The sequence below is a fragment of the Rhizobium sp. RU33A genome, from assembly GCF_900156055.1.
GTDB lineage: Bacteria > Pseudomonadota > Alphaproteobacteria > Rhizobiales > Rhizobiaceae > Allorhizobium.
In genome coordinates this window covers 1-57671 of record NZ_FTMQ01000002.1, presented here as the reverse complement: position 1 = coordinate 57671, position 57671 = coordinate 1, and the positions used below count along the sequence as shown (strand labels likewise).

Annotated in this window: 54 protein-coding genes (1 of these 54 running past the window's edge); 33 read left to right on the top strand and 21 right to left on the bottom strand. The window is 62.2% G+C overall.

The genetic code is table 11. The features are described from left to right. A protein-coding gene (locus BW978_RS06265) for an RNA polymerase sigma factor (RefSeq protein ID WP_175616853.1) crosses the window boundary here: on the top strand, positions 1-399 show its 3' portion. 210 nt of this gene lie to the left of the window's left edge; 399 of the gene's 609 nt are visible here — the last part of the coding sequence; its start codon lies beyond the left edge, outside the window; the stop codon is at positions 397-399. 17 nt (positions 400-416) lie between these two features. Here the strand turns inward: BW978_RS06265 and BW978_RS06260 are convergent, their stop codons facing one another. The 3 genes from BW978_RS06260 to BW978_RS06250 form a co-directional block, all read right to left on the bottom strand. Continuing rightward, positions 417-1034, bottom strand: coding sequence for a CDP-alcohol phosphatidyltransferase family protein (locus BW978_RS06260; RefSeq protein WP_076393355.1), 618 nt, complete (start codon positions 1032-1034; stop codon positions 417-419). After that, positions 1031-2542: a dihydrolipoyl dehydrogenase family protein gene (locus tag BW978_RS06255; protein ID WP_244551908.1), complete on the bottom strand. Its 1512-nt coding sequence runs from the start codon at positions 2540-2542 to the stop codon at positions 1031-1033. The genes BW978_RS06260 and BW978_RS06255 overlap by 4 nt, the downstream gene beginning before the upstream one ends. Before the next feature lie 116 nt (positions 2543-2658). Next, a complete protein-coding gene (locus tag BW978_RS06250; protein ID WP_076393354.1) occupies positions 2659-3636 on the bottom strand; it encodes a LysR family transcriptional regulator in 978 nt (325 codons plus the stop codon). 186 nt (positions 3637-3822) lie between these two features. Between BW978_RS06250 and BW978_RS06245 the strand changes: the two genes are divergently transcribed. From BW978_RS06245 to BW978_RS06235, 3 genes are read left to right on the top strand one after another with little or no spacing between them, the layout of a single operon-like run. Then, positions 3823-4779, top strand: coding sequence for a VOC family protein (locus tag BW978_RS06245; protein ID WP_076393353.1), 957 nt, complete (start codon positions 3823-3825; stop codon positions 4777-4779). A gap of 13 nt (positions 4780-4792) precedes the next feature. After that, positions 4793-5455: an alpha/beta hydrolase gene (locus BW978_RS06240; protein WP_076393352.1), complete on the top strand. Its 663-nt coding sequence runs from the start codon at positions 4793-4795 to the stop codon at positions 5453-5455. Between the two features lie 30 nt (positions 5456-5485). Beyond that, positions 5486-6760 (top strand): ABC transporter substrate-binding protein, encoded by a 1275-nt coding sequence (locus tag BW978_RS06235; protein ID WP_076393351.1) that lies wholly within the window; start codon positions 5486-5488, stop codon positions 6758-6760. Between the two features lie 37 nt (positions 6761-6797). Here BW978_RS06235 and BW978_RS06230 read toward each other — a convergent pair whose 3' ends face one another. Then, on the bottom strand, positions 6798-7748 hold the full coding sequence (locus BW978_RS06230; RefSeq protein ID WP_076393350.1) for a LysR family transcriptional regulator: 951 nt from the start codon (positions 7746-7748) through the stop codon (positions 6798-6800). A gap of 98 nt (positions 7749-7846) precedes the next feature. Here BW978_RS06230 and BW978_RS06225 point away from each other — a divergent pair, with 98 nt between their 5' ends. The 9 genes from BW978_RS06225 (at position 7847) to BW978_RS06185 (ending at position 17234) form a co-directional block, all read left to right on the top strand. Next, positions 7847-8710 carry a dioxygenase family protein gene (locus BW978_RS06225; protein WP_076393349.1) on the top strand — a complete coding sequence of 288 codons (864 nt, stop codon included), beginning with the start codon at positions 7847-7849 and terminating at the stop codon, positions 8708-8710. Further along, positions 8707-9762 (top strand): maleylacetate reductase, encoded by a 1056-nt coding sequence (locus tag BW978_RS06220; protein WP_076393348.1) that lies wholly within the window; start codon positions 8707-8709, stop codon positions 9760-9762. The genes BW978_RS06225 and BW978_RS06220 overlap by 4 nt, the downstream gene beginning before the upstream one ends. A gap of 61 nt (positions 9763-9823) precedes the next feature. Then, complete coding sequence (locus tag BW978_RS06215) at positions 9824-11104, top strand: ABC transporter substrate-binding protein (protein ID WP_076393347.1); 1281 nt, start codon at positions 9824-9826, stop codon at positions 11102-11104. Positions 11105-11174: 70 nt separating this feature from the next. After that, positions 11175-11894, top strand: coding sequence for an ABC transporter ATP-binding protein (locus BW978_RS06210; protein ID WP_076393345.1), 720 nt, complete (start codon positions 11175-11177; stop codon positions 11892-11894). Between the two features lie 3 nt (positions 11895-11897). Continuing rightward, the gene (locus tag BW978_RS06205; protein ID WP_076393343.1) at positions 11898-12617 is read left to right on the top strand and encodes an ABC transporter ATP-binding protein; all 720 of its coding nucleotides are present in this window, start codon (positions 11898-11900) and stop codon (positions 12615-12617) included. Then, the gene (locus BW978_RS06200) at positions 12604-13467 is read left to right on the top strand and encodes a branched-chain amino acid ABC transporter permease (protein ID WP_076393341.1); all 864 of its coding nucleotides are present in this window, start codon (positions 12604-12606) and stop codon (positions 13465-13467) included. The genes BW978_RS06205 and BW978_RS06200 overlap by 14 nt, the downstream gene beginning before the upstream one ends. A gap of 7 nt (positions 13468-13474) precedes the next feature. Beyond that, positions 13475-14590 (top strand): branched-chain amino acid ABC transporter permease, encoded by a 1116-nt coding sequence (locus BW978_RS06195; RefSeq protein ID WP_244551907.1) that lies wholly within the window; start codon positions 13475-13477, stop codon positions 14588-14590. Continuing rightward, positions 14583-16337 (top strand): FAD-dependent oxidoreductase, encoded by a 1755-nt coding sequence (locus BW978_RS06190; RefSeq protein ID WP_076393339.1) that lies wholly within the window; start codon positions 14583-14585, stop codon positions 16335-16337. The genes BW978_RS06195 and BW978_RS06190 overlap by 8 nt, the downstream gene beginning before the upstream one ends. Positions 16338-16346: 9 nt before the next feature. Then, on the top strand, positions 16347-17234 hold the full coding sequence (locus tag BW978_RS06185; RefSeq protein WP_076393337.1) for an intradiol ring-cleavage dioxygenase: 888 nt from the start codon (positions 16347-16349) through the stop codon (positions 17232-17234). Positions 17235-17358: 124 nt separating this feature from the next. Here the strand turns inward: BW978_RS06185 and BW978_RS06180 are convergent, their stop codons facing one another. From BW978_RS06180 to BW978_RS06170, 3 genes are all read right to left on the bottom strand, one after another. After that, the gene (locus tag BW978_RS06180) at positions 17359-18816 is read right to left on the bottom strand and encodes an amidohydrolase family protein (protein ID WP_076393335.1); all 1458 of its coding nucleotides are present in this window, start codon (positions 18814-18816) and stop codon (positions 17359-17361) included. 84 nt (positions 18817-18900) lie between these two features. Then, on the bottom strand, positions 18901-19704 hold the full coding sequence (locus BW978_RS06175) for an IclR family transcriptional regulator domain-containing protein (protein WP_076393333.1): 804 nt from the start codon (positions 19702-19704) through the stop codon (positions 18901-18903). A 21-nt stretch (positions 19705-19725) separates the two neighbouring features. Beyond that, positions 19726-20583, bottom strand: coding sequence for a dioxygenase family protein (locus tag BW978_RS06170; RefSeq protein WP_076393331.1), 858 nt, complete (start codon positions 20581-20583; stop codon positions 19726-19728). Positions 20584-20693: 110 nt separating this feature from the next. On the opposite strand from BW978_RS06170, the gene BW978_RS06165 reads away from it, so the two are divergent. Continuing rightward, on the top strand, positions 20694-21470 hold the full coding sequence (locus BW978_RS06165) for a citryl-CoA lyase (protein ID WP_076393329.1): 777 nt from the start codon (positions 20694-20696) through the stop codon (positions 21468-21470). Continuing rightward, the gene (locus BW978_RS06160; protein ID WP_076393327.1) at positions 21467-22615 is read left to right on the top strand and encodes a CaiB/BaiF CoA transferase family protein; all 1149 of its coding nucleotides are present in this window, start codon (positions 21467-21469) and stop codon (positions 22613-22615) included. Before BW978_RS06165 ends, BW978_RS06160 begins: the two co-directional genes overlap by 4 nt. Positions 22616-22667: 52 nt before the next feature. Here BW978_RS06160 and nikR read toward each other — a convergent pair whose 3' ends face one another. Beyond that, complete coding sequence (nikR, locus tag BW978_RS06155; protein ID WP_006724913.1) at positions 22668-23081, bottom strand: nickel-responsive transcriptional regulator NikR; 414 nt, start codon at positions 23079-23081, stop codon at positions 22668-22670. Between the two features lie 114 nt (positions 23082-23195). Between nikR and BW978_RS06150 the strand changes: the two genes are divergently transcribed. Genes BW978_RS06150 through BW978_RS06130 form a run of 5 tightly spaced genes read left to right on the top strand, consistent with a single transcriptional unit; the run spans position 23196 to position 28040 of the window. Next, the gene (locus BW978_RS06150) at positions 23196-24773 is read left to right on the top strand and encodes an ABC transporter substrate-binding protein (RefSeq protein ID WP_076393325.1); all 1578 of its coding nucleotides are present in this window, start codon (positions 23196-23198) and stop codon (positions 24771-24773) included. Continuing rightward, a complete protein-coding gene (locus tag BW978_RS06145; RefSeq protein ID WP_244551906.1) occupies positions 24766-25770 on the top strand; it encodes an ABC transporter permease in 1005 nt (334 codons plus the stop codon). Before BW978_RS06150 ends, BW978_RS06145 begins: the two co-directional genes overlap by 8 nt. Beyond that, a complete protein-coding gene (locus tag BW978_RS06140) occupies positions 25767-26630 on the top strand; it encodes an ABC transporter permease (RefSeq protein ID WP_076393323.1) in 864 nt (287 codons plus the stop codon). Before BW978_RS06145 ends, BW978_RS06140 begins: the two co-directional genes overlap by 4 nt. Next, positions 26630-27433, top strand: a complete 804-nt coding sequence (locus BW978_RS06135) for an ATP-binding cassette domain-containing protein (protein WP_076393321.1) — start codon at positions 26630-26632, stop codon at positions 27431-27433. The genes BW978_RS06140 and BW978_RS06135 overlap by 1 nt, the downstream gene beginning before the upstream one ends. Continuing rightward, entirely contained in the window at positions 27426-28040 is a 615-nt protein-coding gene (locus BW978_RS06130; protein WP_076393319.1) for an ABC transporter ATP-binding protein, read from the top strand. Before BW978_RS06135 ends, BW978_RS06130 begins: the two co-directional genes overlap by 8 nt. Before the next feature lie 20 nt (positions 28041-28060). Here the strand turns inward: BW978_RS06130 and mmsB are convergent, their stop codons facing one another. The 4 genes from mmsB to BW978_RS06110 all read right to left on the bottom strand — a co-directional run bounded on the left by mmsB (position 28061) and on the right by BW978_RS06110 (position 32128). Then, positions 28061-28948, bottom strand: a complete 888-nt coding sequence (gene mmsB, locus BW978_RS06125; protein WP_076393317.1) for a 3-hydroxyisobutyrate dehydrogenase — start codon at positions 28946-28948, stop codon at positions 28061-28063. 63 nt (positions 28949-29011) lie between these two features. Next, positions 29012-30139 carry an acyl-CoA dehydrogenase family protein gene (locus BW978_RS06120; protein WP_076393316.1) on the bottom strand — a complete coding sequence of 376 codons (1128 nt, stop codon included), beginning with the start codon at positions 30137-30139 and terminating at the stop codon, positions 29012-29014. 13 nt (positions 30140-30152) lie between these two features. Next, positions 30153-31340 (bottom strand): acetyl-CoA C-acyltransferase, encoded by a 1188-nt coding sequence (locus tag BW978_RS06115; RefSeq protein WP_076393315.1) that lies wholly within the window; start codon positions 31338-31340, stop codon positions 30153-30155. A 20-nt stretch (positions 31341-31360) separates the two neighbouring features. Beyond that, on the bottom strand, positions 31361-32128 hold the full coding sequence (locus tag BW978_RS06110) for a 3-hydroxyacyl-CoA dehydrogenase (protein WP_076393314.1): 768 nt from the start codon (positions 32126-32128) through the stop codon (positions 31361-31363). A 138-nt stretch (positions 32129-32266) separates the two neighbouring features. On the opposite strand from BW978_RS06110, the gene BW978_RS06105 reads away from it, so the two are divergent. The 13 genes from BW978_RS06105 (at position 32267) to BW978_RS06045 (ending at position 48288) form a co-directional block, all read left to right on the top strand. Further along, entirely contained in the window at positions 32267-33277 is a 1011-nt protein-coding gene (locus tag BW978_RS06105) for an AraC family transcriptional regulator (RefSeq protein ID WP_076393313.1), read from the top strand. Between the two features lie 150 nt (positions 33278-33427). Further along, complete coding sequence (locus tag BW978_RS06100) at positions 33428-34660, top strand: 3-methyl-2-oxobutanoate dehydrogenase (2-methylpropanoyl-transferring) subunit alpha (protein WP_076393312.1); 1233 nt, start codon at positions 33428-33430, stop codon at positions 34658-34660. 1 nt (position 34661) lies between these two features. Beyond that, positions 34662-35675: an alpha-ketoacid dehydrogenase subunit beta gene (locus BW978_RS06095; RefSeq protein WP_076393311.1), complete on the top strand. Its 1014-nt coding sequence runs from the start codon at positions 34662-34664 to the stop codon at positions 35673-35675. Between the two features lie 3 nt (positions 35676-35678). Then, a complete protein-coding gene (locus BW978_RS06090) occupies positions 35679-36956 on the top strand; it encodes a dihydrolipoamide acetyltransferase family protein (protein WP_076393310.1) in 1278 nt (425 codons plus the stop codon). Positions 36957-36959: 3 nt separating this feature from the next. Continuing rightward, the gene (gene lpdA / locus BW978_RS06085; RefSeq protein WP_076393309.1) at positions 36960-38354 is read left to right on the top strand and encodes a dihydrolipoyl dehydrogenase; all 1395 of its coding nucleotides are present in this window, start codon (positions 36960-36962) and stop codon (positions 38352-38354) included. Positions 38355-38400: 46 nt separating this feature from the next. Beyond that, entirely contained in the window at positions 38401-39564 is a 1164-nt protein-coding gene (locus BW978_RS06080; protein ID WP_076393307.1) for an isovaleryl-CoA dehydrogenase, read from the top strand. Beyond that, entirely contained in the window at positions 39564-41159 is a 1596-nt protein-coding gene (locus BW978_RS06075; protein WP_076393305.1) for a carboxyl transferase domain-containing protein, read from the top strand. Before BW978_RS06080 ends, BW978_RS06075 begins: the two co-directional genes overlap by 1 nt. 7 nt (positions 41160-41166) lie before the next feature. After that, positions 41167-43023 carry an acetyl/propionyl/methylcrotonyl-CoA carboxylase subunit alpha gene (locus BW978_RS06070; RefSeq protein WP_076393303.1) on the top strand — a complete coding sequence of 619 codons (1857 nt, stop codon included), beginning with the start codon at positions 41167-41169 and terminating at the stop codon, positions 43021-43023. Then, positions 43023-43475, top strand: coding sequence for a MaoC family dehydratase (locus BW978_RS06065; protein WP_076393301.1), 453 nt, complete (start codon positions 43023-43025; stop codon positions 43473-43475). The genes BW978_RS06070 and BW978_RS06065 overlap by 1 nt, the downstream gene beginning before the upstream one ends. Then, a complete protein-coding gene (locus BW978_RS06060; protein ID WP_076393299.1) occupies positions 43472-44311 on the top strand; it encodes an HpcH/HpaI aldolase/citrate lyase family protein in 840 nt (279 codons plus the stop codon). The genes BW978_RS06065 and BW978_RS06060 overlap by 4 nt, the downstream gene beginning before the upstream one ends. 110 nt (positions 44312-44421) lie before the next feature. Then, entirely contained in the window at positions 44422-45543 is a 1122-nt protein-coding gene (locus tag BW978_RS06055; protein WP_076393297.1) for an ABC transporter ATP-binding protein, read from the top strand. A 74-nt stretch (positions 45544-45617) separates the two neighbouring features. After that, positions 45618-46595, top strand: a complete 978-nt coding sequence (locus BW978_RS06050) for an ABC transporter substrate-binding protein (protein ID WP_076393295.1) — start codon at positions 45618-45620, stop codon at positions 46593-46595. Positions 46596-46602: 7 nt separating this feature from the next. Further along, positions 46603-48288 carry an ABC transporter permease gene (locus BW978_RS06045; protein WP_076393293.1) on the top strand — a complete coding sequence of 562 codons (1686 nt, stop codon included), beginning with the start codon at positions 46603-46605 and terminating at the stop codon, positions 48286-48288. Positions 48289-48329: 41 nt separating this feature from the next. Here the strand turns inward: BW978_RS06045 and BW978_RS06040 are convergent, their stop codons facing one another. From BW978_RS06040 to BW978_RS06000, 9 genes are all read right to left on the bottom strand, one after another. After that, positions 48330-49595 carry a cation:proton antiporter gene (locus BW978_RS06040; RefSeq protein WP_076393291.1) on the bottom strand — a complete coding sequence of 422 codons (1266 nt, stop codon included), beginning with the start codon at positions 49593-49595 and terminating at the stop codon, positions 48330-48332. A 207-nt stretch (positions 49596-49802) separates the two neighbouring features. Further along, positions 49803-51074, bottom strand: a complete 1272-nt coding sequence (locus tag BW978_RS06035) for an ATP-grasp domain-containing protein (protein WP_083697513.1) — start codon at positions 51072-51074, stop codon at positions 49803-49805. After that, a complete protein-coding gene (locus BW978_RS06030) occupies positions 51071-51961 on the bottom strand; it encodes a DMT family transporter (protein ID WP_083697512.1) in 891 nt (296 codons plus the stop codon). Before BW978_RS06030 ends, BW978_RS06035 begins: the two co-directional genes overlap by 4 nt. 42 nt (positions 51962-52003) lie before the next feature. After that, positions 52004-52702: a metallophosphoesterase family protein gene (locus tag BW978_RS06025; protein ID WP_076393287.1), complete on the bottom strand. Its 699-nt coding sequence runs from the start codon at positions 52700-52702 to the stop codon at positions 52004-52006. After that, positions 52695-54227, bottom strand: a complete 1533-nt coding sequence (locus BW978_RS06020) for an alkaline phosphatase family protein (protein WP_076393285.1) — start codon at positions 54225-54227, stop codon at positions 52695-52697. Before BW978_RS06020 ends, BW978_RS06025 begins: the two co-directional genes overlap by 8 nt. Further along, on the bottom strand, positions 54224-55300 hold the full coding sequence (locus BW978_RS06015; RefSeq protein ID WP_076393283.1) for a hypothetical protein: 1077 nt from the start codon (positions 55298-55300) through the stop codon (positions 54224-54226). Before BW978_RS06015 ends, BW978_RS06020 begins: the two co-directional genes overlap by 4 nt. Beyond that, entirely contained in the window at positions 55278-56090 is an 813-nt protein-coding gene (locus tag BW978_RS06010) for a TIGR01458 family HAD-type hydrolase (protein WP_076393281.1), read from the bottom strand. The genes BW978_RS06015 and BW978_RS06010 overlap by 23 nt, the downstream gene beginning before the upstream one ends. A 10-nt stretch (positions 56091-56100) precedes the next feature. Further along, positions 56101-56715, bottom strand: coding sequence for a P-loop NTPase family protein (locus BW978_RS06005; protein WP_076393279.1), 615 nt, complete (start codon positions 56713-56715; stop codon positions 56101-56103). A 2-nt stretch (positions 56716-56717) separates the two neighbouring features. Further along, the gene (locus BW978_RS06000; protein WP_139330364.1) at positions 56718-57545 is read right to left on the bottom strand and encodes a hypothetical protein; all 828 of its coding nucleotides are present in this window, start codon (positions 57543-57545) and stop codon (positions 56718-56720) included. Positions 57546-57671 lie beyond the last annotated feature (126 nt).

Genomic DNA, 57671 nt, shown 5'->3' with positions numbered 1-57671 from the left:
TCGCTTGCCAGCTGGATCTACACCATCCTCATCAACAAGGCGCGCAGCCGTGCCCGCCGCGAAGGACGCACCGTCTTCTTCGACGATCACGCCAGTGGCGACAGCCTGGCAGACGCGTTTGACGGTCGCGGCCACTGGCGCCAGATCCCGGAACTCTGGGAGAACCTGACCCCGGAGCGCCACATCGAGGGTCGAAGCGTGCTGCAGCACGTCGAAGAGGTGATCGACACTCTGCCGCCGACGCAACGGGCGGTGCTCATTCTTCGCGGCCAGCAGGAACTCGACCCCAGCGAGGTCTGCGCATTGCTCAACATCAGCGAAGGAAATATGCGCGTTCTCCTGCATCGCGCCCGGCTGGCGGTCCGCAACGCCCTCGACCGTTTGAACGCGGTCGGCTGAAACGGCGTGTCGAGCCTTCATCGCGGTCCCTCCGAAAAGGCGACCCATCCCTGACGCCAGCGGATGACGGTGGTCAGCGCACAAAGCGCGGCAAAGCCATAGGCGATCAGTGCGAAGCTCTCGGGGAAAAGGCACATGGCAACAAAGACGGCGATCGTCTCGAAACCTTCCGCCAGACCGCCGGCATAATAGATGCCCTTGGTCGGAAATTCTGGCGCTTTGCGGCCAAGCTTTGCTGCGACCGCCGAAAAGGCGAGGAAGGAAGATCCAGTGCCGACGAAGGAGACGATGAGGATGGCCGCCGGCAGAGCATTGTTCTCGGGCGAGGCGATCGCAAAGCCGAGCGGGATCAAGGCGTAGAAGACCATGTCGAAGGCAATATCGAGATAGGCACCGCGATCCGTCGGCCCTTGGATCCGGGCGACCGCACCATCGAGGCCATCAAAGCCGCGATTGACGAGGATCAGCAGAAGCGCCGCCAGCCAGTATCCGAAGCCGAGGGCCACGAAGGCTCCAAACCCGGCGATAAAACCGACGATGCTGATTTGATCGGCCCGGACGCCGCGGCTGGCAAGAAACTCGGCGATTGGCTGGAGCGCCGCCTTTTGCAGGGGCAGGAACTTCGCATCGATCATCCACGCCTCCAGGTCTGGAAACGCTCAAGCAGCGACAGCAGAAAACCATTGATATGCGCGCGCCGCCACTGCCCGGCCACCATCTTGTTCGCTTCGGCCAGTGTCGGATAGATGTGGATCGTGCCGAGGATCTTTCCGAGCCCATGGCCATGCTTCATGGCGAAGACGAATTCCGCGAGCAGATCACCCGCATGTTCGCCGACGATGGTGACGCCCAGGATCTTGTCCTTGCCCGGCACGGTCAGCACCTTGACGAAGCCATGCGCCGAGCCGTCGGCAATCGCCCGATCGAGATCATCGATGCCGAAGCGCGTCACCTCGTAGGGGATGTTCTTCTCCTTCGCCTCGGCTTCGGACAAGCCCACGCGCGCCACTTCCGGATCAGTGAAGGTCGCCCAGGGGATGACGCTGTAATCGGCCTTGAAGCTCTTGAGATCACCGAAGAGTGCGTTGATCGCAGCAAACCAGGCCTGATGCCCGGCAACATGCGTGAATTGATAAGGCCCTGCCACGTCACCGGCGGCCAGGATGTTCGGGTAGAGCGTCTGCAGATACTCGTTGGTCTCTACGACGCGGTCGACCTTGATGCCGAGTTCCTCGAGCCCGAAGCCCTTCAGGCGCGGCGCACGCCCGACGGCGACGATGATCTCGTCAAAGCCGATGCGGTGCCGTCCGCCGTCATGCTCGACCTCGAGCCACTTCTCGTCGTCATCCGTCCCGCAGGCCACGGCTTTATGGCCAGTCAGCACCTGCACGCCGTCGGCCTTCAGCGACGCCTCGACAAAGCCGGCCGCGTCCGGATCCTCGCGCATCATCAAACGCGGGGCCATCTCGATCTGAGCGACCTGCGAGCCCAGCCGGGCGAAACTCTGTGCGAGCTCGCACCCGATCGGCCCGCCGCCGAGAACGACGAGACGACGCGGCACCTCCGGTCGATCGCGCAGCCGCTCCCACAGGGTGTCGGAGGTGAGATAACCGATTTCGGCCAGACCCGGGATCGGAGGCACGACGGGTTGCGCGCCGGTTGCGATGATGATCGCACGTGTCGTAAGCCGCTGCGTACCGCCGCTGCTCAGCGCAATCTCCACCGTCCAGGGATCGATCAGCTTCGCATAGCCCTGGAGAACCTCGACGCCGAGACCCGTATAGCGCTCGACGCTGTCATGCGGTTCGATCTCCGCGATCACCTTGTGGATCCGCTCCATAACGGCCGAGAAGGGCACCTTGGGTTCGACCGCTTCGAGACCGTAATGATCGGCATGGCGCATTTGATGCGCCACCTTGGCACTCTTGATCAGAGCCTTGGACGGAACACATCCAAAGTTCAGGCAATCGCCACCCATCTTGTTGGCTTCGACCAAGGTCACCTTTGCCTTGGCGGCGGCTGCGATATAGGCGGAGACGAGCCCGGCCGAGCCTGCACCGATGACGACAAGGTTGCGATCGAAGCGCTTGGGCTTTGTCCAGCCATTAGCTAAGGCGCCTGGCATTTGGTCTGTGCTCGTCATTGACGGTTCCGCTGACGCGTTGGGGGTCATACAGCTTAGACGGTACAGGATGCGTTTCGTTACAGCGTCCGGATCATTTTTTAGATTTCGTCTCAAAAGTCCGGATCGGGCACATCTCAGCGATCCCGTTCCGGAAGGAAGGGTCCCTCACCCCAGACAATCGATCTCTCGTGGCGCTCGATCACCTTCTTCAGGTCGGTGAATTCCCGGACGATATGTTCCTGAAACTTGCGACAGGCCGGGTTCGGATAGGTCTTGCGCTTGGTGATGATGCCAAGGGTCCGCTCCGGCTGCGGGATATCGACGGGCACGATGGAGATCTTGTTCTCGCCCTTGAAGGAGAACACCACCGAATGCGGCAGGATCGCCAGCGCATCGGTCGAGGCAATGTAATTGACAACGGAGAGAAGCGATCCGCCGGAATAGCGAACCTGCAGCTCGCTGATCCCGAGAGTAATCAGGATGTTGTGCAGGTCGAGCACCAAGGGAGAGCCCGGTAGCGGCGCCACCCACGGATAGGTCATGATGTCTTCGATGCTGAGCCGCCGTTTGCGCAAAAGCGGATGGCCGACAGCGCAGGTCAGGACGTTGCGCCCCGGCAGGATCGGCTGAAACTCGAAGTCGTTCTTCAGGTCCGTGCTGCCGATCGGCGTGATGGCAACGTCGATCTGGCTGGAATCGAGCTCGGTCAGCAGATCTGGCAGGTTGCCGTAGGACTGCTCGACCATGATGTCACGCTCGCGCAACTGGAAACTCGCGATCATCTGGGAAATGACGGCATCCATGAAGAAAGGCACACCGCCCACCTTGATGCGCCCGGTGGTGCCCGACTGGAAACTGCGGACGATCTCCACCGCCTTGCGCGATGCGGCCAGGATCGAGCGACCCTGGATGGCCAGCTGCTGGCCGAGCGGTGTCAGCTGCAGCGGGCGCTTGCCGGGCGTGAAGAGTGGTTCACCCACCCGGCGCTCCAGCATGGACAGTGTCCGCGATACCGCAGGCTGGGTCATGCCGAGCATGGCAGCCCCCTCCGTCACGCCACCGGTTTCGGCGACAGCAGCAAGCTGGACGAGATGGCGCTCATCGATCTTCATAGCAATCCGCTATATCGAGCATAAGCAATTTTATCAACAGACGGCCTTGCGCCCTCTATAGTCTGACTATTGGAGTAGATCCGCTCCGACACAAGAAGACGGGTGCGGCAAGTCAAGCCGCTGGAGGGCCTGTGTGTCGGGGATCGGCGCGATCCGTATATTTGCAGTTTCTGGAGGAGAAGAAACATGTCGTTCATCTCGGGTTATCATCACCTCACGCTGAGCACCGACGGCGCTCAGGAGGACTATGACTTTTATACAAAGACACTTGGCCTGCATTCGATCAAGCGCACCGTGCTTTTCGATGGCACGATCCCGGTCTACCACCTTTACTACGGTGCCAAGAGCGGCGACCCCTCGACCATCGTCACCACCTTCCCCTTCAAGAAGCCCGGCATCTTCGGCAAACGCGGCACGAACCAGTCGAAGATCATCCAGCTGTCGATCCCCGTCGGTTCGGCCGATTTCTGGGTCGACAGGCTGAACGAGCGCGGCATCCCTGCCGCCAAGACCAGCCGCTTCGGCATCACCCGCGTGGCGCTCGCCCATCCCTGCGGCATCGACCATGAACTGGTCGAGAGCCCGGCGGACACCCGTCCGCCGATCACCAACGAGGCCCAGGGCATTGGCGAGGCACAGGGCATCCGCGGCATTTATGGCGCAGCCATCGCCGTCTTCGACCGCACCTCGATGGACGACTTCCTGACGATTGGCATGGGCATGAAGAAGGAAGCCGACAGCGACGAGGGCCTGATGTTCTCGGTGCCGAACAATGGTGGTCCAACGAGCATGGTCGAGGTGCTCCACCAGCCGACCGGGCCGCAGGGCACCTGGACGCTATCGGGTGGCACCATCCATCACCTGGCGCTCAACACGGTCAACGAGGAGAACCAGCTGAAGCTCAAGGCGCATATCGAAGGCCTCGGCTTCACCGACGTCTCCGACCAGAAGGATCGCAACTACTTCAAATCCTGCTACGTCCGCTCGCCGGGCGGCGCGCTCTTCGAAATCGCCTGGTCGGTCGAAGGCGGCTGGGCGAAGGACGAGCCGGCCGACGCCATCGGCTCGACGCTGGTCTTCCCGCCTTGGTTCGAGGATCGCCGCGAAGAGCTGATCGCCGGTCTCGAACCCGCCAACTTCTGATCTGGAGGCGATCATGGCCATTCATGGCGAGCCGCTATCCGCAGGAGTTGCCCCCGCGGAGGCCGAGGTACTCTGCATCTTCGTTCACGGGCGAACCCAATCGCCCGAGGACATGATCGAGCAGATCGTCGGGAAACTATCGGTGCGCGGCGTGTCTTTCTGTCTGCCGCGCGCGACGGGCAATTCCTGGTATGCGGCACGCGCCACCGATGCGCTGACAGACCCGACACGCACCGAGTTGACGGCCTCACTCGACTATATCGACGGGCTAGTGGGGGGCCTGCGACAGGCGGGCGGCGCGGACAAACCGCTTCTCATCGGCGGCTTCAGCCAGGGCGCCTGCCTGTCGCTCGAATATGCCATGGCCTTCGGTCCGTGGAACGGGGCCATGGTCAATCTAACCGGCTGCCGTGTGGGTCAGGCGGCTGACCAGCGTCCCGCATGCGATCTCGACGGCATGCCCGTCTATCTTACCGGCTCCGATCAGGATCCCTGGATCCCGGTCTCGGCTTTTGCGGAAGCCTCGGAAGCGCTTGGGAGGGCGCGGGCGAGGCTGCGATGCGAGCTCTTTCCAGGACGCGCACACCAGGCGTCTGAGATGGAAGTCGCAGCGGTGGACGCGATCCTGCAGGACCTTGCGGAGGGAAGCCGGCCATTTCGCCGCGTCGCGGCGTAGTTTCACAGACACAACTGGGAGGAGGACAGCATGATTACGCGCAGAAAACTGCTGAAGGCGGGGGCTGCTACCGGTCTCGCCTATGGTTTCGGGTGCCTCGCCGCACCGGCGATCGCCCAAGGTGCCAAGATCAAGCTTGGCTATGTCAGCCCGCAGACCGGACCGCTGGCAAGCTTCGGCGAGAGTGACGCCTACAACATCGCTTCCTTCCTCGCGACCGAGGCGGGCAAGAACTTCGAGATCATCGTCAAGGACAGCCAGTCAAACCCGAACCGGGCAGCGGACGTGGCGAAGGAACTCATCCTCTCGGACGAGATCAACATGATGCTGGTCGCCTCGACGCCGGAAAACACCAATCCGGTGGCCACGACCTGCGAAGCCGAGGGCATCCCTTGCATCTCCACCAAGGCGCCCTGGCAGCCCTGGTTCATCGGTCAGCAGGGCAATCCCGGCGACCCGGCAAGCTGGAAACCGTTCGACTTCGCTTACCATTATTTCTGGGGCCTGGAAGACGTCATCGCTGTCTTCACCAACATGTGGGGTCAGCTTGATACCAACAAAAAGGTGGGCGGCCTTTTCCCCAATGATGCCGACGGCAATGCCTGGGGTGATCCGAATGTCGGCCTGAAGCCGGGCCTCGCGCAGGCCGGCTTCGACCTGCTCGATCCAGGCCGTTATCAGAACCTGAGCGACGACTTCACGGCCCAGGTCAACGCCTTCAAGGACGGACAATGTGACATCATCACCGGCGTCGTCATTCCGCCCGACTTCACCACCTTCTGGAACCAGGCCAAGCAGCAGGGCTTCAATCCGAAGGCTGTCACCGTCGCGAAGGCGATCCTCTTCCCGCAATCGGTCGAGACGCTGGGCCCAGCCGGCCACAATCTATCGTCGGAAGTCTGGTGGTCGGCGCAGCACCCGTTCAAGTCGTCGCTGACGGGGCAAAGTGCCGGCGAACTCGCCGCCGACTTCACCGCCAAGACCGGCCGCCCATGGACGCAGCCGATCGGCTTCATCCACTCGTTGTTCGAGATGGCGACCAATGTCATGGGACGCGTGGACGACGTGACGGATGCCGAAGCCGTGGCAGCGGCAATCGCTTCCTCCAAGGTCGACACGATCGTCGGCCGCGTCGAGTGGAACGGCCAGGGCGTGCCGCCATTTGCAGCGAAGAACGTCACCAAGACGCCGCTGGTCGGCGGTCAATGGCGTCGCAAGGACGATGGCACCTTCGATCTCGTCATCGTCGACAACAAGACGGCACCGAACATTCCGACCGCCGGCAAGATGGAAGCGCTCGCCTGACGGGTCCAACACACAGGGGCCCGCCAAGTCGGGCCCCTCAACTGCCCCAGACAACCGCCTCTTCGTGCCGCTTGATCAGATGTTTCAGATTGTCGAAACCGGAGCGGATGAAGGCCGAAAACTGCTCGACCGCGGGAGAGCGGGGCGCATCCACTCTTCTGAGGATCGCCAGCGCACGCTCGGGATGCGGAATGTTGATCGGCAGGGCCGTGATCGTCTTTTCCTTGCGCTGAGCAAAGACAACGCTGTGCGGCATGACAGTCAGCGCATCTGCCGCTTTCAGATAGTTGACGACGCTCGCCAGCGACCCGCCGGAATAACGGATGCGGATCTCGGTCGCGCCGAATGAGAGCAGCAGGGCTCGAAGGTCTGCCAGCAGCGGGCTGCCCGGCGGCGGCGCCACCCAGGCATAATCGAGAAGATGGGCCGGCTGCAGGCGGCGTTTCAGGAGCAGCGGATGCGTGACCCGGCAGGCAATGACATTGCGGCCAGGCAGGATCTGCTGGAAAGCGAGCCCCGAGCCTTCGTCGAGAATGTCGATGGGGCAGATGGCAAGATCGATCTGATCCGCCTTCAGCGCCGCGCGAAGATCCGGGAAATAGCCATAGGACTGGTCGATCCGCACATCTGGATGCGTCGCCTGAAACTCCGCACACATGCCGGCAATCAGGGAATCTATAAAGAACGGACTGCCGCCCACCCGGACGACGCCGCTTTTGCCGACGCGAAAGCTCTCCATCAGGTCGGAGGCCTTGCGGGAGGCCGCGAGCATCGCAAGGCCATGTTCGGCAAGCGCAATCCCGAGTGGGGTCGGCTGCAACGGGCGCCGTCCCCGGATGAAGAGCGGTTCGCCGATCCTCTTCTCCAGCATCGACAAAGTGCGCGACACAGCCGGCTGCGCGAGCCCCAGCAGGGCTGCGCCTTCGGTGACGCCGCCCGTCTTCACCACGGCAGCCAGCTGGATCAGGTGTCGCTCGTCGAACTTCATAACGGATTGTTATATTGCGTCCCAAACAAATCATCAATCCTGCATGCGAGCCCTGCTAGTTTCCTCTCGACCAGCAATGCGGATTTGGGAGGAGATGCATGTCGCGGGCCGCAGACCTCATCACCTTCAATGAAGCGACCTCTGCCGAGGCTTTCACGAGCCGCTTCGGCACGACCGATGACGCTACCGCGCGCCTGCTCTCTGCCGTGGTCTGTCATGTCCACGATCTCGTCAAGGAATTCCGCCCGACACCGGAGCAATGGCGCAGGGTTCTCGACTTCCTGACCGAAGTGGGCCATGCCTCGGACGAACGCCGTCAGGAATGGGTGCTGTTTTCGGATCTCGTCGGCGCTTCGGCGCTTGTGGAAGAGATCAATTCCCGCCGCCCCGCTGGCGCCACGCCGAATACGATCCGCGGCCCGTTCTTCCGGACCGACACGCCTGAGCGCGCGCTCGGCAGCTCGATTTCCCTCGATGGCATCGGTGAGCCGCTTAAAGTCGAAGGCCGCGTCGAAGATCTCGATGGCCTGCCGATCCCGGCCGCCGAGATCATCACTTGGCAGGCCAATGCCGAGGGTTACTACGAAAACCAGCAGCCTGACCTGCAACCGGAATTCAACCTGAGAGGCCTGTTCCGCGCCGATCAGGACGGACGCTTTCACTACCGTACAGTCAGGCCCGCAGGTTATGGCGTACCCGGAGATGGTCCGGTTGGGCGGCTACTTGCCCAGGCAGGTTATCCTTTGCATCGCCCGGCACATCTGCATTTCGTCCTGCGCGCTCCGGGCTTCGAGACGATTACCACGCATATCTATGACGAAGGCGATCCACGGCTCGGGGAAGACGCCTTGTTCGGCGTGCGTCCGGAACTCATTCGACCCTTCGAAACCGATGGTCGTTCAGGCACAAAGGTCAGCGTAAAGTTCGTCATGATCCGCGCGCGACCGGGGAAGAGCAAATGAAGAACTTTACCTATACCGGGAGCCCGGCCCGTATCGTTTTTGGCTCCGGTCGTAGCGCGGATGTTGGGGCATCGGTGGAGGCACTCGGCTGCAGGCGCGCCCTTGTGCTCGCAACGCCGCATCAAAGGGCTGATGCCGAAGCTCTCTCCGATAGGCTTGGCGCCTTCTCTGTCGGCGTCTTCGCTGGTGCCGTCATGCACACGCCTGTCGAGGTGACGGAGACAGCCCTGAAAGTTGTCAAGGATACCGAAGCCGACTGCGTCGTCTCGCTCGGCGGTGGCTCGACCACCGGTCTCGGCAAGGCGATTGCCTATCGCACCGATCTTCCGCAGGTCGTCATCCCCACCACCTATGCGGGCTCCGAAGTCACACCGATCCTCGGCCAGACCGAAGGCGGTCGCAAGACGACGGTCCGGAACGCGAGCATCCTGCCGGAAGTCGTCATCTATGATCCGGATCTTACCCTTGGCCTTCCCGTCGGCATGAGCGTCACAAGTGGCCTGAACGCCATGGCCCATGCCGTCGAGGGCCTCTACGCCCAGGATCGCAACCCGGTCTCGACGCTAATGGCACTCGACGGATTACGCGCCTTCAGGGATAGCCTTCCGGTTCTGGTGAAGAGCACCGAAGACACCGATGCGCGGGCGGAAGCGCTGTACGGCGCCTGGCTCTGCGGCACGGTGCTCGGCACCGTCGGCATGGCGCTGCACCATAAGATCTGCCACACGCTGGGCGGCTCTTTCGACACGCCACATGCCGAGACCCATGCAGTCATGCTGCCCCATACGGCCGCTTTCAATGCCGAGGCCGCCGAACAAGAGCTCAAGGCAGCCGCCGAACTCTTCGGCGGCTCGATCGGGGGCGGTCTCTGGGACTTTGCCAAGTCGATCGGCGCGCCGTTATCGCTCAAGGATTTCGGGCTTGTTGAAGCCGATCTCGACCGCGCCGCCGATATCGCGGTCGAAAACCCCTACTGGAACCCGCGCCCGATCGACCGCACGTCGATTCGCACACTTCTGCAAAAAGCCTGGGAGGGCGTCAGGCCCGACTGACCGAGACGACATCTCGCGCTTGGCGCACTCTTTGGGAGGAGAGACGATGATGGGAGGAAATATGTTCACGAGACGCAAATTCCTGCAGACCACGGCAGCCGGCGGCGCCGTGCTGGCAACGTCGGGCCTTGCGGCGCCAGCGATTGCGCAGTCAGCGGCGGTCAAGCTCGGGTATGTCAGCCCGCAGACCGGACCGCTCGCGGGCTTTGGTGAGGCCGACAAATTCGTCATCGACAGCTTCCTCGCCACGACGAAGAAGATGGGCCTGAACTACGAGGTGATCGTCAAGGACAGCCAGTCCAACCCGAACCGTGCAGCTGAAGTCGCCAAGGAGCTGATCGTCGACGACGAGATCAACCTGATGCTTGTCTCCTCGACGCCGGAAACCACCAATCCGGTCTCGACGACCTGCGAAGCCGAGCAGATCCCCTGCCTGTCGACGGTTGCCCCCTGGCAGCCGTGGTTCATCGGCCAGCAGGGCAATCCCGGCGACCCCGCCAGCTGGAAGCCGTTCAACTACGCCTACCACTTCTTCTGGGGCCTGGAGGACATCATTGCCGTCTTCACCGGTATGTGGGGCCAGATCGAAACCAACAAGAAGGTGGCTGGCCTCTTCCCCAACGACGGCGACGGCAATGCCTGGGGTGACAAGGTCGTCGGCTTCCCGCCAGTCCTCGAAAAGCTCGGCTATGGCCTGACCGACACCGGCCGCTATCAGAACCTGACGGATGATTTCTCCGCCCAGATCAATGCCTTCAAGCAGGCAGAGACCGAGATCCTGACCGGCGTGATGATCCCGCCTGACCTCACCACCTTCTGGAACCAGGCCAAGCAGCAGGGCCTGAAGCCGAAGATCGCTTCGATCGGCAAGGCACTGCTTTTCCCACAGACGGTGGAAGCCCTTGGTGATGCCGGCCACAACCTCTCGACCGAAGTTTGGTGGACGCCATCGCATCCGTTCAAGTCGTCCTTGACCGGCGAGACCGCTGCCGATGTGGCCGCCGCCTTTACCACGGCGACGGGCCGTCCGTGGACACAGCCGATCGGCTTTGCCCATGCGCTCTTCGAGCTCGCCGTCGACGTGATGAAGCGCGCGGAAGACGTGACGGATGGCGATGCCGTGGCCAAGGCGATCGGCGAGACCAAGCTCGACACGCTGGTCGGCCCCATCGCCTGGAACAACGCCAACCTGCCGCCCTTCGCCCAGAAAAACATCGCCAAGACCCCGCTCGTCGGCGGCCAATGGCGGCTGAAATCCGGTGGTGGTTATGACCTCGTTGTCGTCGAAAACGGTCAGGCCCCGAGCATCCCGTTGGGCGGCAAAATGGAAGCGCTGAGCTGAACCCTGTGAAGCATGTGGCTACGGTGTCCCGTCCTTGTCGGGGTGCCGTAAGCCTGACGGAGGAGTGTCCATGCCGATCCTGGAATTGAATGGTGTGTCGATGTCATTCGGGGCCCTCGTGGTCGCCGAAAACATCGGCTTTTCCGTCGAAGCAGGCGAGGCGCTTGGCGTCATCGGACCGAATGGCGCCGGCAAGTCGACGCTGTTCAACCTGATCACCGGCAACCTCTCCGTCGCCAAAGGTACTGTTCATTTCGATGGTCGAGACGTGACCAATGTCCCGCCGATGCAGCGCTGCTTTGCAGGCATGGGCCGCACCTTCCAGATCCCTCAGCCCTTCGAGCGGCTGACCGTATACGAGAACCTGCTAGTCGCCGGCGCCTTCGGAAGCGAAAGCAGCGAAGCCGAGGTCTCCGATTTCTGCGCCGAAATCCTCGTCGAAACCGGCCTCATCGCCAAGGCCAACCGCCCGGCGGGCAGCCTGACGCTGCTCGAGCGCAAGCGCCTGGAACTGGCCCGGGCGCTCGCCACCAGGCCCAAGCTTCTCCTGCTCGACGAGATCGCCGGCGGTCTGACCGAAGGCGAGTGCCGGCAATTGGTCGCGACGATCAAACGCGTCCACCAGCGCGGCATGACGATCATCTGGATCGAGCATGTGCTGCACGCGCTGAACGCGGTGGCGGAAAACATCCTGGTCCTCAACTTCGGGCGGATGATCGGCCACGGCGATCCGCAGACCATCATGAATTCGCGCGAGGTGCGCGAAATCTATCTGGGCATGGAGGTCTAAGTGATGAGCCTCATCGAAACGAAGAACCTCACCGCCTTCTACGGCGATTTCCAGGCCCTGTTCGGCGTTAACATCGTCCTCAATCCGGGCGAGACGATCGCGGTCATCGGCGCAAACGGCGCCGGCAAGTCGACGCTGATGCGCTCGATAGCAGGCGTGCTGCGCAATGAGCCAGCGGCCGTCCTTCATCGTGGCCAGCCGATCGGCGCGCTCGCCGCACCCGATGTCATGGCCCGCGGCATCGCGCTCGTTCCCGAAGGTCGTCGACTGTTCCCCTCGCTCACGGTCGAGGAAAATCTTCTCGTCGGTCGCCATGGCCGAAAGGTGGACGGTCCCTGGTCGCTGGAAACGATCTACGAACTTTTCCCGATCCTAAAGGAGCGGCGCCGCAATCCTTCGACGGCACTCTCTGGCGGCCAGCAGCAGATGGTCGCAATCGGCCGGGCGCTGATGTCCAATCCGGAAGTGCTGCTCTGCGACGAGCTCAGCCTCGGCCTCGCCCCCGTCGTCATCAAGGACATCTACGCCGCCTTCCCGCGCATCCGGGAAACGGGTGCGGCCATCGTGATCGTCGAGCAGGACATCGCCCAGGCGCTGAAGGTCGCAGACCGCGTCTATTGCATGATGGAAGGCCGGGTCACGCTCGAAGGGCGCCCGGCAGAGCTCGACCGCGCCGATATCCACGCGGCCTATTTCGGAGCGGAAACCCATGAACTGGCTTGATACCATTCTCCAGGGCATTCTGCTCGGCGGCCTCTATGCCCTCTTCGCCGCCGGCCTGTCGCTCGTCTTCGGCATCATGCGCCTGGTCAATCTCGCCCATGGCGACCTGATCGTATTTTCAGCCTTTCTGATCCTACTGCTGGTCTCCACGATTGGGCTCAACCCCTTCGTCGCCGCCCTGATCGCCGGCCCGTTGATGTTCGGGATCGGCTACCTTTTGCAATATCACCTGCTCAACCGGACGCTCGGCAAGGACATACTACCGCCGCTGCTCGTCACCTTCGGCCTGTCGATCGTCATCCAGAACGGACTGCTCGAAGCCTTCACCGCCGACAGCCAGCGCATCCCGGCAGGCACGCTGGAACAGGCGTCTCTTTCGCTCGGCGGCATCAATGCTGGCGTGATGCCGCTCCTGACCTTTGCCTCCGCGATCCTGGTCATCGTCGGCCTGAACCAGCTGATCTACAAGACGGCCCTCGGCCGCGCCTTCCGCGCCACCTCCGACGATGTGGTGACGGCCGGCCTGATGGGCATCCGTCCGAACCGGATCTTCGCCATCGCAACAGGCCTTGCCATGGTGATCGTCACGATCGCCGCGCTTTATCTCGGCACCCGCGCCAATTTCGATCCGACCGCCGGGCCTGCGCGTCTGATCTATGCCTTCGAAGCCGTCATCATCGGCGGCCTCGGCTCGCTCTGGGGCACGCTGGCCGGCGGCATTATCTTAGGCGTCGCCCAAACGCTGGGAGCCGCCATAAATCCCGAATGGCAGATCCTCTCGGGCCATATCGCCTTCCTGCTCGTCCTGCTGTTCCGTCCGCGGGGCCTCTTCCCCCGCGCTGTCGATTGAGGTGACGATGAACGCCAACAGAGAAACCCTGTCGAACGTCATGCGACAGACGCCATCCTGGCGGGTCGAAACCCGCACTCGCCTCTCCACGCTGTTTTCAATCGCAGCCATCCTCTTCGTGCTGCTGCTCGCGGCAGCCCCCTTCGTCGTCTCGCGCGGCGTGGTGCAGGACCTGTTCTTCATCCTCACCATGCTGGCGCTCGCCCAGAGCTGGAACCTGCTGGCGGGTTATGCGGGGCTGATCTCCGTCGGCCAGCAACTTTTCGTCGGCTGCGGCGCCTATGCCCTCTTCGGCTTCGTCATCCTTCTCGGTGTCGATCCGATCCTGGCCATCCCGCTTGCCGGCCTCTTCGCCGTCCTCGTCTCAATCCCGACAGCCTTCTTCGCCTTCCGCCTCTATGGCCCCTATTTCGCCATCGGCACCTGGGTCATTGCCGAGGTCGGCCGCCTGGTCTTTGCCCAGTGGAAGGCGCTCGGCGGCGGCACAGGCACCTCACTTCCGCGCGACGCGACGCGCGAAATGTTCGGCGTTTCGTACCTCGAAGATTGGTTCGGCATGCGGACCGCCGCTGCCGCTGACGCCATTGCCTTCTGGCTGGCGCTGGTCGTCCTCGTTTTGACCATCTGGTTCGTCTACCGCCTGCTGCGCTCCAAGCAGGGGCTCGGCCTTGCCGCCGTGCGCGACAACGAGACGGCCGCCCGGGCACTTGGGGTGGACGCCCAGAAGCTGAAGCTCGTGATCTACCTCTCCACCGCCTTCATCACCGGCGTCGTCGGAGCACTCATCTATTTGCAGAAGGCCCGCATCTCACCAGACGCCGCCTTCTCGCTCACCGACTGGACGGCCTATGTGATCTTTATCGTCGTGATCGGCGGTATCGGCACCATCGAGGGCCCGATCCTCGGCGTGCTCATCTTCTTCCTGATGCAGAATGCGCTCTCAAGCTACGGGTCCTGGTACCTGCTGCTGCTTGGCGCACTCGCCATCGTCACCATGCTTTTTGCGCCGCGCGGGATCTGGGGCCTGATCACCGACCGTACCGGCATCGAACTCTTTCCGGTCCGCCGCACCTTGAGGGGTGGATCGCTTGAACAAACGACAAAGGGAGGGCCACATGGCTGACATCACAACCGACGTCCTGATCATCGGCACCGGGCCGGCCGGCTCGGCAACGGCCGCATTGCTTGCAAGCTACGGCCTCGAGCCCATGGTCATCAACCGCTACCGCTGGCTCGCCAACACGCCGCGCGCGCACATCACCAACCAGCGCACGATGGAGGTTCTGCGCGATCTCGGCCGCGACGTGGAGGACGAGGCCTATATGTTCGCGACCGAGCAGGACCTGATGGGGCAGAATGTGTTCTGCACTGCGGTCGCCGGCGAAGAGATTGGCCGCATGCAGAGCTGGGGTAACCATCCGCTTTCGCGCGCCGAACATCTCCTGTCCTCGCCCGGCCGGATGAACGACCTGCCGCAGACCTATATGGAGCCGCTGCTCTTCAAGACCGCCTGTTCGCGCGGTGCGCAGTCACGCATGTCGACGGAATATGTGAGCCACGTGCAGGATGCAGACGGCGTCACCACGACCTGCCGCGACAGGCTGACGGGCAAGGACATCACTATCCGGTCGAAGTTCCTGGTCGGCGCCGACGGCGGCAACTCCAAAGTTGCCGAGCATGCAGGCCTCTCCTTCGAGGGCAAGATGGGCGTTGCCGGCTCGATGAACATCCTCTTCGAGTGCGATCTCTCGCGCTACGTCGCCCACCGCCCCTCTGTGCTCTACTGGGTGCTGCAGCCGGGTGCCGACGTCGGCGGCATCGGCATGGGCCTCGTCCGCATGGTCCGCCCATGGAACGAGTGGCTGATCGTCTGGGGCTACGACATCAACCAGCCGGCACCGGCAGTTGACGATGCCTTCGCCACCAAGGTCGTGCGCGATCTCGTCGGCGTTCAGGACCTGCAGCCAAAGATCAAGTCGGTCTCCACCTGGACCGTCAACAACATGTACGCGACATCAATGTCGAACGGCCGCGTCTTCTGCATGGGCGACGCCACACATCGCCATCCGCCGTCGAACGGTCTTGGCTCCAACACCTCCATCCAGGATGCCTTCAACCTCGCCTGGAAGCTCGCCGCCGTCATCCGCGGCCAGGCCGGCATGGGCCTGCTAGACAGCTATCAGGCCGAGCGCGCGCCGGTCGCCAAGCAGATCGTCACGCGCGCCAACAAGTCGATTGAGGAATTCGGTCCGATCTTCAAGGCGCTCGGCATGCTCGACTCCGTCGACCCTGTGAAGATGCAGGAAAACATGGACGCCCGCTGCGACAACACGGCGGATGCTGAAAAGCAGCGAGAGGCGATCCGCCAAGCGATTGCCCACAAGGTCTATGAATTCGACGCCCATGGCGTGGAGATGAACCAGCGCTACAAGTCGGGCGCCATCGTCACCGATGACCAGCCGGAACCGGCCTTCGAGAAGGATGCCGAGCTGCATCACCAGCCCACAAGCTGGCCCGGCGCACGCCTGCCGCATGTCTGGCTGTTCGGCCCGGAAGGCGAAAAGGTCTCGAGTCTCGACCTGACTGGCCATGGCGTCTTCACCGTTCTGACCGGTATCGGCGGCGATGGATGGGTGGCGGCCGCAAAGTCCCTGTCCAAGGAATTCGGCCTCCCGATCACGGTCCACAAGATCGGTCCTCGCCAGACCTGGCAGGACTTTTCCGGCGATTGGGCTCGCGCCCGCGAAATCCGCGATTCCGGCGTGCTTCTTGTCCGCCCGGACCACCACGTCGCCTGGCGCGCGGGAGCAGCCGTCAAAGACCCCGAAGGCGAGCTGCGGCGCGTCCTGAAAACCATTCTGGACCGGTGAGGAGCAATCATGGAAGCGCATGAAAAGGGCTACTTCACTGAGGAGACCTCTGTGGAGGTCGTGACCGGCCGCAACGCCAATGCCAAGGACGAGCGGCTGAGACAGGTCATGGAGGTCATCACCCGCAAGCTGCATGAGGCGGTCAAGGAACTGGAGCCGACCCAGGACGAGTGGATGGAGGCGATCCTCTTCCTCACCCGCACCGGCCAGATGTGCAACGAATGGCGGCAGGAATACATCCTCTTGTCAGACGTGCTCGGTGTCTCGATGCTGGTCGATGCGGTCAACAACCGCAAACCCTCGGGCGCCTCGGAAAGCACGGTGCTCGGCCCCTTCCATGTGGCGGACGCGCCGGAACTGCCGATGGGTGCGAACATCTGCCTCGATTCGAAGGGCGAGGACATGGTGATCGAGGGCAGCATCCTCGACACCGAGGGCAAGCCGATTGCCAATGCCGTGATCGATGTCTGGCAGGCAAATGACGAGGGCTTCTACGATGTGCAGCAGAAGGGCATCCAGCCCGATTTCAACCTGCGCGGTGTCTTCCGCACCGGGCCGGACGGGCATTACTGGTTCCGTGCGGTAAAGCCGAAATTCTATCCGATCCCCGACGACGGACCGGTCGGCCAGCTGCTCGGCAAGCTCGGCCGTCATCCCTACCGCCCGGCCCATCTGCACTACATCATCAAGGCCGAGGGCTACGAGACGCTAGTCACCCACATATTCGATCCGGATGATCAATACATCCACTCGGATGCCGTCTTCGGCGTCAAGGAAAGCTTGTTGGCGAAATTCGAGCGCCGCAGGGATACGCAGCGTGCCGCCGAATACGGTTTCAGCGAGGAATTCTGGGAAGTGAAGCACGACTTCGTGCTGGTGCAAAAGAACCAAGCCTGACTGCGGCTCAATCGAGCCCTTGGACCCGCAGCTCAGCTCCGGGTCGCATCTTCTTTTCCGCACAGCTGGCGGGCCCATCCGTATGGAATGCGCCCGTCAGCTTCTTTTTGCGCCAGATTTCGCGCTACTGGCGAAACAGATCCTGCTCCACGCCCGCCTTCTCGAACAGATAGTCGCGGCTCGCCTCCAGCTCCCGCCGCAGCTTCGCGATATCGTGGCCGATCAGGCTTCCCTGCCACTTCTTGACCTGCCCCGCACAGAAAACCGTCGAGACATTGCTGCGCTCCATCAGCGTGACTACGGCACCCGGCACATGGTTCAAGGGCGCCACATTGAGCGCGGTTGCATCGAGCAGAATGATATCGGCATCCTTGCCGGGCGTGAGGCTTCCCGTCTTGTGCTCCAGCTTCAGGCCCCGCGCGCCTTCGATGGTCGCGAACCGGATCACGTCCATGGCCGAGAGCAGCTTGGGATAGTCGTCGCCGCGCAGCGCCTTCTCGTTGGCGATCATCCGCTGGAGGGTGATCGTCGAGCGCATCTGCGTGAACATGTCTGCGGTCATCGTGCATTCGACGTCGGTGGAAAGCGATGGCTGCAGACCGAGGTCGAGTGCTTTCTGAAGCGGCGGTTCACCGTGACGCATCTGCATCTCGATCGGCACGGAGAGCGAAATATGCGCGCCAGCATCTGCTGCCCGCTGCCAGGCCATGTCGCTCATGCCGGTCATATGGATGAAGATATTGTCCGGGCCGAACTTGCCGGCCATGGCCAGGCCGTCGAAGGTCGGCTGCATGCCGAAGGTTCCGACAACATGGAGCGCGATCGGCAGACCGAGCTCGCGACCCGTCGCCCACGCCTCTTCATGGAAAGGCAGGTAGATCTCCCCGCCCATCACCATTGTCAGCAATTGATCATCGCTGGAGAAATGTTCGGCCCTGATCCGGCGAGCGTCGCCCGGATACTTGGCAAGATCGCCCCAGCCTTCGAAATAGCCGAAGACGGCGCGGCGGCCGGCATCCCTGAGGGCAGCTATCGCGGAATCCGAATGCTCCGGCGAGTGATGGATCTGGCTCACGTCCATCACGGTCGTCACACCGGCATCGATCTGGGAAATGCCGCCGAAGAGTTCGGAGATGTAGACATCCTCCGGGCGATAGAGGACCGAAAACTTCTGCAGCATCCACTCATAATAATTGGCGGTGCTTTCCGGACGCCCGTCATTCACCAGAATGGCATCGGACAAGAGACTGCGCAGAGCGGTCTCGAACTGATGGTGATGGGTGTCGATGAAACCCGGCATGACGATCATGCCGCTGGCATCGATGACCGCCGCATCCGCAGAGTCCAGGTGGGGGCCGACGGCGAGGATCTTCTCCCCCTCGATCAACACATCGCCGATGGTGTAATTGCCGACGGACGGATCCATGGACAGGACGGCGCCGCCCTTGATCAAGGTCTTGCGAGCGGGCTGGCCCAGCCCAGCCGGCAGCGGCTGCGTCGCGCTGGAGCGACCAAGCTGCGGAACGGATCCACCGCCGGAATCTGCAGGGGATCTCAGTCTTACGTCGCAGAATTTACACATGCCCACCTCCCATTTTTCGCAATACGAAATTTAGTTCGCGTCTTAATTGGGGCGCGCAAAGTCTGCGCAGGCCCTTCGGCTCCCTTATCCGTTCAGTGCTGCCGATAGCGCTGGCGTTCGGGCCGCAGCCGCGCTGATCCGGCCGGCAGCAACCCGAAGATCACCCAGCCGATCCGTCACCATCTGTTCCGGGCTGACAAGCCCCGAATAGCCGGAGGAATTGACCGCTGCCGTGACCCTGCCTTCTGCATTGCGGATCGGCACCGCGAGAGCCGTGATACCGTAGTCGAGCTGATCGACAGTCGTCGCATATCCGCGCTCCCCGGCTTCGTCGATCAGCGCACGCAGGGCATTCTTGTCAGTGACGGTGCGTGAAGTGAGCGCCTTCGGCTCCACCCTCGCGAAGTAGCGCTCGCGCTCGGTCTTCGGCAGGCCCGCCAACAAAACGCGCCCCAGCGAGGTTGCGTGAGCGGGATAGCGCGCGCCGACCACGGCCGTCGCCCTTCTCGCGCGCTGGGTGGAATGGTGCGCGATATAGATGACGTCGTGCCCATCGAGCATGGCGATGGAGGCCGCGTCACCATGGGTTTCGACGATCTGCCTAAGTTCCGGCAACAGGATCTCATCGATGCGGGCGGCAAAGTAGAAGCCGGAGCCGAGCGTCATAACCTTTGGCTTCAGGAAAAACCGCTTTCCGACCGAGCCGACGTAACCGAGCGCCGACAGCGTGATCAGACTTCGGCGGGCAGCAGCCGGTGAAAGACCGACGCGCCGCGCGATCTCGCTCAGGGTCATGTCGGGATGCGCTGCATCGAAACATTCGATGACGGCGATCCCCTTTGCCAGCGCTTCAACGAACTCCGCCGATCGCTTCGGATCCTCAACCATGTCCACCCTGTCCAGCAAAGTTCAGCCCTCGGGCGCAAGCACGAAATCGAACCTGCACTTCGCGTCCGGACGCTTCTCGAGGGCAAACGGGAATTCCTCGGATTTCTTGACAGGTTCCAGTTTGGCGATCAACGATTTTCGCACTCCGAAAACCGCATCATTGTCGATGTATTCCGTATTCTCGAAGAACAGTTCCGTCGTGATCGCCCGCATTTTTTCGGCACGTATGATGAAGTGCAGATGCGCTGCCCGCCAGGCATGCCGGTTGCCGGCACGAAGCAGCCGTCCGACCGGACCGTCATAAGGCACGGTATAGGGCTTCGGCAGGACCGTGGTGTAGTAGTAGCGGCCTTCGCCGTCCGCAGTGATCTTGCCACGCAAGTCGTATTTGTCCTGCCCATGCTCCTGGATCGGATAGGTGCCGCTGCCATCCGCCTGCCAGGTATCGACGATCGCGCCCGGAAGCGGATTGCCAAGAGAGTCACGCACGATGCCATGCACCAGCAGCGTTGTGCCGTCACGCCCCCGGGCGAGATCGCCGCCCAATTCGAGTTCCGGTGCATCATCGAGGTAGAATGGGCCGAGATTGGATCCTTCCGTCGCCCCACCGCGGGTGTTGATCATGTCGACCAGGGCGGACAGGCCCACGACGTCGGACAGCAGAATGAACTCGTGCCGTTCCGGGGTGGAGATCTTCCCGCAATCATAGAGGAACATCAGCATGCCCATCCACTCGTCATGGGTCATGTTCACTTCACGCGTATAATCGTGGAGGTGATCGATGAACGTCTCCAGCAGGAACTTGAACCGACTGCCCTCCTCGGTCTGGAAACTTTCCTTCACCGCCTCGGTGATCGTGAACTGATTGATCTGAGCCATCGACATCCTCCACTCGACTGACCCGTCTCCCGCCGGGTTGACGCAAAGCTAGAACAGGCTCTATTATTCGGCAAGTGAATTTATTTTCGCTATGCGAAAAGGAACTCTGAATGAGAATCGGCAAGCAGGACCACGCTTTCACCGCGATCGCCACGTCGGATGCGACATCCATCACGGTCAGAGGCCATGACCTGTGTGATGACCTGATCGGCAAGATCGATTTCACCGATTATTTCTGGCTGCTGGTCTGCGGCAAACGACCGGACAAGCGACAGACCAAGGCCCTCAACGCCTGCCTGGTCGCAATTGCCGAGCATGGACTGGTTCCATCGGTACAGGCGGCCCGCATGACGCTTGCCGCAGCCCCGGAGGCCTGGCAGGGCGCCATGGCCGCAGGTCTTCTTGGCATGGGCACCGTCGTTGCCGGCTCATCGGAGGTCGCGGGACGATATCTCGCTGAACTGGTCGCCGCTGGCGGAAACGAGGCGGCGGTCCGAAACTCTCTTGATGCTTTCCTGAAAGAGCGGCGGAAAGTTCCGGGGCTTGGTCACCCCCAGCACGCAGGCGGAGATCCCCGCGCAGACCGTCTGCTGGCCGTAGCCGACGAACTGCAGATCTCCGGGCAGCACATCGCTACCTTGCGACTGCTGGGTAACCTCGCGCCCGGCATCATGAACCGGCCGTTGCCGATCAATGTCTCAGGCGCCATCCCCGCCGTGATGCTCGATGCGGGGTGGCCGATCGCGGCTCTCAAGGCGGTCCCCCTGATCGCCCGCGCCGCCGGCCTTGCCGCCCATCTCTATGAGGAAAGCGAACGCCCGATAGGCTTCATCCTGTCCCACCACGCGGATTTAGCCATTTCGTATGACGGAGAGACATCCGAATGAAGCCGCTTCAATCCATTCGGGTCATCGAGATGGGGACCTACATCACGGGGCCTGCCGCAGCGATGCAACTGGCAGACCTCGGTGCCGACGTCATCAAGGTCGAGCGCCCCGAAGAGGGCGATCCGTTCCGGGCCTTCAAGGGCGGGCTCTACTCGCCGCATTTCCAGACCTACAACCGCAACAAGCGGTCCATCGCCCTCGACACACGAAACCCCGAGGATCTCGAGGTCTTTCACGCCCTGATTTCTTCGGCAGACGTGTTTATTCAGAACTTCCGGCCGGGCGTCGCCGAGAAGCTCGGCGCGGGCGAAACCGACCTGAGAGCACTCAATCCGAGGCTGGTCTACTGCGCGATTTCAGGCTTCGGAACTTCGGGGCCGGCGCGCGACAGACCGGCCTACGACACTGTGGCACAGGCGGCCAGCGGCTTTCTGCGCCTCGTGACACCACCTGACCGCCCCCGTGTCATCGGCCCGGCTCTGGCCGATGCGGTGACGGGACACTATGCGGCAACCGGCATTCTCGCAGCACTGATCGAGCGCGGAAAGACCGGCAAAGGCCGCAGACTGGACATCTCGATGCTGGAGGCCATGAGCCACTTCAATCTCGACAGCTTCACCCATTACTACAGCGCCGGAGAGGTCATGGGGCCCTTGTCGCGACCGGTGGTCAGCCAGTCCTACACCTTCGAATGCGCCGACCGGAAATGGATCGCGTTCCATCTCTCCTCGCCAAAGAAGTTCTGGGAAGGTTTGCTCGATGCGACCCAGCAGCGCCATCTGGCAGACGATCCCCGCTTCCGCGAGCGGCTGGATCGTATCCGGCATCAGGATGATCTGATCGACATTCTCGCTCCGGTATTTCGCAGCAAGCCGCGTGACGAATGGTGCGGTTTGCTGGAAACGAACGAAGTGCCCTATGCGCCGGCCTACGATAGCGACGAGGCGCTCGACGACCCACAGGCACGGCATCTGCAAATTGCCGTCACCGTTCCTAACGCCGAGATGGGAGACTTCACGACTGTCCGGCCGCCTTACAGCTTTGACGGCGAGCCGGAATTTGCCGTCTCGCCTCCCCCGCGACTGGACGAGCATGGGGCGGAAATCAGAGCCGAGGTCATGAAGGCGTCACACCGGGCTCGGTGAGACCTGTCGGAGCGTTGGGGTTGGGACGGAGGATGGACGACCAATCGAGCGGTCAGTCCTCGCTGCCCTGCAGCGGTATGATCTGGACACTCCCGTGGCGCACCGATCGCTCTGCGGTGATGTGGTCGGAAAAATGCTGTACCTCGTTCATCGACCCCTTCAGAATGCCGACTTCGAGGCAATTCTCGGTATCGAGATGCACATGCAGACTCGCGATCGTCAGGTCGTGATGATGATGGAAGCTGTTCGTCAGCCGCCTTGCCAGGTCGCGGGCCGCGTGATCGTAGACATAGCTCAGCACGCCGATGCAGGGTTCATCACCCTTCGAATTTCGGGTGGCTTCCTTCAGACCCGTTCTCACGAGATCACGGATCGCCTCCGACCGGTTCTGATCCCCGCGTGTCTCAATCAGCGCATCGAGCTCCTGCATTAGGTCGTCATCGAGGGTGATTGTCACACGCTGCATATCAAACTCCGATCGTATGATGTTTTGATATAGACATCATACTTTCCCAGGATTATGGTCCGGTTGTTTCGTGGATGCGCCCGGCATCGTCTGATTGGGTATAGGGGAATTTTAATGACCAAGGCAATTCTGCGGGTTGCAGTTTCGACTGCTTTCGCTGCCGCCGTCTTGTCAGGCACCGCCCTTGCCGCGCCGAAATCGCAACTGGTGCTCGCCATCGGCGGCGAACCCGAAGGCGGCTACGACCCTCTGACGGGCTGGGGACGTTATGGTCATCCCCTTTTTCAATCGACCCTCCTGACACGCGATGCCGATTTGAAGACCCGTCCCGATCTGGCGACGGAATGTTCGCTCTCCGATGATCGGCTCACATGGACCATCAAGCTCAGGCCGGACACAAAATTCTCCGATGGTTCGCCGCTCACCGCCGAAGACGTCGCCTTCACCTTCAACGAGGCGGCCAAGATCGGTAGCGCCGCTGACTTGACCGCGCTCGCGGCCGCCCGCGTCATTGACGACCAGACCATCGAGATCAAGCTGAAGAAGCCCTGGATCACCTTCACCGAGAACTTCTATGCGCTGGGGATCGTACCCTCGGACGGCTATGGCGAGGGCTACGCCCGAAATCCGATCGGATCTGGTCCCTACAAGCTTGTTTCCTGGACCGAAGGCCAGCAGCTCATCGTCGAGAAGAACCCGAACTATTATGGCGAGACCGGGCCATTCGAGCGGATCACCTTCCTGTTTACCGAAGAAGATACGAGTCTCGCAGCAGCACAAGCCGGACAGGTGGACATGGTCTCCGTGCCGGCAACGGCCGCCGATGCGCCGCCACAGGGCTTCAGGCAGATCGTTACCCGGTCCGTAGACAACAGAGGCATCGTCTTCCCTATGGTGAAAGACGAGGGCAAGGCCGTCGGCGAGGGCAAGAAACTCGGCAATGATGTTACCGCCGACCCTGCCATCCGCCGTGCCGTCAATCTCGGGATCGATCGAAATCAGTTGGTAGACGTCGCCCTGCTCGGTCACGGAAGCCCGGCAGCGGGCCCGGCCGACGGGCTCGCCTGGTCCAATCCGGACGCAGCGGTGAGCTTCGATCTCGGGCAGGCCAAAACCGAGCTGGAGAACGCCGGCTGGACGCTCGGCAACGACGGCATCCGTGTGAAAGATGGGCTGCGGGCAGCCTTCCCGATCAACTACCCCGCTTCGGATTCCACCCGACGCATGCTGGCCGAAACCGTGTCGGCACAATTGCAGGGCATCGGCATCGAAGCGACAGCAACCGGCAAGAGCTGGGATGAAATCGACCGCATCATGCATTCCGAGCCGGTGATGTTTGGCTGGGGCAGCCATTCGCCGCTCGAGGTCTACAATCTCTACCAGTCGAGCCTTGGGGGCGTGGAATTCTTTAACGCCGGCTTCTATGCAAACCCCGCCGTCGACCGGCATCTTGCCGCAGCGCAGAGTGCGGAAAGCCTGGAAGCATCCTTCCCAGACTGGCGACAAGCCGAGTGGGACGGGACGACTGGGTTCGGTGCCAAGGGCGACGCCGCATGGGCTTGGCTCGTCAACCTCGATCACATCTACTACGTGAACGAATGCCTGGAGATTGGCGCCACCCAGATCGAACCGCATGGCCATGGATGGCCGATCACCGCGATGATCCAGAACTGGAAATGGACGTGTGAGTAAGGCGGGCCAATTGGGCTGGGTCGGGTTGATCGCCGCAAAGGCGCTCCGGCTTGTGCTCGTCCTCTTGACGGTCGCGATCATCGCCTTTGCGCTGATGAAGAATTCACCTGTCGATCCGATCAATGCTTATCTCGGGGCCGACATCGCGCGTGTCGGGCCCGAGCAACGCGCCCTGATTGCCGAAAAATGGGGGCTCGACCAGCCAGCGACCACGCAGTTCTTTCGCTGGGCGAAGAATCTGATGGCCGGCGACCTCGGTTATTCCATGACCTATAACGCGCCGGTCGCCGACGTCCTCGTCTCGAGGTTCAAGGCGTCGCTTCCCCTGATGGGGCTTGCCTGGCTGCTCTCCGGCGTGCTCGGCTTCGCCCTTGGCGTGATCGCCGGTGCCTTTACCGGCTCCTGGGCGGACAGGGTGATCCGGCTCTATTCCTATGTGCTGGCGTCGACGCCCACCTTCTGGCTGGCGATCATGCTGCTCGTCGTCTTTGCGGTCGGGCTCAACTGGGCGCCCGTCTGCTGTGCTGCCCCGATTGGCGTCCTGCCTGAGGACGTGACCTTGGCTGATCGCGCCCGACACCTTGCCCTGCCGCTGGTGGCGCTCAGCGTGCTCGGCATTGCCCAGATCGCGCTGCACACACGCGCCAAGATGATCGAGATTATGCAGTCCGATTATGCGCTCTATGCCAAGGCGCAAGGCGCCTCGCGCATGGACATTGCCTTGCGCCATGGCGCCCGCAATGCAGCCCTTCCGGCGGTTACGGTTCTCTTTGCCTCGCTTGGCGAGCTCTTCGGTGGCTCGGTTCTGGCCGAGCAGGTGTTTTCTTATCCCGGGCTCGGCAAGGCAACCGTGGAAGCGGGCATCCGGGGCGACGTGCCCCTGCTCCTTGCCATCACACTGGCGTTGACCTTTGTCGTCTTCCTCGGCAACTCGATTGCCGATCTCCTCTACCGGCTGGTCGATCCGCGCATGGCATCGGGAGCGCGCATCGCATGAGTGCAATCCTCGATCTCCCGCCCTCCGCCCCAGACCGCGCGCCAGACGGACACAGGATACGAACGCTCGCGGTCGCAACCGTAGCAGCGATCGCTTTAGCTGCCGTGCTCCTCTCTACCCATCTCTTCGGGCGCTACGGCATTGATGCCGATTTTTCGACGCGCCTGCTTGGGCCGTCGCTTAGCCATCCCGCCGGAACCGATCAGCTCGGGCGCGACATGTTTGCCAGGACACTGCATGGCCTGGCTTTAAGTTTCTGGGTCGGCCTGATTGCCGCGTCAGGGTCCGTCGTCATCGCCATGCTGCTGGCACTTGTCGCGACAACAGGCGGCCGCCTGGCCGATGAGGCCGTCTCCTTCCTGATCGATGCTGCGATGGGACTGCCGCATTTCGTGCTTTTGATCCTCATCTCCTTCGGCCTTGGCGGCGGCACAACGGCAGTGATCATTGCGGTTGCCGTCACCCATTGGCCGCGGCTCACCCGCATTCTGAGGGCAGAACTGCTGCAATTGCGCCAGGCCGAATTCGTCCAGGCCTCCCGGCACTTCGGCAAATCCTGGTTCTACATCGGGCGGCATCATTTTCTGCCGCATCTCGTTCCGCAGCTGCTCGTCGGCCTCGTACTTCTGTTCCCCCATGCCATCCTGCATGAGGCGGGCCTGACCTTCATCGGCTTCGGACTGGAACCGTCCAAACCCGCCATCGGCGTTCTGCTGTCGGATTCCATGCGCTATCTCTCCGCCGGCAAATGGTGGCTTGGGCTGTTTCCGGGGCTGGCATTGCTGCTCGTGGTCTTGAGTTTCGATGCCATCGGCAATGGGCTCCGGCTGTTGAACGATCCCCGGCAGGAGCAGACGTGATGCTGTCAGTTGAATCCCTCTCCATCGGCTTCCTGCGCTATGACGGCTTGATCCATCGCTGCGAAGTGCCGGCACTCGACGGCATCGACCTGAAGGTGGATCGCGGCGAGATCATAGCTCTGGTGGGCGCTTCCGGTGCTGGAAAGAGCCTGCTTGCCCATGCACTGTTTGGCATTCTGCCGGAAAATGCGGTGGTGCGCGGGAGCATATCTCTGAACGGGGAGCCGGTTGAAGCAGCGAATGGCGGCAAAGGCCCGCGCATGGCGCTGGTTCCGCAATCGCTCAGCCATCTCGATCCGCTGGCGCGCTGTGGCAAACAATTGCTGTGGGCCGCCCAACGCGGCGGCAAAACGAAAACGATGGCAGACCTCGTGACCACCCTTGAGAGCTTTGGCCTCGACGCCGAGGTCATGCGGCTTTATCCGCATCAGGTCTCGGGTGGCATGGCACGCCGCCTGCTTCTCGCCATCGCCACGATCGGGGAACCCGATCTGATCGTTGCCGACGAGCCGACAAGAGGGCTTGATCCTAACGCTGCGGACAACGTGCTTCGACATCTCCGCCGCCTCGCCGATCGCGGCAAGGCCGTGCTTCTGATCACCCATGATCTCGTCACCGCCGTCTCCCATGCCGACCGGGTCGCGATTCTGGAACAAGGCAGATTGCTCGGCATCGAGCCGGCCAACGCTTTTTCCGAGGATGGCAGACGCCTGACGCTGCCTTATGCAAGGGCGCTGTGGCTTGCCATGCCGGGAAACCAGTTCACGACCGCACCGCTTGAGTGGGAGGCCGCGCGTGCTTGAAGTGAGAGGTGTCGAGTTCGGTTTTGGCAAAGCACACCCCCTGCTTGAGGGCGTATCGCTGACGCTGAAGCAGGGCGAAATCCTCGGCCTCTCCGGCCCCTCCGGCACTGGCAAATCGACGCTCGGGCGCATCGTGGCGGGCTATCTGAAGCCGCAGAAGGGCGAGGTTCTCCTCGATGGCGCTGCCCCTGCCCCTGGCTATTGCGGGGTTCAACACATTCACCAGTCCTCGATCTTCGCCGTCAATCCGCGATGGCGGCTGGGCCGGATCATCTCGGAAGCCTGGCAGCCGGATGAGCAGACGCTGGATGCCATCGGCGTGTCGCAGGCCTGGTTTGATCGCTACCCGCATGAAATCTCGGGCGGCGAGCTGCAACGCGTGGTGCTTGCAAGGGCGCTTGGCCCCGACACCCGCTTCCTGGTCGCCGACGAAGTGTCCGCCATGCTCGACCCGATCACCCAGGTGGAAATCTGGTCCTTCCTGATGGACCGTTGCCGCCAAGGTCTCGGCATCCTTGCCATCAGCCATGATGCCGCCCTACTGAAGCGCGTGAGTTCACGGCAGCTCAGGCTCTGTACTGGTGGCTTGATCCCGCTGGCCGCTTGAGGGCCTCCGCAACTGGTTCTTCAGGGAGACCTGTCTCTGATGGTGTTGATGATCGACGAAAAATCTTCGCCGCCATGCCCGAGCTGGTCAAAGAGCTCGTAAAGCTCAGTCGCATGCGCGCCGAGAGCCGTGGCCGCACCAGTCGATTTTGCCGCTTCCTGCGATAGCCGCATGTCTTTCAGCATCAGGGCGGCGGCAAAGCCCGGCTTGTAGTCCCGGTTTGCCGGCGATGTCGGAACGGGACCCGGAACCGGGCAGTTCGTGCTGATCGCCCAGCATTGGCCCGATGATGTCGAGGCCACGTCGAACAGGGCCTGATGCGACAGCCCGAGCTTCTCGCCAAGCACGAAGGCCTCGCAGACCCCGGCCATGGTGATGCCAAGGATCATGTTGTTGCAGATCTTGGCAGCCTGGCCGGCACCGGCCGAACCGCAATGGACGACCCGTCGTCCCATGGCTTCAATCACCGGGCGGCCCCGGTTCAAAGCATCCGGCTCCCCACCGACCATGAAGGTCAGCATACCGGCACTCGCCCCGGCCGTTCCGCCGGAGACCGGCGCATCGAGCGACAGACAGCCAGCCTCGTTGGCAAGCGCATGGCATTTTCGGGCACTGTCGACATCAATTGTCGAGCAATCGATCATCAGTGTCCCCTGATCGACGACCTCGACCAACTCGCTCCAGACCGACAGGACATGATGACCGGCAGGCAGCATGGTGATGACGATCGAGGCGCCGGTCAGGGTTTCCGCCGCCGTATCACAGAGCGTGATGCCGCTTTCCGTCGCGGTGAGCTTCGCCGTTTCAGAAAGATCAAACCCGCGCACCGGATATCCCGTCTTGACGAGATTGGCAGCCATCGGCCCGCCCATATTGCCAAGTCCAATGAAGGCTATCGTCTCGAACATGCCGTTTCATCCTTTCGCTGAGATCGGTCTTGACCGGGAGGTTTCCCTTGCCGGTCACTCGTCCTAAAGGTTCCGCGCGATCACCATGCGTTGTACGTCGCTGGTGCCCTCATAAATCTGGCAGATGCGGGCATCCCGGTAGATCCGCTCGACCGGATAATCCCGCATGTAGCCGTAGCCGCCAAGGACCTGAATCGCATCCGAGCAGACGCGCTCGACCATCTCGGACGCGAAGAGTTTGGCCATCGAGGCTTGCGAAATGCAAGGAATGCCAGCCTCACGCAAGGATGCTGCGTGCCAGACCAATTGCCGCGCGGCCTCTATCTGTGTCGCCATATCGGCCAGACGGAAGGCGACTGCCTGATGCTCGGCAATCGGTTTGCCGAAGGCCTTTCGCTCACCTGCATAATCGCGCGCCGCCTCGAAGGCCGCCTGCGCCATGCCGACCGACTGTGCCGCGATCCCGATGCGCCCGCCTTCCAGATTGGAAAGCGCGATGCGATAACCTTCCCCCTCCTCGCCGAGCCTGTTCTCGACGGGAATTTTCATCCCGCTGAAGGCAATCTGGCAGGTGTCTGACGCATTGAGACCGAGCTTCTCCTCGACACGCAGGACCTCGTAGCCCGGTGTGTCTGTCGGCACGATGAAGGCAGTGATGCCATTCTTGCCCGCGCCCGGATCGGTCACGGCAAAGACGATGATGACATGGCCGTTCTTGCCAGAGGTGATGAACTGCTTGGCACCGTCGATGATGTAATGATCGCCGTCGCGCCGAGCGCGGGTTTTCAGATTGGAGGCATCAGAGCCCGCCTGTGGCTCGGTCAGGGCAAAGCCGCCGATCCATTCTCCCGAAGCCAGTTTCGGCAGGAAGCGCTGCCGCTGCTCTTCCGTGCCGAACTTCAGGATCGGCACACAACCGACCGAGCTGTGGACGCTCATGATCGTCGAGCAGGCGCCGTCGCCCGCGGCAATTTCCTCGACCGCGATCGCATAGGCGAGCACACCGGTGTCCGAACCGCCATAGGCTTCCGGCACCAGCATGCCAAGCAGCCCCAGCTCACCCATTTCGGTCAGTTCCTCGCGCGGGAAGCGGTGTTGCCGGTCCCGTTCGGCGGCACCGGGTGCCAGCCGCTCGCGCGCAAAGCTGCGGGTCATGTCGAGGATTTGCTGTTGAAGCTCGGAAAGGATCATGGTGTTCCTCCAATCAGGCCCGCTCGATGGCAATGGCGGTCGCCTCGCCGCCACCGATGCACAAGGCTGCCATGCCGCGTTTCAGATCGTATCGCTCAAGCGCGGCGATCAGCGTCACCAGGATACGCGCGCCGGAGGCGCCGATCGGATGACCAAGCGCGCAGGCGCCGCCATGAATGTTGACCTTGTCATGCGGCAGATCGAGATCGCGCATCGCGGCCATGGCGACGACGGCAAAGGCCTCATTGATCTCGAACAGGTCGATCTCTGAAAGCGGCAGGCCGATGCGATCGGAAAGCTTCTGCAGGGCACCGATCGGCGCGGTGGCAAACAGGCTGGGCGCCTGCGAATGCGTGGCGTGCCCGAGAACCGTGGCAAGCGGCGCAAGACCGCGACGCTCCGCTTCCGAGCGTCGCATCAGAACCAGCGCCGCCGCACCGTCGGAGATCGAGCTGGAATTGGCAGCCGTCACCGTGCCGCCATCGCGGAAGGCGGGTTTCAGGGTTGGGATCTTCTCCGGCTTTGCCTTGCCCGGTTGCTCGTCGCGGTCAGCGACCTGCTCGGTTTTGCCGGAGCGCACCGTGACCGGCACGATCTCGCGTTCAAAGGCGCCATCAGCAATCGCCTTCGTCGCCCGCGTCAGCGAGCAGACGGCGTAAGCGTCCTGCGCTTCCCGGGTGAACTGGTAGGCCTCGGCGCAATCTTCCGCGAAGGTGCCCATCAGCCGGCCCTTGTCATAGGCATCCTCAAGCCCGTCGAGAAACATGTGATCGAGCACACGCCCATGTCCGAGCCGGTAGCCGGCGCGGGCGCGGTCAAGCAGATAGGGCGCATTGGTCATGCTCTCCATGCCACCGGCCACAGCGACGGAGGTGCTTCCGGCGACGAGCAAGTCATGGGCGAGCATGGCGGCCTTCATGCCTGAACCACACATCTTGTTGACGGTCGTAGCCCCCGCCGAGAAAGGCAGACCTGCGGCGATTGCCGCCTGACGTGCCGGCGCCTGGCCCTGGCCGGCTGGCAGAACGCAGCCAAACAGGATCTCTTCGACGGCCTCGGCTGGAAGCCCACTGCGGTCGAGCGCCGCCCTTATCGCAGCAGCGCCGAGCTCAGGCGCCGTCATATCCTTCAACTCGCCCTGAAAACCGCCGATCGGGCTTCGGGCAGAACCGACGATGACAATGGGATCGTGCAAGCTCATCTATCCTCCTGCAGCAGCAGTCAGCGCGCACCCATGCGGATGGCGCCGTCGAGACGGACGACCTCGCCGTTGAGCATGGTATTTTCAACGATATGGCGGACAAGCGCCGCGAACTCGGCCGGCCTGCCGAGGCGTGGCGGAAACGGTACGCTCGACGCGAGCGTCTCGCGCACAGGCTCCGGCATTCCGGCCATCATCGGCGTTTCGAAGACACCGGGCGCGATCGACATGACACGAATGCCGCTGCGCGCGAGTTCGCGGGCAATCGGCAGTGTCATCGCGGCAATCCCCCCCTTCGAGGCAGCGTAGGCCGCCTGGCCGATCTGGCCGTCGAAGGCGGCCACCGAGGCGGTGTTGATGATGACGCCGCGTTCGCCCTCGGCATCGGGTTCATTCGCCTGCATGGCGGCAGCGGCGAGCCGGATCATGTTGAAGGTGCCGACGAGATTGATCCCGATCGTCCGCGCGAAGCTCTCCAGCCCGTGCGGCCCGTCGCGTCCGACGACCTTCTCCGCAGGGGCGACACCTGCGCAATTGATCAATCCCCGCAGGCTGCCGAAGGTGCTGGCAGCAACATCGACCGCCCTTCCGGCATCATCCGCACGGGTGACATCGGTTTCGACGAAGCGCACGTTTTCACCGAGTTCCCGCGCCAGCGACTGACCGCGATCCCGATCGAGATCGGCGATCACCACGCGACCGCCAGACTCGACGATCATGCGTGCTGTGGCCGCCCCGAGACCGGAACAGCCGCCTGTCACGATGAAACAAGCATCCTCGACGCGCATCGAACCCTCCTCCCAGAGGCCGTACCAAGCTCCGATTGAGGCGAAACTCTATCGTGTTTCAGTGTTGCAACCGATGACGAAACTGATCCATTATCGCAGCCACTTTTGCCACTTCGACGGGGAGGTCGAAACCCAGGCATGGCCGACATGGAACGACACATGATCTCGACCGGATTCGTCGAGGAGGCACTCGACAGCCTCAGACGTGCCGGTCGGCCAACAGAACCGCTCCTATCTCGGCTCGGCCTTCCGCCTGTCGTCGACAAGCCGGTCTCGACACAAACCTTCGGGCGGCTCTGGCTCGCAATTGCCGAGGAGCTGAATGACGAGTGTTTCGGCCTCGGCGAACGCACGATGCCACGCGGAAGCTTCACGCTTCTGTGCCATTGCGTCATGCATGCCCCGACGCTCGACCGCGCGCTGCGGCGCGCGCTGCGGTTCTTGAATGTCGTCCTTGGCGAGCCGACAGGTCGGCTTGAGGTGCGTGACGGCACGGCAGTCATCGCGCTTTGCGAAACCGGAAAACCCCGCTCCGCCTTCGCCTATCGCAGCTACTGGATCATCCTGCATGGATTGACCTGCTGGCTGGTGGGACGACGCATTCCGATCCGGCTCGTTGATTTCCGCTGCAGCGAACCGACGTTGAGCGCCGATCACAGGCTGTTCTTCGGCGCCCCCATCCGCTTTTCGCAACCGGTGAGCCGCCTCGGCTTCGACGCGTCGCTGCTGGATCTGCCGATCGCACGCAACGAGCATGCCCTGCGGCAATTCCTGCGGGGCGCGCCGGCCAATATCCTGATCCGCTATCGCTATGATGCCGGCACGGCAGCGGCCGTTAGGCGTCGGCTCAACCAGAAGGGGCCAGCGGATTGGGGTAGTTTCGCCGATCTCGCCCGGGAGATGCGCATGTCGTCTTCGACGCTTCGCCATCGGCTGCACGACGAGGGTCAAAGCTATGCCGGCATCAAGGACGACATCCGTCGCGACCTCGCACGCGACATACTGATCAACACGCCACAGACAGTCAGCGATATTGCCGCCCGCCTCGGTTATTCAGAGCCGAGCGCGTTCTACCGTGCCTTCAAGAAATGGATGGGCGAAAGCCCCGAGGCGTTCCGCAAGAGCGCAAGATCCATTCAGCTCGCTTAGCGGAACCACAGCCCCACTATCGCACCTATGGCAAAATTGGCCAAAAAAAACGAGGCAATTTTGTCATGGCTTGCCACTCTCAAGACGCATACCATCCCGCTCGATTGACACGCTTCTGGGGAGAGAAGCAGTCTTCACGGGAGGAAATCGATGGTGGAACCCGCTCATCTGAGCCTGCACGTCCCCGAACCCGCCGTTAGGCCGGGAGGACACCCCGACTTTTCCAACGTCAAGATCGCCAAGGCCGGTGCTGTTCCGCGCCCGCCAGTCGATGCGGCCGCCGAAGACATCCGCGACCTTGCCTATTCGATCATCCGAGTTCTCAACCGCGACGGTGAGGCCGTCGGCCCCTGGGCTGGCCTGCTGACCGATGACGAACTGCGCACCGGCCTGCGCCACATGATGACGCTCAGGGCCTTCGACGCCCGGATGCTGATGGCACAGCGCCAGGGCAAGACCTCTTTCTACATGCAGCATCTCGGTGAGGAAGCCGTCAGCTGCGCCTTTCGCAAGGCGCTCAAAAAGGGCGATATGAACTTCCCGACCTATCGGCAGGCCGGACTTCTGATCGCCGACGACTATCCCATGGTCGAGATGATGAACCAGATATTCTCGAACGAGGCAGATCCCCTGCGCGGGCGGCAATTGCCGATCATGTACTCCTCTAGGGAACATGGCTTTTTCACCATTTCCGGCAATCTCGCCACCCAGTATGTCCAGGCCGTCGGCTGGGCCATGGCATCAGCGATCAAGAATGACAGCCGCATTGCCGCAGCCTGGATCGGCGACGGTTCCACAGCCGAGTCGGATTTTCATTCGGCTCTGGTTTTCGCCTCGACCTACCGGGCGCCCGTAGTCCTCAACGTCGTCAACAATCAGTGGGCGATCTCCACCTTTCAGGGCATAGCCCGAGGCGGTTCGGGCACCTTTGCCGCACGGGGCCTCGGCTTCGGCATTCCGGCGCTCAGGGTCGACGGAAACGACTATCTCGCGGTCTATGCGGTCGCATGCTGGGCCGCCGAACGCGCGCGCCGCAATCTCGGGCCCACACTCGTCGAATATGTGACCTATCGTGTCGGCGCGCATTCAACCTCCGATGATCCGGGCGCTTACCGCCCAAAAACGGAATCCGAAGCCTGGCCTCTAGGCGATCCGGTTCTACGCCTGAAGAAACACCTGATCACCAGAGGCGCGTGGTCGGAAGAACGGCATGTGCAGGCGGAAGCCGAGATCATGGACGAGGTGATCACGGCCCAACGCAAGGCCGAGGAAAACGGCACGCTGCATGCCGGCGGCAAACCTTCGGTGCGGGATATCTTCGAAGGCGTCTATGCCGAAATGCCGCCGCACCTGCGGCGCCAGCGACAGCAGGCAGGATACTGAAATGGCCAGAATGACGATGATCGAAGCGGTGCGCAGCGCCATGGACGTCTCCATGGAGCGCGACGACGACGTGGTCGTGTTTGGCGAGGACGTCGGTTACTTCGGCGGCGTATTCCGCTGCACCCAGGGGCTGCAGGCGAAATATGGAAAGACCCGCTGCTTCGACACGCCGATCAACGAATCCGGCATCGTGGGTGCCGCGATCGGCATGGCGGCCTATGGCCTGAAGCCCTGCGTCGAGATCCAGTTCGCCGATTACATGTATCCCGCCTATGACCAGCTGACCCAGGAGGCGGCCCGCATCCGCTATCGGTCGAATGGTGACTTCACCTGCCCGATCGTCGTGCGCATGCCAACCGGCGGCGGCATTTTCGGCGGACAGACCCACAGCCAGAGCCCGGAAGCACTTTTCACCCATGTCTGCGGTCTCAAAGTGGTTGTTCCATCCAATCCCTATGACGCCAAGGGCCTGCTGGCCGCTGCGATTGCGGATCCGGATCCGGTCATCTTTCTGGAGCCCAAGCGCCTCTACAACGGCCCCTTCGAAGGCCATCACGACCGGCCGGTGACGCCCTGGTCCCGCCACGAACTGGGCGAGGTGCCGGAAGGCTATTACACGATCCCGATCGGCAAGGCGGACATCCGCCGCGAGGGTTCCGCCGTCACCGTGATTACCTACGGGACCATGGTGCATGTGGCGCTTGCCGCAGCTGAGGAGACCGGCATCGACGCCGAAGTGATCGACCTTCGAAGCCTGATGCCGCTCGATCTCGACACGATCGTCAAATCCGTCGCCAAGACCGGTCGATGCGTCGTGGTGCATGAGGCGACACTGACCTCCGGTTTCGGCGGCGAGATCGCGGCGCTGGTGCAGGAGCACTGCTTCTACCATCTGGAAGCGCCGGTCATGCGCGTCGCCGGTTGGGACACGCCTTATCCGCATGCGCAGGAATGGGACTATTTCCCCGGCCCAATCAGGGTCGGCCGCGCGCTCATCGACGTCATGGAGGCCTGAGCCATGGGCGAGTTCACGATCAAGATGCCCGATGTCGGCGAAGGCGTGGCCGAGGCGGAGCTTGTCGAATGGATGGTGAAGATCGGCGATCTCGTGCGCGAAGACATGATGGTCGCCGCCGTGATGACCGACAAGGCGACCGTGGAAATCCCCACACCCGTCAGTGGCACAGTGGTCTGGCTTGGCGGCGAAGTGGGAGACACGATCGCGGTCAAGGCGCCCCTCATCCGGATCGCAACTGATGGTGCAGGCGAGGAACCGGCGACACCGGAGGCGGTAGGCACGCAGACGCCCGAGCCCCCGCCGGGCACAAGCAGCGAAGCGCCGCACACGCCAACGAAGTCCGCGCCGCCTGCAGCGCCTGCAACGCCCGCCGCTGCCCCCGCTCGGCAACCCTCTCCGGAATTCGACAAGCCGCTCGCGGCGCCATCGGTCCGATTGCTGGCCCGCGAGAATGGCATCGACCTGCGCCTTTTGCGCGGATCGGGTCCGGCGGGACGCATTCTGCGCGAAGACGTCGAACAGTTTCTTGCCCGCGGCCCGGATCCTGCACCGACGGTCTCGGGCCTTGCCAAGAAGACCGCGCGCGAGGAGACCAAGCTGACCGGCCTTCGACGCCGGATCGCCGAAAAAATGGTCGTCTCCACCTCCCGCATTCCCCACATCACCTATGTGGAGGAAGTGGACGTGACGGCGCTCGAAGAACTGCGCGCCAAGATGAATGCCGAACGCCGGCCTGACCAGCCAAAGCTGACGCTCCTGCCCTTCCTGATGCGCGCCTTGGTCAAGGCGGTCGTTGAACAGCCGGATGTCAACGCGACCTTCGACGACGATGCCGGCGTGCTCACCCGTTTCGGTGCTGTGCATATCGGCATCGCCACCCAGACCGCTGCCGGTCTGGCGGTCCCGGTGGTCAAACACGCCGAGGCGCGCGGCATCTGGGATTGCGCGACCGAGATGAACCGCCTTGCCGAAGCCACCCGTGCCGGCACCGCCACCCGCGACGAACTCACCGGCTCGACCATCACCATCACCTCGCTCGGCGCGCTTGGCGGCATTGTCTCCACCCCGGTCATCAACCACCCGGAAGTCGCCATCGTCGGCGTCAACAAGATCGCCACCCGGCCCGTCTGGGACGGCACGCAGTTTGTGCCGCGCAAGATGATGAACCTGTCTTCCAGCTTTGATCATCGCATCGTCGATGGCTGGAACGCCGCCACCTTCGTCCAGCGCCTGCGGGTGCTGATGGAGACACCCGCGCTGATCTTTATCGAAGGCTGAGTCATGAAAGAGATTTCCTGCAAGCTTCTCATCATCGGCGCCGGCCCCGGTGGCTATGTCTGCGCCATCAAGGCCGGCCAGCTTGGGATTGACACCGTCATCGTCGAAGAGGGCCGCCCCGGTGGCACCTGCCTGACGGTCGGCTGCATTCCCTCCAAGGCGCTCATCCATGCCGCAGAGACTTTCGACAAGGCGCGTTCCCTATCGACGGGCGAGAACGCCCTTGGCATTCGCGTCGAAGGCGCCTCGATCGATCTCTCCAAAACCATGGCCTGGAAAGACGCCATCGTCGGCCGCCTGACCGGCGGCGTATCCGGTCTCCTGCAGAAGGCGCGGGTCAAGATCGTTCACGGCCACGCGCACTTCCGCGACGGCAAGACGGTTGAGGTCGAAACCGAGACGGGCCTGCAGGTCATCCGCACAGAGACCGTTGTCATCGCGACGGGCTCCGATCCCGTCGAACTTCCGGCCCTACCTTTCGGCGGCAAGGTCATTTCCTCCACCGAGGCGCTGTCCCTGACGGAACTGCCCAAGCGCCTCGTTGTCGTCGGCGGCGGCTATATCGGGCTCGAACTCGGAACCGCCTTCGCCCGCATGGGATCTGAAGTCACGGTGGTCGAGGCCACATCGCAGATCCTGCCGCTCTACGATGCCGATCTGGTCAAACCGGTTCTGCGCAGGCTTGGCGAGCGCGGCATCAAGGTCCTGACGGAAGCGAGAGCCGTCGGGCTTTCCGACACGGGCGAGGCGCTGGCCGTCGAGACCGCCGAGGGACGGCGCGAACTGCCGGCCGATCGCATTCTCGTGGCCGTCGGACGACGGCCGCGCACCACGGGCTCAGGCCTGGAAGAACTCGATCTCGACCGGATCGGCTCGTTCCTGCAGGTCGATGACCGCTGCCACACATCCATGCGCGGGGTTTACGCGATCGGCGACGTCACGGGCGAACCGATGCTGGCGCATCGTGCCATGGCGCAGGGCGAAATGGTCGCCGAGATCGTTGCCGGGCGTAAGCGCGCCTGGGACAAGCGCTGCATTCCCGCCATCTGCTTCACCGACCCTGAAATCGTCAGCGCCGGTCTTCTGCCCGAGGAAGCCCGCAGCCATGGCTTCGATGTGAAAATCGGCCAGTTCCCCTTCACTGCAAATGGACGGGCGATGACGGTGGAGGACGAAGACGGCTTCGTTCGCGTGGTGGCGCGCGCCGACACCCATGCGGTCCTCGGCCTGCAAGCCGTCGGCGCGGGCGTCTCGGAATTTGCCTCGACGTTTGCCATCGCGATCGAGATGGGCGCGCGGCTGGAGGACATCGCCGCCACCATCCATGCGCATCCCACACGCGGTGAAGCGCTGCAGGAAGCAGCACTGAAGGCATTGGGCCACGCGCTGCACATCTGACTGACTTCGGACGGACCGCATGACAGGATCTCTGTGAGGAAGCCACATGACCGAGATGGACTTCAGGCTTGGTGAAACGGCGGACATGATCCGCGACACGACGGCGCGTTTCGCCCGCGAGCGTATCGCCCCGATCGCTGCGGACGTCGATAAGCATGATCGTTTCCCGGTCGAACTCTGGCCGGCCATGGGCGCTCTCGGCCTGCATGGCATCACGGTCGCGGAAGCGGACGGCGGTCTCGGCCTTGGCTATCTCGAACATGTCGTTGCCTGCGAGGAAATCAGCCGCGCTTCGGCCTCAGTCGGCCTGTCCTATGGCGCCCATTCCAATCTCTGCATCAACCAGATTGCGCGCTGGGGTTCCAACGAGCAGAAGGCGAAGTATCTGCCCGGCCTGATATCCGGCGACCATGTCGGCAGCCTCGCTATGTCCGAAGCCGGCGCCGGATCCGACGTCGTCTCGATGCGGCTGCGCGCCGACAGGGTCGAGGGCGGTTTTCGCCTGAACGGCACCAAGTTCTGGATCACCAATGCGCCCTATGCGCAGATACTCCTGGTCTATGCCAAGACCGAGCCGGAGGCCGGATCGAAGGGCATCACGGCCTTTCTCGTTGAAAAGGATTACCCCGGTTTCTCGATCGGCCAGAAGATCGACAAACTCGGCATGCGCGGCTCGCCCACGGCCGAACTCGTTTTCCAGGACTGCTTCGTCCCGCACGAAAACGTCATGGGTCCGCTCAACGGCGGGGTGAAGGTGCTGATGTCCGGCCTCGACTACGAGCGGGTGGTGCTTTCTGGGATCCAGCTCGGCATCATGCAGGCCTGCCTCGACGTCGTCCTGCCTTATGTCAGGGAGCGCCGGCAGTTTGGCCGAACGATCGGAAGCTTCCAACTGATGCAGGCCAAGATCGCCGACATGGTCGTGGCGCTGAACTCCGCCCGCGCCTATGTCTATGCCGTGGCGCGTGCCTGCGATGCCGGCCAGACAACGCGCCAGGATGCGGCCGGCGCAATCCTCTATGCGTCTGAGAACGCGGTGAAGGTTGCGGAACAGGCGATCCAGGCTCTCGGTGGCGCGGGTTACACCAAGGATTGGCCCGTCGAGCGCTACTGGCGCGATGCAAAGCTTCTCGACATCGGCGCGGGCACCAACGAGGTGCGCCGCATGCTGATCGGCCGCGAGGTCATCGGTGTAGAGGGGATGAACTGATGCCGGTTCTCTCCACTCTGCTCGATCGAGATAGCGAAGGTTTCAAGCACAATGCGACACGCAACGTCACGCTTGCCGAGGAACTGAAGTCCAAGGTGGCCACCGCCGCTTTGGGCGGAGCGGAAAGCCACCGCCAACGGCATGTGGCGCGCGGCAAGCTTCTGCCCCGGGATCGCGTATTGCGGCTCCTTGATCCTGGCTCTCCTTTCCTCGAGATCGGGCAACTGGCGGCCGGCGGCATGTATGGTGACGAGGCTCCGGGCGCCGGCATGATTGCCGGCATCGGCCGTGTCTCCGGTCGCGAATGCATGATCATTGCCCATGATCCGACGGTGAAGGGCGGCGCCTATTTCCCAATGACGGTAAAGAAGCATCTGAGAGCACAAGAGATCGCCTCGGAAAACCGCCTGCCCTGCATCTATCTGGTGGATTCCGGCGGCGCCAACCTGCCGCATCAGGCCGAGGTCTTCCCCGACCGTGATCATTTCGGCCGGATCTTCTACAATCAGGCGCAGATGTCTGCCGCCGGGATTCCGCAGATTGCCTGCGTCATGGGAAGCTGTACTGCAGGCGGCGCCTATGTGCCGGCCATGTCCGACGAGACGGTGATCGTCCGCAACCAGGGCACCATCTTTCTCGCCGGCCCACCTCTGGTGAAGGCCGCAACCGGCGAGGTGATCTCGGCCGAAGATCTGGGTGGTGCTGATGTCCACGCCCGCAAGTCCGGCCTTGTCGACCATGTTGCCGAGAACGACGAACACGCGCTTCTGATCGTGCGCGACATCGTGGCGACATTGAACCGGCCAAAAACGGCGGACATCGAGCTTGCCAAGCCGCGCCCTCCCCTGTTCGACCCGAGTGAACTCTACGGCGTGGTCCCGCAGGACCTGCGCTCACCGTATGACGTGCGCGAGGTGATCGCCCGCCTCGTCGATGGGTCCGAACTGCAGGAGTTCAAGCCGCTCTACGGGGCAAGCCTTGTCTGCGGTTTTGCCCGTCTCTGGGGCATGCCCATCGCCATCCTCGCCAACAATGGCGTCCTGTTTTCCGAAAGTGCGCTGAAGGGCGCACACTTCATCGAACTCGCCTGCCAGAGGCGCAGTCCGCTGCTCTTCCTGCAGAACATCTCCGGCTTCATGGTCGGCGGGAAATACGAGGCGGAAGGGATCGCCAAACATGGCGCCAAGCTGGTGACCGCAGTCGCGGGCGCACAGGTGCCGAAAGTCACCGTGCTGATCGGCGGCAGTTTCGGGGCCGGCAATTACGGCATGTGCGGCCGCGCCTTTCAGCCACGCTTCCTGTTTTCCTGGCCGAATGCCCGCATTTCGGTGATGGGAGGCGAGCAGGCCGCCTCTGTCCTGGCGACCGTCCATCGCGACGCCAAAGGCTGGACGGAGGAGGAGGCCGAGGCCTTCAAGGCGCCGATCCGCCAGAAATACGAGGACGAAGGCAACCCCTATTACGCGACGGCCCGGATGTGGGACGACGGCATCATCGACCCGGCCCAGACCCGCGACGTGCTTGGCCTCGCCTTTTCCGCAACGCTGAACGCCCCGATCCTAGAGCGGGCGCAGTTCGGCATTTTCCGGATGTGAGGCGAAGATGATCGAAAGTCTCTTGATTGCCAATCGTGGTGAAATCGCAAGGCGGATCATTCGCACGGCAAGGCGGCTTGGCATCCGGACGATTGCGGTCCATTCGGACGTCGATTCCGGCATGGCCTTTGTGCGGGAAGCCGATGAGGCACTGCCGATCGGCCCGGCGCCGGCCCGCGACAGCTACCTGCGTCAGGACCGCATCCTGGAGGCCGCCAGGAAGAGCGGCGCTCAGGCGATCCATCCCGGATATGGCTTCCTGTCGGAAAATGCCAAGTTTGCCGAAGCCGTGATCGCCGCCGGGCTCGTCTGGGTCGGGGCACCGCCCGCTGCCATCCGGGCCATGGGCCTCAAAAATGCTGCCAAACAACGGATGATCGCAGCCGGCGTGCCGGTAACCCCCGGTTATCTCGGTGAAGACCAGAGCCCGGAACGACTGCAAAGCGAGGCCGATGCCATCGGCTATCCGGTACTGATCAAGGCGGTGGCCGGCGGCGGCGGCAAGGGCATGCGCCGCGTCGAGCGGACGGAGGATTTTGCGGCGGCACTCGCCAGTTGCCGGCGCGAGGCGACGTCATCCTTTGGCGATGACCGCGTGCTGATCGAGAAATACATCCTCTCGCCGCGTCATATCGAGGTGCAGGTCTTCGGCGACACCAAGGGCAATGTGGTGCATCTCTTCGAACGCGACTGCTCGCTGCAACGCCGGCATCAGAAGGTGATCGAGGAAGCGCCCGCCCCCGGCATGGATGCCGCAACCCGAGAGGCGATTTGCCAGGCGGCCGTCAAGGCAGCCCGCGCGGTCGAGTACGTCGGCGCCGGCACGATCGAGTTCATCGCCGATGCCTCGGAGGGCCTGCGCGCCGATCGCATCTGGTTCATGGAAATGAACACGCGTCTCCAGGTCGAGCATCCCGTGACCGAGGCGATCACCGGACAGGATCTGGTCGAATGGCAATTGCGCATCGCGTCAGGCGAGCCGCTGCCCTTGCAACAGGATCAGTTGGAGATCCACGGCTGGGCCATGGAAGCGCGGCTCTACGCGGAAAATCCCGCAACCGGTTTCCTGCCGTCGATCGGTCGGCTCGACCATCTGCGCCTGCCGGAGACACTACGGATCGACAGCGGCGTCGAACAGGGCGACGAGATCACGGCCTATTACGACCCGATGCTGGCCAAACTCATCAGCCACGGCGCCAGCCGGCAAGAGGCGGCCAGAAAGCTTGGCGAGGCTGCAGGCCAGGTTGAGGTCTGGCCGGTGCGCAGCAATGCAGGTTTCCTCGGCCGCACGCTACGTCATCCTGACTTTCTGGCAGGGGCGGTCGATACCGGCTTCATCGATCGGCATGCCGAAGACCTTGTGCCGCCAAGTGAACCGGCTGAAGCGGTTTTGCAGGCCGCTGCAACGGCCCTGTTGCCGAAACAATCGCAGGATGTCTGGACGGCTCTGACGGGGTTTCGCCTCAATGCCGAGATCGACCGGCAGGTCGCCGTCGACGTTGGAAAGAGGCTCTATCTGGTTCAGGTGAATGGCGCTCAAACGACGGTCCGAATGGAAAACGGGGTTCTTTTCCATGATGGCGAGGCGTGGGAGTTCGGGGCACCGCGGGCCGGGCATGCTGGTCATGGTGGAGGCTCCAGCGACGGCACCATCATCGCGCCAATGCCGGGTATCATCATCGCCGTTTCAGTTGCCCAGGGTGACCTCGTCAAACGCGGCCAGCCGTTGATCGTCATCGAGGCTATGAAAATGGAGCAAGTGCTTCACGCCCCATTCGATGGCAAGGTGGCGGAGCTGAGGGCGAGCCAGGGGAACCAGGTCGTTGAGGGCAGCCTGCTCGTCAGGATCGAGGGAGACGGATGATGGCCGGACGCTATTTCGAAGACTGGAAACTGGGCGACCGGATCTCTCACGAGGTCAGGCGCACTGTGACCGAAACGGACAACCTGCTGTTCACGCTGATGACCCACAATCCGCAACCGCTGCATCTCGATGTCGAATCGGCGAAAGCGAGCGAATTCGGCCAGATCCTCGTCAACGGCACCTTCACCTTCTCGCTGATGGTCGGCCTGTCGGTCGGCGATACCACGCTCGGCACGCTGGTTGCCAATCTGGGCTACGACAAGGTTGTCATGCCGAAACCAGTCTTCCTCGGCGACACGCTGCGGGCGGAAACCGAGATTGCCGACCTAAAGGAAAGCCAATCGCGCCCAACCGCTGGCATCGTCACCTTCAGGCATGAGCTCTTCAACCAGCGGGGCGAACTGGTCTGCCAGTGCCTGCGCTCCGCACTCGTCTCGCGGAGGCCCCAATGAGGCTGCGCTCGCTGCTCTTCGTTCCGGGCGACAGACCCGATCGCATGGAGAAGGCACTCGGCTGCGGCGCCGATGCCCTGCTTCTGGACCTCGAGGATTCCGTGACGCTGGACGCCAAGCCTGCGGCGCGGCTGGCGACGGCGAGCTTCCTGCGCCAGGCAAAAGGCCGGATCCGGCTTCTCGTCCGAGTCAATCCGCTCGACAGCGGCCTTTTGGACGACGATCTCGCCACGATCCTCGAAGGACCGCCGGACGGGCTGGTGCTCCCGAAGGCGGAGGGCGCTTCGAGTGTCGAAGCCCTGAGCGCAAAAGCGCCCGGCATCCCCGTCCTGCCGATCGCGACCGAGACCCCGGCCGCGATCTTCCAGCTGGGCTCTTACACATCCGTCAGCGACAGGCTTGTCGGCCTGACCTGGGGCGCGGAAGACCTGCCGGCCGCCATCGGGGCGCTTGGCGCACGCGACGAGACGGGCCGCTACACCGCCCCTTACGAACTCGCCCGCTCCCTGACCTTGTTTGGCGCCCACGCGGCCGGCGTGGCTGCGATCGAGACCGTTTACCCCGCGCTTGCCGATGCGGACGGGCTTGCCGCCTATGCGCGGCGCGCCCGCTTTGACGGCTTTAATGGCATGATGGCGATCCATCCCGCGCAAGTACCCGTCATCAACCAGGCATTCACGCCGACCCCGGAGGAATTGGCCGAGGCTCAGGCGATCGTCGACGCCTTTGCCGCCAATCCCGGCAAAGGCGTGCTTCGTTTCGCCGGCCGAATGATCGACGCACCGCATCTCAAACAAGCGAAACATCTGCTTGAATACACGGATGACCGTGCCTGAAATTGGTCGCCACAAGCTCACCACCGAGGAGATGGCATCTACGCCAGCGGCTTCATCCAGACGTCATCTGAACGTGGCAGAGGACGAGGGAAATTCGGGAGCACAAAGCCTTGCCGCGTCTTACCCTTTCCGCCGTCTCCAAGCGTTTTGACGATTTTCAGGCTGTCGACGGCGTCTCGCTCACCATCCCCGACGGTGCATTTCTCGCCCTGCTCGGTCCTTCGGGCTCAGGTAAGACCACCCTCCTGCGGCTGATCGCGGGGCTGGAGGCGCCTGACGGGGGTGAAATTCGCTTCGACGAGACGATCGTTGCCGGGGATGGTGCCTTCCTTCCCCCGGAAAAGCGGGGGATCGGCATGGTATTCCAGTCCTACGCCCTGTGGCCGACGATGACCGTTCGCGGCAACATCGAATTCGGCCTGAAGGTCGGCGGATTGAAACCCCGGGAACGCGCCGCACGGATCGAGGAGGTGCTGAAGGTCGTCGGCCTCGCGGGTCTCGGCGACAGACGCCCGCACGAGCTGTCCGGCGGACAGCGTCAGCGTGTGGCGCTGGCCCGCTCGCTTGCCACCCGACCCAATCTGATCCTCCTCGACGAACCGCTCGCCAACCTCGATGCACATCTGCGCGAGGCGATGCTTGCCGAATTTCGTCGCATCCACAGCCTGACTGGCTCCACCTTCGTTTTCGTCACCCACGACCAGGACGAGGCCATGGCGGTCGCGACCCATGTGGCCGTCATGGACCACGGTCGGCTGGAGCAGTTGGCAACGCCGGAGGAGCTCTACCGGAAGCCAGCCTCGCCGATGGTCGCCCGCTTCATCGGGCGCGGTCGGACACTGCCGGTCCGGGTGATCACATCGGAAGGCGGCTGGACCCGGGTGATGCTTGGCCAGCAACTTCTCGACATGCCGGGAAATGCACCCGTCGGCTATGGCTGGCTCTGCTTTCATGCCTCGGATCTCAAGCGCGTCAACGAGGGCGGACATCTTAAGACCGAGCTCGTCGGCCAGGTCTTTCAGAACGGCAGCCTTCTCAGCCATTGCCTGCCGACCGAGATCGACGGCGACGTCGTCAGCCTGCCACTGGACGAGCGGATCGCGCCGGGCACGCCGATCGAACTTGTCATCACGGACGGCTGGGTAATCGGCCAAGGCGGGGGCACGCCCAGCAACGGCGATGTCACACGAAGATCATCGACCTGTCGTCCGGGCGTCATCTCGCTGCGCTAGGCGACAATTCCTGCCGCCCAAGGGCCGGCATTCGACCGTTTTCGGGCCTGCTCCGCCCCTTCAATGAGGTTTCCATGTTCATCCGCACGCTCCTCACCACCACGATCCTTGCCGGTCTCGCCTTCACCGCACAGGCAGAGGACACGATCACCGTCTATACCTCGCAGCCGCAGGATCAGATGACCCAGGTCATCGAGGCCTTCAACGCCGACCACCCGGAGATCAAGGTCGAGCTCTTCCGCTCCGGCACCACCGAAGTCATGGCCAAGCTGCAGGCCGAATATACAGCCGGCAATAGCCCCGCCGACGTCATTCTGATCGCCGACACTGTCGCGATGACCCAGCTGAAGAACGACGACCGCCTGCTCGCCTTCACCGACGCCCCGGTCGAGGGCATCGATCCGGCCTTCATCGATGCCGACAAGACTTTCTTCGGCACCAAGGTGATCACCACGGGCATCGTCTACAACACCGACCTCGTGAAGACGGCGCCGACAAGCTGGAACGATCTGCTCGAAACCGATGCGGCAAAAAGCCTAATCATGCCGAGCCCGCTTTATTCGGGTGCCGCCGTCATCCATGTCGGCACCATGACGCAGCAGCCGGAATTCGGCTGGGCCTACTATGAGAAGCTGGCAGAGGCCGGCGCCGTTGCCGGTCAGGGCAATGGCACGGTCATCGAGGCCGTTGCGCGCGGCGAGAAGGCCTATGGCATCATCATCGAATACATGGCGCTGAACGCTAAGAAGAAGGGCTCACCCGTCGACTTCGTCTTCCCGACCGAAGGCGTGAGCTCGATCACCCAGCCGGTTGCCGTGCTGAAGGGCTCGGATGCAGTGGACGCTGCCAAGACCTTCGTCTCCTGGCAGCTGTCCAAGGCCGCGCAGGAACAGGCAACCGCCCAGGGTTACTTCCCGATCCTGCCCGGTGTCACGCAGCCGGAAGGCTATCCGGCCCTCTCGACGCTGAAGATCCTGCCTGCCGATAGCGATGCCATGCTGAAGGCCGACACCGAGAACAAGGAAAAGTTCGCCAAGCTCTTCGGCGGCTGATCCCAGAATGCACAAGCCGCGTGTCTCGGGAGGCGAGCATCTGCTCGTCTCCCTTCTCGTTCTGTATGTCGCCGCAACAACGCTGTGGCCGCTTGCCCGATTGTTTGCCAGCGCCTTCCAGCCCGGCGAGGACGGTACACCGCTCGGTCTGATGCTTGCCACCTTGTCCAGCCGCTCGACGCTCAGGGCGCTTTCCGGCACGCTGCAGACGGCCCTTCTGTCTGTCCTCGTCTCGACGCTCATTGGCGTGGCGCTCGCCTTTGCCGTCAGCCTGCTCAAGCTGAGGACCCGCGCAGCGCTGACCTTTCTCATCCTGATACCGCTGATCGTACCGTCGCAAACCATGGCGCTCGCCTGGATCGAACTCTTCGGCGCACAATCACCGATCCTCAAACCACTCGGCCTTGCCGCAGCGCCGGGTTCGACCAACCCACTCTATTCGGTGGGCGGAATAGCACTGGTGATGGGCATCGAGCATATGCCACTCGTCTTCATCGCGGTGCGTGCCGCCTTGCGAGCGCTGCCGTCCGACCTGATCGAAGCCGCGCGCATTCTCGGTATTCCGCCCCGGCGGATTGGAACCGGCATCGTGCTGCCAATCGTCATGCCCTCGGTTCTCGCCGGCAGCCTGATCGCCTTCACCGCCGCGATCGGCAATTTCGGCGTCCCGGCACTGCTCGGCATTCCCGGCCGCATTTCTGTCCTGACGACGCTGATCTACCAGCGGCTCAACGGCTTTGGTCCGGCAGCGGCCGGACAGGTGGCGACGCTGGCCCTCGTGCTCGCGGCGATGGCAGCGATCGCGATCGTCATGCGCAATGTCGTTGCAACCCGTCTCGCCGTGCCACTGCCGGCGGGCGCCCCCTTCGTCGCGCGGCGCAGCGCACCCGTGATCGAGATCCTGATCTGGATCCTTGTGCTGATCCTGTCTCTGGTCCCACTGGCGGCCCTCACGATGACCGCACTCTTGCCGGCCATAGGCGTGGCATTCGGGCCAGACACGATCAGCCTCGATCAGTTCCATGCCGTCCTCGACAATCAGACTGTAAGGCGCGCCTTTACCAATTCGCTTATGCTTGCGTTGATCACGGCTGCCATCTCGATGCTCGTCGCCGTGCCGCTGGCCTTTGTGTCCAGGCGCGGGCAGAACCCGGTGTTGCGACTGCTGGACATCATCATCGAAGCCCCCTGGGTTGTTCCCGGAACAGTCGTCGCTCTTGGCATGATCCTCGCCTTTCTGAAGCCTCTGCCGCTTGTTGGGATCTCGATCTACGGAACGATGATGATCCTCGTTATCGCCTACCTCGCGCGCTTCCTGCCACTGGTCCTGCGGCCGGTTGCTGCCGCCGCACAGTCAGCCGACCCCTCGCTTGACGAAGCCGCCCGCGTGACAGGCGCCGGGCTGTTGCGCCGTATCCTGGCGATCTTCCTGCCAGGTGTATTGCCCGCCGCCGCGGCCGGCGCGATCCTGGTGGTGATGACGGCGCTGAACGAACTGACGCTCTCAGCCCTGTTGTGGTCGTCCGGCAACGAGACGATCGGGGTCATGATCTTTGCCTTGCAGTATGAAGGCAACTCGACCGCCGCAGCCGCGGTCGCCGTCCTGTCGACGCTTCTGGTCCTGATACTCGCCGCCATCGCCACGGCCGCCGCCCACCGTCTGCCGAGGGGCACTCTGCCCTGGGTCGATTGATCCAGACGGAGCGGGCGATCGCGGTTTTGCTGCCCTAGTATTCAGAGTTTGTTTCCTTGGTGGGGCAATGGCACTCGACCGTTCCGCAGCTCCGACCGAAGATACAGATCCGTCATCACGGCGGTGAGAATCGAGGTCAGCGTCAGCGCCATGAAACCCGTGATGCTGACAAGGCCGGCGGAATAGGATGCGGCGGCAAGGACCAGCCCCGGCCCGCCTCGGGTATTCATGGCGATGCCAAAGCCTAAACTGGACCAGCTTGGCTGGCGCAGGAAACCTGTCGTGACGGCGACCGACCCGATCTTGACCGCTGAGGTCCAAAGCAGGAAGACGACGATCATCGCGAAATTGGGCGTTGTTGTCAGGTTGATGCTGAAACCGACGCAGATGAAATAGACCGGGGCGCCAAAAGTAGCGGCTAGTTTTTCCAGGCGGTCGAGGCCCTCCGCGATATGGTCGCGAGCGGAACCGGCGACAAGCCCTGCGAGAACCATTCCGACGATCGGCTCGAGGCCAACCAGCATGGTAAAGGCAAGGGTGCCGCCCGCGACAACAAGCGCGAAGAGAAAATCGAGCCAGCCATTGCGCTGAAGCGCCGCCGCACCCCACCGAGCAAGCGGAATGCCGATACCGAGGGTCAGCCCTATGAGAGCGATCGCTCGCAGGATTTGCCAGCCGGCCGTGCCGATATCCGCCCCGCCACTCGAAGAAATCGAAAGGGCAATCGAGAAGATAATCCAGACCACAACGTCGACAATGCAGGCCGAAAGCAGAAGGCTTTTGCCAAAGCGAGACTTGAGCAAACCGTTACTCAGCAGGATCTTGGTCAGGAACGGAATGGACGTCACCATCGTGCCGAGGCTCAAGACCAGGAAATGTGCAAAACGAGTGTGTTCATCGGTATCGACGAACAACGGATCAGGCGCGAACTTGGCTATGGCGGGTGCCGATAGCAGGGCGAGGAAGAATGCCAGGACGCAGCCTGTCACCAGACTGCCGACTTCCTTCGCGTGACTGCCAAGGCCCTCGAAACGCAGATTTGCACAGCTCGGCATCATGAAGAAAAACAGAGCGACGAATTGGATCGCAACGAAGCTGTCGTTTTGCTTGGTCAACAGCGCCATGCTGTCCGGAAAGAAGGTACCGCAGACCGTTTTCACGAGGAACCCGGCACATATGTAGAGCAGGAAATCCGGTAGCAATGCCGACTGCGGGCCCTTGAGACACATCCGGCATAGGCCCCAGCAAAGCGCGATCGCCGACAGCATGATCGCGAAGGCATTTAGGTACTCCGGGATCTGCGGCACGACGAGCCTCCATCGATACTGAATAGAGAACAACAGGCATTGGAAAATCATCTCCCGACCGCTCCGATCGAAAGCCATCCTGGGTACGAGGAATTCCAGCAAAAATGGCGGGGCCGTCTTGCGTGCGGAACTGGAGAAACTGGGGCCGGAGCGTCAAACTATGGTGATGCGTTGAAGTCTGCCGGCGGTCTGCTCATGCATCGTTCGTCATGTGTGGGCCAATGGCGTAAGGTCGATCTCGATGGACGTAAAAATCCTGTCCGCCAGGGCGAGTGCATCGTCCAGGCTGTCGCCCTTCGTGCCCAGGAACCCGAGCACGTCATTACCCAGCGGTGGCCGGTAGACGGTGCCGCCAGGTTTCGGAACGACCTGGAAGTTTATGACACCCGGCATGTTTCGCACACCCGAAGGAACGGACAGCTTCTCGACATGACCCTCGTCACACAACATGGTCAGGGCAATCGAGACCTCTCCCGTCGGCTTCAGCGGCGGGACGTGCACACTTCGTCCCTCCGCCACCGTCAGGGCGGCACTGACGGGGCAGTAACCGTAGGATGCCTCGGAGGTGTATTGGATCGAGCCGCCCCCCGGACGGGCCGCTATCTCGAGAATGTAGGGGCGTCCGTGATGGAAGCGGACCTCGGCATGCAGAACGCCGAGACCGATACCCTGCGACATGGCGCCGAGCCGGATCGCCTCATGCACCAACTCAATCTGACTTGCCGAAAGAGCCGTCGGCATCTTGTAGAGATCGGCGTCGAAGGTTTCAGAATCGATCGACAGCCGGTCGGCAATGGCGCCGAGCTGGAGCGTGTCCCCCTCGATGACGGCTTCGACTGCATGTTCCGATCCGTCGAGAAAGCTTTCGACCAGAAGAGTGCAAGGTCCGATATCCTCGGATTTGGCCTCGAACCGGCTGAACGAGGCGGATTTGCTTCCCTCCATCGCCGCGGCGAAACGGTTCTCCATCTCCACTGGACCGGAAATCTTGTAGACGTGCTGCGCCAGTGCGCCGAGCGTCGGCTTGAGGATCACCGGGTATCCGATCTCCTTGGCGGCGACCAGCGCATCCTCCAGCGTATCGCAGCGGGCAAATTGCGGATGGGGTGCCTCGCCGGCCTGATGTGCAAGACGCATGAACCATTTGTTGCGGCTGTTTTGCGCAGCCTTCAGGCCCAGACCAGGCAAGTGAAGCGTCTCGGCAATGCTGGCGGTGGCGATTACGGATGCCTCGTCGGTCGTCATGACCGCGTCGAAGTCGACCTCGCGGTGCCATTCTTCCGCAGCCTTGCGCAAATCGTCCAGAAACTTGCTCGGCACGCGCCTGATATCGGCAAAGTCGTAGGGATCGACCCTTTCGCTGGTCGTGAGATAGAAGATCGCATAGCCGTGCCGTCGCAGGATATCAAAACGGGGATAATTGCCGGCCCCGCGGGCGTGAACCTCGACGATCAGTAGTCTTCTTTCCCCTGTGCTCATTTCCTGGGCCTCCTTCCGAAATGAAGTGTTTTGATCTGGTCGTGCATGTAGATGCCCACCACGCTCAGCAGAATCATGGCTCCCCCGAAAGCGAGTTCAGGCGTCAGGACTTCACCAAGCAGGAAGATGGAAAGGAGCACCCCGTTGAGGGGCACGATCAGCGTCATCGGAAGCACGGTCCCGACCGGGTATTTTTGCAGCAGGTAATACCAGAACCCATAAGCGAAAACGCCCGACAATGCAGAAGTGTAGAGAAGCGCGAGGATGGAATTCAGCGGAATTTGCGGGATCGAAACCCATTGATTTCCCTCGAAGATATAGGAGAGAAGGAACATCTGCGGCGCGGCCAGCAGGTTGACCCAGGTGTTGATCGTGAAACCCGGCATGCCCTTTACTTTTTTCACCATGATCTGGGCATAGGCGAAGATGAAGGCTGCAATCACCACCGATACGAGGGCAAGCGACACGGAGAATTCTGCCTTCTGCCAGAGGGTCACCGTCAACCCGGCGATCGCAAGAAGGATGCAGGTGAAGCGCAGATAGCTGAACTGCTCGCCGAAGAGCAAAATCCCCAGGATCACCCCGAAGAGGACATTGAGCTGGTAGACGACCGTCGAGGCGCCGGCACCGGCACCACGGATGCCATACATCAGGAAGGCGAAGTGAATGGTGCCGAGCACGAGCGAGATCATCAGCAGATAGGAAAGGTTCTTTCCTGGCATTCTGAGGAATGGCAATCCGCAGATGCCGGCAATGAGGAAACGCCAGCCGCAAAAGAACAGGACGTCAATCCCATTCAGCCCGATCTTGGTCGCCACGAAGTTGCCGGACCACAGCGCCAGCACGACGAGAAGCGCCAAAGTGTCCAATGGTGATAGAGCTTTCATGTCAGGCTCCACAAAATGTAAGAAGACAAAAGGCCTGGATATTCAATGCATCTGCTGCGGCTCGAGAAGCCGGTGGTGGACGGCAACGAGGCCGCTTGGCGTATGGTCAAGAATCGCGAAATCGACGATGCCGTCATATTCGTGAGGATGGCGGCCAACGGCTCCGACGGAGATGTGGAGAAGCCCGCTCTCCATGAGGCGGACGAAGGGCGTATGCAGGTGCCCCGTCACGAGGCAATGCATATGGCGACCGGCCAGGTGCTCATCGACATCGGCGGTCAGCATGTCCAGCGTCAAGCCGATGCGGTTGTCGCGCGGTGATGCGTGGCAAGCGAGACACGTCCGATTGCTCATGACGAATGTTTGCGTATTGGGCATTGCGCCCAGAAATGCCAGATGCGCCGCACTCAGGCACGATTTGAAGGAAAGCATATGGGACCGTGTTCGCTGGTCTTCAGCGTCTGCAGGGTCCCAGCGTTCCAGCCAGCCGTTCAGGAAAAACGCGTCGGTGTTTCCACACACAGCTCCGGTGAGCGGCATGGACATGATCCGATCAAGCAGCATGACGAGCTCGGAAGCGCTGCGATCGCAAAAATGCGTCCAGACCAGGTCGCCGAGAAGCAAGGGAGGACGCCGGATATTCAAGGTCGCGAGGCGATCGAGCACGGCCTCGAAGCCCATGCGGTTGCCGTGGATGTCTGCCAGAACGGGCAAGGCTTCGCTGGAATAGGGCTCACGCATTGAGCGCCTCCTGCGGAATGCGGCAGCCGATGAAGGCGGCCGCGACGTCCTTGGCCATGATCGCTGACGCTGTCGGTCGCTGCCGGTCGGCGCTGAGATCGATGACGATCCCCTCCAGACGCGGATCGAGGCAATGGCTGCCGTGTTCTCCTGTCTTCCGGCTCGGTCCCCAGCGAGCATCCGTGATCGTCGACTTGGCTTGCTGGCAGTGACCGGGCCGCAGATGTCCTAGGAGGTTGAAGCCATCCAGCACCTCGCCACCGATCGGCAAAATGTCAGGCGCTCCTCCCGGTGCATCGGCAAGGTCGCTACAAAGATCGGCCACGATCGACCGCCGAGAAACACCCGCGCGATCGGCGGCGGCAGGATTGATCCAGAGCGCGCCCGTCTCTGCCGGGTGATAGAAGCAAATTGAGCGTTCAACATCGATCTTGAGGTCCGGCGTACTGGCCAGATACCCTCTTTGCGCAAGTACCGTGTTGGGAAATATGATCGTATCCAGCGACGCCATTCCGTGATCAGAGCACACGATGACACGGTCCTTCGGACGCGCCACCGCCTGCAGTCGCGATAGGAAGACGTCGAAGCGTTCGAGCATCGTCAAAACCAGTTCATCGACGACCGCTTCGCGCTCGGCAGACCAGAACAGGCAGGCGGGATCGAGATAGCCGGCGAATTCATGCAGCATGATATCGAGGGCAGGCTGGTATCCGATGACGAGCTGGCTATCGGCCTGCTCGACGCTATCCAGAAATTCATCGAGATAGCGGAGGGACATCTGGAGCAGGCAGGCAGTGAAGACACGTTCGGCGGTGCCGTCGCCGCCGTCGGCGAGACGCGGCCCCAGTTTTCCTTCGCGATAGAGCGTGTTGGGCGCGGATGCGAGCAAAGGCGGCGCGTGCCGTAGCCGCTCTACCGTACGCTCGATGTCATTGCCATACAGCCGCGGGCGCCATGCGCCCAGTTCGATATCGACGGCCTGATGCTGCAGCGACCAGGAACCGACAGTCAGCCGAGCATCTCCGTCGATCGCCTCGTAGTGCCATAATTCCTTGGGGCTGAGCGACGAGGGCGAGGCCAAGGCTGGCGCGCGTACCGGAGGCACGAAGCCGTAGCTGACATAGCGTGCACGCTCCCCAAGCCTTTCTGGCGATACGAAAGGAACATGGCACAGCCGAACTGCATGGCCGGCTTCGGCATAGAAATCCCAGATCCAGCGGACATGCGTCGGTCGAACCGAAAAGGCCTCCTTCACCGCGATTGGATGTGCCACGTCCGGATCCGGCAGATGAAAACCGACGATGCCGGTCCCCAGCGGCTCGACGCCGCTCCAGAGCGTCGACAAGGAGGGCGGCGTCTGACAATTGGGCGATACGGGCAGAAGCCTGCTGATGCAATCCTGCCTCCAGAGCTGCTGCAACATCGGAAGGCGCGCGGCCACCGTAGGGCTCTCGACATATCGCTCGACCAGCCAGTGCGGAAATCCGTCAATCAGCATCCAGAGAAGGCGTGGCAGATCCGTCATAACGAAAGCTCCCGGATAGGGGAGGCAACGGGGCCGAGCACCGAGTACCACGGAACATCCATGAGGCGACGCAGCAATGTGTCGTCGAGAACGCGTTCGCGGCGCATGATGTCGTCGAAAAGTCCATGCCAACGCCCCGGGGTGAATTCGAACGGAAATTCGACATTGTCCCGAAGAACCTCAAGAGACTGTTCGTCCGGCCGGAGTTGCCGCACCTCAAGTCTGGAGTTACTGATATCGGGGAAAAGAACTGCGCGGACATCTCCGCATGCTCTGCGGGGCTTGCCCGGCAGGGCAGCGCGAAACACATGGGGCTCGATAAGTTCCTTGTGGTTGTCCGGCTTCTCGCAGCCGTCTTCCCAGAAGAAATCGACCCCACATGCTGCAGCAAAGACGGGATATGTCCGCAAGGATCCGATGCCTATGTGCGGATAGTCCGGCCAGGCGCGTATCCTCAGGCCGCCGGTGGTGCAATCGATCAGAACCTTGTCGCCGGACAGATAGTCGAAGGCCTCGTTCAGCAACAACCGCAGCAAGGTCGTCGTCTTGCCGGCGCCCTTGTGGCCGAGGACGAGCACGGCTTCCCCGTCTACCATCGCAGCGCTCGCGTGGAGAAGTATAGATCCCCTCGATTCCTCGATGATAAGGCATGTATATCGTATCAATTCTACCAGATGCACGAACGACGCTTCGGAAACATAGGCAGTGATATGTCGGGTATGCCTGTCTATCCGGTAGGCTGTTGTTTTGCTTGCATCATGAACAACGATGACATTCTCGTCCCAAACGGAAACGTCTGCCTTCAGGTTGAACATGTCGGCGGTACTGCGGCGGATAAGCAGGTCGCTCAAAACGACGGTTTTCCATGTTTCGGGAAAGCTCTCATAGGGTTCGAAACCGATGGAAAAATCGAAATGCGAGTGGTCACAGGCCATCTGAAATGATGGAGCCAGAAAGTCCGCCAGTCTGGCGGCAATTCCCGCGCTGTTTTCGCAGTGTTGGAACGCTATGCAGACGTTGCCGTTTTCAAGCAAAAACTGCGTCTGACTGTCAGGCAGTGAGGTCGGCAGCATGATGTGTCTTCCGATTGAGGGAGTGAACCAAAGCCGGCAATGAGGCAATCGTAGACAGGAGAAATGTCGGCTGTCCCGCCGACGCTGAATTGTGAGGGGTCGTGCCCTTGCCCGTCGCGACGAGAACCGAGCGCATTCCGCAGTCCGCGGCCCCCCTGATGTCGGTCAGCATATCATCGCCGACGACGAGGACGTCGCCAGCTCCACATCCGACAGTTCTCAGCGCCTCGTTGAAAAATGTCGCACTGGGCTTGCCGGTCACAGTCGCCTTGCGTCCGATTGCGGCCTCCAGGCCAGCAATGAAAGCGCCGGCATCAAGGTATCGACCCCTCTTATCGACCGAGTACATCGTCCGGTGCGGAACGACGAAATCCGCGCCTTGCGAAAGCATGAGATAGGCTTCGTTCATCGCCGCATAGGAAAAGCCATGTCTGACATCAGTCACGACCACGGTATCTGGGTTGCGCGCAGTCTGGCTGCATTGATCGAAGAGATGCCGAACGCTGTCAGGAACCAGCAGCCAGACAGTGCGGTCCACGTCCCTCGCCAGCAAAGAGGCACAGGCGGTGACGGAAGTCTCTATTTCCTCCGCTTGAATGTCGAAGCCATGCTGCGACAGTCGAGCTGCCAGAGCGTTCGGAGCGAGGCTGCTGATATTGGTCAAGAACCGAAGCGCGATACCGGCTACACGCAGCTCTGATATCGCCTCTACCGCGCCGGGAATTGCGCTGCCGCCAAACATCAACGTGCCGTCGATGTCGCAAAGGATGGCTCGAACCGGGGCCGACATCCGCGCGCCCTCACACCAGCTGAAGCGTTGACGTACAGGCGCCACGCTCGCGAACGCCGGCGGTGAGCCGGTCGAGCAGACCGTCGATCTGCGTCTGCAGTTTCGCCAGATCCGCCGTATTGGACAGGACGTAGTCGGCGCGCATTCTGCGCACTTGCGCGTCGAGCGGCGAATGTTCGATCAGCCGCAGGTCAGCGCGGCAGATCAGACGGTCTCTCAGCACTCCCTCCGGTGCAAAGATCCGGATAAGCCGGAAGCCCTGGCGACGGAGCGCTGGGCAGTCGACCGCGTCATCGCGCAAATCGTCGTTGAGGATGACGTCATCCGTGCAGTCGGCGAGGCGCAGGGTGAGGTTGTCCACGAGGCTGGTTGGCGACAGGTCGCGCAGGCCACGGGCAATCTGCTCCATCAGAGGGTGGTCTTGCGCATCATAGGCGACCGCCTGCCCGGCCGCCTGATAATACATCTGCTTGATATCATAGAGAGGCTTGGCAAGCTTGTGTACGCTGCAGGACAAACCGCGCGCCTGAAGTGCCGTCTGCAGAAGCCGCGCCGTCGTGCTTTTGCCCGCCCCGCTCGGACCGATCAGCGCAAGCCGGATCTGATGGACGCCGGATTTCGTCATCGTCAGATCCCCCTTCCCTGGCCGGTAAGGTCTTTCGACGCCAGATAGTCCTTGAGGAAGCTCAGCTTGGAGTAATTGGTCTTTTCGTAAGGCAAGCCGATCTCGGCGAGGAAGCTCTCCATCGCCTGCCCGATGCGCTCGAAGTCACGATAGATCAGGTCGTCATCGGGAACGCCTCGGCTCTTGTGATACTCGATCTCGCATTGCTGCAGCCGGCCCTGCGGCGAGCTGTCGTTATAGACCCGGCTATCCTCGAAATTCAGAAAGAAGATGTTGCCGGTGTCATTGGCTTCGCAGGCGATGTCCAATCGCGTTCGGCGCCAGTCGGGGCAACTTGCCAGTGGCAGATCGAAGTAGCTGGCAAGGCTCTCCTCGGGCGTGCCTTGCACATAGAGGTTATGGTAGTTCCGCTCCCATCGTTCGAGCGTATCTTCATGGAAGAGCTTCTTCTTGAACGTGACCGTCCGCTCGTCCCAGTTGGCACGCTTTTTCTTGCTCCAATACATGATGGAGACATAGCCGCCGACGCCCTCCGCATTGGGCAGGATCTCGCAGAGATTGTTGTCGTAGCTCCAGTGCTGGATCTCATCACCAAGCTGCGGCATGAATCCTTCGATCTCGCCACGATCGAGCTTCTCGTAGAACAGCCTGTTGATACTGTAGAAGTTATAGGGGGTACGGATGTTGAACTTGAATTCGAGCTCGGTGTCCGGCAGCCCCTTGTAATAGAGGCATTCGTAATTGCACAGCCGCAGATGCTCCTGGTCGCACAGGGCAAACAGCGCGCCGACGAGATCCTGGTCGGGTATCGTCACTGACAGCGGCGACACGCTGAGAAAATGGCTCTTGTGCACCTCGACGGTAACCGGTGTTCAGGTCCCACGTTGCTCGTTGCCGCCTGATCTGTGATCGACATTCCATGGATCATCAACGGGAGTTTCTCCATGGAGACCTCA

Bases quoted from the DNA above. Each gene is read 5' to 3' on its own strand.
- BW978_RS06205 (WP_076393343.1), top strand. From the start codon at position 11,898: ATGAGCCTCATCGAAACGAAGAACCTCACCGCCTTCTACGGCGATTTC.
- BW978_RS06110 (WP_076393314.1), bottom strand. From the start codon at position 32,128: ATGCGCGTCGAGGATGCTTGTTTCATCGTGACAGGCGGCTGTTCCGGT.
- BW978_RS06185 (WP_076393337.1), top strand. From the start codon at position 16,347: ATGGAAGCGCATGAAAAGGGCTACTTCACTGAGGAGACCTCTGTGGAG.
- BW978_RS06050 (WP_076393295.1), top strand. From the start codon at position 45,618: ATGTTCATCCGCACGCTCCTCACCACCACGATCCTTGCCGGTCTCGCC.
- BW978_RS06160 (WP_076393327.1), top strand. From the start codon at position 21,467: ATGAAGCCGCTTCAATCCATTCGGGTCATCGAGATGGGGACCTACATC.
- BW978_RS06190 (WP_076393339.1), top strand. From the start codon at position 14,583: ATGGCTGACATCACAACCGACGTCCTGATCATCGGCACCGGGCCGGCC.
- BW978_RS06165 (WP_076393329.1), top strand. From the start codon at position 20,694: ATGAGAATCGGCAAGCAGGACCACGCTTTCACCGCGATCGCCACGTCG.
- BW978_RS06090 (WP_076393310.1), top strand. From the start codon at position 35,679: ATGGGCGAGTTCACGATCAAGATGCCCGATGTCGGCGAAGGCGTGGCC.
- BW978_RS06250 (WP_076393354.1), bottom strand. From the start codon at position 3,636: ATGAAGATCGATGAGCGCCATCTCGTCCAGCTTGCTGCTGTCGCCGAA.
- BW978_RS06025 (WP_076393287.1), bottom strand. From the start codon at position 52,702: ATGCGTGAGCCCTATTCCAGCGAAGCCTTGCCCGTTCTGGCAGACATC.
- BW978_RS06245 (WP_076393353.1), top strand. From the start codon at position 3,823: ATGTCGTTCATCTCGGGTTATCATCACCTCACGCTGAGCACCGACGGC.
- BW978_RS06195 (WP_244551907.1), top strand. From the start codon at position 13,475: ATGAACGCCAACAGAGAAACCCTGTCGAACGTCATGCGACAGACGCCA.
- BW978_RS06170 (WP_076393331.1), bottom strand. From the start codon at position 20,583: ATGGCTCAGATCAATCAGTTCACGATCACCGAGGCGGTGAAGGAAAGT.
- BW978_RS06010 (WP_076393281.1), bottom strand. From the start codon at position 56,090: ATGTCGGCCCCGGTTCGAGCCATCCTTTGCGACATCGACGGCACGTTG.
- BW978_RS06075 (WP_076393305.1), top strand. From the start codon at position 39,564: ATGCCGGTTCTCTCCACTCTGCTCGATCGAGATAGCGAAGGTTTCAAG.
- mmsB (WP_076393317.1), bottom strand. From the start codon at position 28,948: ATGTTCGAGACGATAGCCTTCATTGGACTTGGCAATATGGGCGGGCCG.
- BW978_RS06120 (WP_076393316.1), bottom strand. From the start codon at position 30,139: ATGATCCTTTCCGAGCTTCAACAGCAAATCCTCGACATGACCCGCAGC.
- BW978_RS06015 (WP_076393283.1), bottom strand. From the start codon at position 55,300: ATGCTGCCGACCTCACTGCCTGACAGTCAGACGCAGTTTTTGCTTGAA.
- BW978_RS06255 (WP_244551908.1), bottom strand. From the start codon at position 2,542: ATGACGAGCACAGACCAAATGCCAGGCGCCTTAGCTAATGGCTGGACA.
- BW978_RS06210 (WP_076393345.1), top strand. From the start codon at position 11,175: ATGCCGATCCTGGAATTGAATGGTGTGTCGATGTCATTCGGGGCCCTC.
- BW978_RS06140 (WP_076393323.1), top strand. From the start codon at position 25,767: ATGAGTGCAATCCTCGATCTCCCGCCCTCCGCCCCAGACCGCGCGCCA.
- BW978_RS06045 (WP_076393293.1), top strand. From the start codon at position 46,603: ATGCACAAGCCGCGTGTCTCGGGAGGCGAGCATCTGCTCGTCTCCCTT.
- BW978_RS06030 (WP_083697512.1), bottom strand. From the start codon at position 51,961: ATGAAAGCTCTATCACCATTGGACACTTTGGCGCTTCTCGTCGTGCTG.
- BW978_RS06260 (WP_076393355.1), bottom strand. From the start codon at position 1,034: ATGATCGATGCGAAGTTCCTGCCCCTGCAAAAGGCGGCGCTCCAGCCA.
- BW978_RS06005 (WP_076393279.1), bottom strand. From the start codon at position 56,715: ATGACGAAATCCGGCGTCCATCAGATCCGGCTTGCGCTGATCGGTCCG.
- BW978_RS06115 (WP_076393315.1), bottom strand. From the start codon at position 31,340: ATGAGCTTGCACGATCCCATTGTCATCGTCGGTTCTGCCCGAAGCCCG.
- BW978_RS06105 (WP_076393313.1), top strand. From the start codon at position 32,267: ATGGCCGACATGGAACGACACATGATCTCGACCGGATTCGTCGAGGAG.
- BW978_RS06060 (WP_076393299.1), top strand. From the start codon at position 43,472: ATGAGGCTGCGCTCGCTGCTCTTCGTTCCGGGCGACAGACCCGATCGC.
- BW978_RS06095 (WP_076393311.1), top strand. From the start codon at position 34,662: ATGGCCAGAATGACGATGATCGAAGCGGTGCGCAGCGCCATGGACGTC.
- nikR (WP_006724913.1), bottom strand. From the start codon at position 23,081: ATGCAGCGTGTGACAATCACCCTCGATGACGACCTAATGCAGGAGCTC.
- lpdA (WP_076393309.1), top strand. From the start codon at position 36,960: ATGAAAGAGATTTCCTGCAAGCTTCTCATCATCGGCGCCGGCCCCGGT.
- BW978_RS06235 (WP_076393351.1), top strand. From the start codon at position 5,486: ATGATTACGCGCAGAAAACTGCTGAAGGCGGGGGCTGCTACCGGTCTC.
- BW978_RS06240 (WP_076393352.1), top strand. From the start codon at position 4,793: ATGGCCATTCATGGCGAGCCGCTATCCGCAGGAGTTGCCCCCGCGGAG.
- BW978_RS06220 (WP_076393348.1), top strand. From the start codon at position 8,707: ATGAAGAACTTTACCTATACCGGGAGCCCGGCCCGTATCGTTTTTGGC.
- BW978_RS06035 (WP_083697513.1), bottom strand. From the start codon at position 51,074: ATGAGCACAGGGGAAAGAAGACTACTGATCGTCGAGGTTCACGCCCGC.
- BW978_RS06135 (WP_076393321.1), top strand. From the start codon at position 26,630: ATGCTGTCAGTTGAATCCCTCTCCATCGGCTTCCTGCGCTATGACGGC.
- BW978_RS06100 (WP_076393312.1), top strand. From the start codon at position 33,428: ATGGTGGAACCCGCTCATCTGAGCCTGCACGTCCCCGAACCCGCCGTT.
- BW978_RS06080 (WP_076393307.1), top strand. From the start codon at position 38,401: ATGACCGAGATGGACTTCAGGCTTGGTGAAACGGCGGACATGATCCGC.
- BW978_RS06200 (WP_076393341.1), top strand. From the start codon at position 12,604: ATGAACTGGCTTGATACCATTCTCCAGGGCATTCTGCTCGGCGGCCTC.
- BW978_RS06215 (WP_076393347.1), top strand. From the start codon at position 9,824: ATGTTCACGAGACGCAAATTCCTGCAGACCACGGCAGCCGGCGGCGCC.
- BW978_RS06180 (WP_076393335.1), bottom strand. From the start codon at position 18,816: ATGTGTAAATTCTGCGACGTAAGACTGAGATCCCCTGCAGATTCCGGC.
- BW978_RS06175 (WP_076393333.1), bottom strand. From the start codon at position 19,704: ATGGTTGAGGATCCGAAGCGATCGGCGGAGTTCGTTGAAGCGCTGGCA.
- BW978_RS06070 (WP_076393303.1), top strand. From the start codon at position 41,167: ATGATCGAAAGTCTCTTGATTGCCAATCGTGGTGAAATCGCAAGGCGG.
- BW978_RS06020 (WP_076393285.1), bottom strand. From the start codon at position 54,227: ATGACGGATCTGCCACGCCTTCTCTGGATGCTGATTGACGGATTTCCG.
- BW978_RS06225 (WP_076393349.1), top strand. From the start codon at position 7,847: ATGTCGCGGGCCGCAGACCTCATCACCTTCAATGAAGCGACCTCTGCC.
- BW978_RS06065 (WP_076393301.1), top strand. From the start codon at position 43,023: ATGGCCGGACGCTATTTCGAAGACTGGAAACTGGGCGACCGGATCTCT.
- BW978_RS06150 (WP_076393325.1), top strand. From the start codon at position 23,196: ATGACCAAGGCAATTCTGCGGGTTGCAGTTTCGACTGCTTTCGCTGCC.
- BW978_RS06230 (WP_076393350.1), bottom strand. From the start codon at position 7,748: ATGAAGTTCGACGAGCGACACCTGATCCAGCTGGCTGCCGTGGTGAAG.